Genomic DNA, 57,671 nt, shown 5'->3' with positions numbered 1-57,671 from the left:
GTTTTAACTACAAAAAAACAGCCCTATTGGCTGTTTTTGGTTTATTTCTTGTCCAAACCATACTTCTTGTTGAAACGATCAACCCGACCATCGGCCTGAGTGAATTTCTGCTTACCGGTGTAAAAGGGATGGGAGTCGGATGAAATTTCAACCCGGACTAATGGGTATTCCTTGCCGTCTTCCCACTTAACGGTTTCTTTTGAAGTTTTGGTGGAACCTGAGATAAATTTGAAACCAGTTGCTGAATCCATAAAGACAACTGGATGATAATCTGGATGGATGCCTTGCTTCATAATGATTACTCCTTTTGCCCTAAATCATTGCCTGATCTAGAGATACTCTTACAACAACTCTAATAGTCTATCACGGTCATGGTTCAAACGCAATCTCAATCAATCAACTCAACATCTGCGCCGAGGCCACGTAATTTCATGACGACACGATCATAACCACGCAAGATATTATCAACTTTGGTAATCGTTGTCGTGCCTTCCGCCATTAAACCGGCAATCATTAAGCAAGCACCTGCGCGAATTTCTTCAGCTGCAACTTCAGTGCCTTGCAAATGATCGCAATGATGCAAAATAATGACGTCATTTTCAATAGTAATATCCGCGCCCATTCGCAACAACTCAGGAATATGCCGAACTCGTTTAGGATAAATGGTATCAATGATCAAGCCCTCGCCATGAGCTTTCAGCATTAGCGGCGTGATGGGTTGCTGCAAATCAGTTGCAAATCCTGGATAAGGCATGGTTTTAATCTGAACCATTTTCAAATCACCAGACGGGTAAACGAAGATACTGTCCTCACCGACATCCATGACGACACCCATTTCCTCTAATTTAGCTAAAAAGGCATCTAAATGTTCAGAAATAATATTTTTGACTTTCACACCTTCGCCGATCGCAGCTGCCATCGCCAAATAAGTCCCCGCTTCAATTCGATCAGGGATGATGGTATGTGAGTTGTGTGCTTCAAGGGTTGGCACGCCGTCAATCCGAATCACATCGGTACCAGCGCCACGAACCTTAGCCCCCATATTATTCAGATACGTGGCTAAGTCGATAATTTCTGGTTCCTTGGCAGCATTTTCGATCACGGTCCGGCCTCTTGCTGTTACCGCAGCCAAAATGACATTGATCGTAGCACCGACGGACACCATATCCAAAAAGATGCGTGCACCGTGCAAGCCTTCAGGTGGTGCCTTGATGGCCATCGCGCCGTGTTCATTGCTGACGGAAGCCCCCAGTGCCTCGAACCCTTTTATGTGCTGATCAATCGGTCGTGGTCCAATATCATCACCGCCGGGCAAGCCGACAATTGCTTTACCAAACCGCCCTAATAACGCTCCCATGAAGTAATAGGAAGCGCGCAAACTTTTTATTTTGCCATTTGGCAGGGGGACATCGTTAATTTCAGTTGGATCAATCGTTAGGACGTTCTCAGTAAAATCCGATTTGACATTCATGTCATCCAGAATCGCCATCAAATTATAGACATCCTGAATATGTGGAACTGAATCAAGTGTGACCGGGGTGCGTGACAAAATCGCCGCCGGAATCAAGGCAACGGTACTGTTCTTCGCGCCGCCGATCACAACTTCACCGGATAATTTCTTCCCGCCGTGGATCAGCATTTTTTCCATTGAGTTAAATCCTCACTTAAAGGTCGTTCATTTCAAATAGGCTGAAGCTGGCCTGCATCTATGCTTCAAAATAAACTGCGATTTCTGGTAGGCGAGGCACAACAAACTCATCATGCACTCAACATACAAGTTTAATGAATTCTATGGGAAAAAACAAGGACTAAAAGAACAGAGCGCGAACTGGTGCGATTAGAAACCGGAATGTAAGTGGCCTTGGTCGTGATGGTCGCTCTTTGACCATTGCGGCCATGGTCCTTACATGCAGGTTTCTGCGCCAGCGAGCGCGTTTAAGCAAGAGCGCGAACTGGCGCGATTAGAAACCGGAATGTAAGTGGCCTTGGTCGTGATGGTCGCTCTTTGGTCATTGCTGTCAAGGTCCTTACATGCAGGTTTCTGCGCCAGCGAACGCGTTTAAGAACCTGAGCTGCCCCCAAGTGCTTCATCTGCCAAAAAAGCCGTCCCAAAGTAATGATACCTCAGGACGGCCTTTATAAATCAATGAAACCTGCTATTAAGCTTTAAAATCGCCTGCTGCCTGAATGAAGGCTTTGAATAATCCCTCCGGCTTGTTTGGCCGCGATTGGAATTCTGGGTGATATTGTGGGGCAACGAAGAACTTGTTCTTCGGATATTCAATAATTTCCATCAAGCGGTTGTCTGGGCTGACACCGGAAAATACCAATCCGTGGTCTTCCATTGCCTGACGATACTTGGTGTTGAATTCGTAACGATGACGATGACGCTTTTGAATTTCATGGGCATTGTCATAAGCCTTCGCTGCAACGGAACCTGGCTTCAGAACACATGGATAAAGGCCAAGTCGCAAGGTACCGCCAAGATTTTTGACACCCACTTGATCACGCATCAGGTCAATGATCGGGTCCTTGATATCAGGTTGCGTCTCAGTTGTACCAGCATCTTTCAGGCCCAGCACATCACGCGCAAATTCGACTGAGGCCATCTGCATACCTAAGCAAATGCCAAGGAATGGAATATCGTTTTCCCGAGCATAGCGAATCGCGGCAATTTTGCCTTCCAAACCACGGTCACCGAATCCGCCCGGAACAAGAATCCCATCAAAGCCTTGCAACAAGCTTTCAACGTTATCGTCATTGACATCTTCAGCTTGGAACATTTGCAGATCAATATCAGAGTCCCAATAGTAGCCCGCATGCTTCAACGCCTCGGCAACAGAAATATAAGCATCTTTCAAAGCGACGTATTTACCAACCAAGGCAATCTTAGTGGTATGGGTCAAATGCTGAACTTTATGCTCAAGCTGCGTCCAAGCACGCATGTCGGCATCAGGCACATCAAAGCCGAAATGATCGACCACAATCTGATCCATGCCTTGCGCTTGTAATGCCAGCGGAATTGAATAAAGCGTCTTTGCATCGCGTGATTCGATGACCGCATTTTCCGGAACATCAGTGAAAAGCGCAATTTTCTTCTTCATATCTTCCGTGATCGGTTTTTCAGTCCGGACAACGAGCATATTCGGCTGAATCCCAATACTACGCAATTCCTTAACACTGTGCTGAGTTGGTTTCGTCTTCATTTCATCGGCCGCGCGCAAGTATGGTACAAGGCTGGCATGAATATAGAAAACATTTTCCGAACCAACATCACGCTTCATTTGGCGAATGGCTTCAAGGAATGGCAATGATTCGATATCGCCAACCGTACCGCCGATTTCCGTGATAATCACATCGGAGTCGCTATGCTTTGCGGCCCGCATGATCTTCTCTTTGATCATGTTGGTAATGTGGGGGATCACTTGAACGGTCGCACCGAGGTATTCACCGCGGCGTTCACGTTGCAGAACTTCAGAATAAATTTTCCCGGTTGTGACGTTGCTGTACTTATTCAGGTTGATGTCAATAAACCGTTCATAATGGCCAAGGTCGAGGTCGGTCTCCGCGCCATCGTCGGTAACGAACACTTCACCATGTTGATAAGGGTTCATCGTCCCAGGATCGACATTGATATAAGGGTCGAATTTTTGAATGGTGATCTTCAAACCGCGATTCTTTAACAAACGACCTAAGGATGCCGCAACAATCCCTTTACCCAATGACGATACGACCCCACCGGTAACAAAAATATACTTGGTCATAGCCAGTCTCCTTTTTTAATAATCGGGAAAAAACAAAAACAAGCTCCCTATTCATACGAACAGGGAGCTTGAACCGTATTGGCTTTACATTTTGTAAAGCGCCCAAGCTGTATATTAACTAATTGTGGCAAAGACGTCAAGGCCTAAAACTTAAGTATGAAATGTCCCAAATAATCATAAATAACATCACGTCTCAAAGACAGCCTTAAAGTCAGCTTTCTGCTTCCGCTATAAATCCTTTAATCATGGACTTTTCTCGGTCGTCCCTGACGATAGGGTGCACCATTTTGATGTGTGTTTTTTGCCTGCTGAAAAGCCGCAAACCAATGTCCGAGTGTTGTTGGATTAATGTTAAGCTCTGCTTCAGCTGCTTTCGCGAAGTTTTCCCATGCTGTTCGACTAATTTCAGTATTACCTCGAGCATTGCGCGACTCGCGAATGAACTCGCCAACCAAACGGCGGAACTTCACTTGCTGGTCATGGCTCATGCGCAAATAATCTTGTTGCCCAGTTGTTTCCATTTGCTGGATACCGGTTAGTTCACGAGCATCATTGTCGATCGTAAAGAAGGAACGGATGGGAATCGCAATGTACAAAATATACGCTGCCTTGGGCACAAAAATAGCTAAAATCATAATCGCAGCGATCATGATAACATTTTCTAAGTTGTGCTCCCCATAAATACTGGTATAAATTTTCCGCATTTCGTCTTTATCATTGGCTTGTTGATGCACGATTGTCCTTGATATGAGTCGAAATACGACAATTACCAAAAAGTAGATCGCACCATAGATAATCACAGAGATGGATTCAACATCTCCTGACATCAGTCGCGTCAATGCTGGCACCAGTGACAGTAGGAAAACCAAGATGAATTCCCAAAGCACGATTCGTCGTGGAATCTGATCAACGGTGCTGAACAAAGTTGCTTGCTGGTACCAAATATTCGCCACGAAACAGAAACTGACAGCATACACCCCAACTGCCAAAAAGAAATTGGTAATGTTGGCATGATGTTCCCAACTTTGCGCAGGCAACTCCAAGACCATAATGGTAATAATAATCGCAAGAATAGCGTCAATGAACGTATCTAACCGGGTTTTAAGTTCTTTTGAAATCATCGTAGATCCCCCTCTTGTTAGAAAGTATCGTGCTTTGTCAAAAATTGTCAACGGTCTTAAAGCGTAAAAAAACATTTAGGAGCAGTCAACTTGTAACACTCGCACTTTTAAGGTTTTTAGGATACCACAAATAGCGGCAAAACACGATCATCTTGGTCAGTATGCCACTTCTAGGATTTGCCTACTGATGGACCTGAAATGAGCTTCATAACAGGCTCACAGTCGCAAAAACCTATTCAGTCCCAATTCAAAAAGTATATCCATAGACGCAGCAAGCTATATACGAGCCTCCAAAACTAAATTATCAAAGCCAATCCATGTTGACCTGTATCGGCTAGTACTTCGGGTGCTAATTGCGCCTGCTCGCGCACACAAAAAAAGCCGTCCCCACAAGACATGGGCACGGCTCGCCAAACATTATTTTTTGGTATCGCTATCGTCATCATCATCTGAATCGCTGTCGTCATCATCGTCATCAGAGAAGTCAGCGGTGATGTCATCGTTATCATCATCATCGTCGCTGTCGTCATCGCCAAATTCGGCTAGCTGACCTTCGATACCATCTGGCAGCCCATCATCTGGGTCGTCATCACTGTCATCGTCTGTGTCAGTCGTCTTCCCGACCTTGTCGTGGAAGCCTGAGTCATCGTCATCGAAATCATCGTCGTCATCGCTATCTGCGTCGAGATCCTCATCTTCAGGATCATCATCGTTATAGTCGATCACGTCATCATCGTCGGCAACGTCTGCTAAGAAGGCATTGACCTTCTTACGCTTCTTACGACGTGGTGCCTCTTCTTCATCTTCCGGATGGTTAACTTCTTCATCAACGGAATCGTATGGATACCAAGCGCGCAGGCCCCAAACGTTATCGCCTAAAGAAATGAAACTGCCATCCACGTTCAGATCCGTGTAGAATTGCGGTAAACGTTCACGAATTTCTTCGTCACGCTTACCAAGATAATTCTGGATCTCGTTGGCCAGATCAACGAACGCCATGGTATCCCCTTTTTCTTTGAGGATCTCATGGGCTACTTCGATCATTGATAATTCTGATTTATCGGCATTGGCAAATGCTTTGAGTTTCAACCGATACACGCCCTTTCCACAGTTTATACAGTCTGTTTTTCATCATACACGCTCAGGCGTTGAATTGCAATCTCAATCGATAATCACCCAAGTGCTGGTTATTAGCAAAAAGTTGATATTCAATGTAGACTTCACCTGCCACAGGTTCAGTTGTCATGCGCACGTCAATCCGTGGCGTGACCGTTTCAACCGGAATGATACCGTACGGTGTGCGATAGCGCGTCAGCACGCGCTTTTCATTGGCAAAGAACAGTTTCAGCTGAGTGTCGCCGTTGCTGCTGCCACGCGACAACTGAACATCGCCATCTTCACGCAGCTTCATCGTCACCGGCATACTGGTCCCAGCATCTTCGTCAACTTCTTGGTAACGAATGTATAAAGCGTTTCCCATCTGCACCAACGTTCCAGGTTCGTCAAAAACATGTGTCTCATTGTCCTCACCCTGCGTCACAAACGTCTCAAGGTGAATTTGAATCGGCACTCCTTGTGAAAGATCCATAATGTCAATCCTTTCTAACAGCTATTGTACGCCCACGGGTCAAACTGGTCGAGTCGTAACAATTATCCATGTTTCAAATCACTTACTGCAAGACATGCAATGAAAATGCAGTTCCAACTGACGTGGCTTGTTACCTTAGTTATAATATAAGTAATCTATCATATAGAAAGAAGGCGCGTGATGGACTTGACAACACTGGCCGGCCAGCAGGCAGCAATTTTTCAGCAAAATTTTACAAAAGACGAGGCGCCGCTCAGTTTTGCCCATACTAACGCGTTATTGGCACATCCTGAATTGCACCCGCCTTTGATGCTGCATTTCTGGACGGCAGACCAAACCGTCATCCTAGGCATGCAAGATCTAAAATTGCCGCAACTCGGTCGTGGATTGCGGGTATTGGCAAGTGATGGCTATGGTTTCTTCGTTCGTAATTCTGGCGGTTTAGCGGTCATTGCAGACCGTGGGGTTTTGAATGTATCGCTATTTTTGCCAAATGAAGACGAGCTTTCAATTAACGGCGCATACGAGTTGATGACTCAGCTTTTCCGCACCGCGTTTCCGAGTCTGCCAATTGCGACCACTGAAATCGTCCACTCTTATTGTCCCGGTAAATACGACTTAAGTGTTCGCGGACAAAAGTTTGCGGGCATGGCCCAACGCCGTAATCGCGCCGGCATCGTTGTGATGCTTTATTGCAGTATTTTCGGTAATCAAGACGCTCGTTGTGCCTTGCTTCGGCGATTCTATCATGAAGGCAAGGCTGCTGCCAGCTCACATTTTACCTTCCCCGTGATTCGATCCGAAACCATGACGACTCTTAGCGACTTGCTGGGACAACCATTAACGCTTGAGCAAGCGACGGTCGCCTTGCTAAATGCCTTGGCTGACACTGGCATCGCCGCTGATATGAATTCAATGCCAACCCTTTTGCGCGATCCAGCTTACCATAAGGCGCTGACAGAAGCGACTGCCAATTTGCACACGCGCAATCGCAGCCTAAAAAAGATGGGAGAACATGATGCTATTTGAAAAGTTACCTCGCGAAAAAGTCTTTCGCGATCCAGTTCATAATTATGTCCATGTGCAACATCGCGTCATTCTGGACCTGATTAATACCCCAGAATTTCAGCGATTACGCCGCATTAAACAGCTCGGCGTTTCTGATTATGTTTTTCAAGGCGCCGAACATACTAGGTTTGCCCATTCACTTGGTGTTTATGAAATTGCCCGTGAAATGTGTGACAACTTTGTCAACAACTATCCGACACAAACACCTGGCGATGGCCTATGGGATGACGCCGAACGGCCAGTCGTGTTGTGTGCCGCCTTGCTGCACGATATCGGCCATGGTGCCTATTCGCATACATTTGAGCACATTTTCGACACCGATCACGAGGCGATTACGCGAGCAATTCTCACGGATCCGCATACGAACGTGAACAAAATTCTGCGTGGTGTCGGTCCGGAATTTCCTGAGATGGTCGCATCGGTTATCAACCACACCTATCCGAATCCGCAAGTCGTGCAAATGATCTCCAGTCAGATTGATGCTGATCGGATGGACTATTTGTTGCACGATGCTTATTACACCGGCACGAAGTATGGTCTCTTCGACCTTTCGCGAATTCTGCGAGTCATGCGACCATACTCGGATGGCATCGCTTATGAAGCCAACGGCATGCATGCGGTCGAAGATTATGTTGTCAGTCGGTTTCAGATGTACCAGCAGGTTTATTTCCACCCTGTGTCTCGTGGCATGGAAGTCATTCTTTTCCATCTGCTAAAACGTGCCAAATTCCTGTATGAGTCCGGTCAGTTTGAATCTGGCTTTTCGCCGCGGCTACTCGTGCCATTTTTTGAACAAACTTTTAACCTCACCGACTATTTGAAACTCGACGATGGCGTGTTAAACACTTACTTCACTTACTGGCTAGATTATCCAGACAGTATCTTAAGCGATTTTGCTGATCGCTTCTTGAACCGCCGACCACTGAAGTCTGTGACCTTTACTGACCAAACAGCCTATCTCTTGCCACGCTTAAGGGATTTGGTAGCATCAGCCGGCTTTGACCCGCACTACTACACAGCGGAAAATGATAGTTTTGACTTACCATATGACCAATACGACCCAGCTTCCGCAAATCCAAAAACGCAAATCGAGATCATGCAAAAAGATGGGACGCTTGAGGAGCTCTCCACCCTATCACCGTTAGTCGCGGCACTTAGCGGCCGGGCAACCGGTGACAAACGGTTCTACTTTCCAAAAGAAATGCTAGCCACGCAAGACAGTAACCTGTTTTCGCCAATTTATGAAAAGTTCCAGCATTATCTGCTGAATGGCGGTCTCATTGATCCACACTTTAACGATTGATGACTGCCTTATCGCTTAGGTTGATTGGCTAGCCATTTGGCAACTGCCCAACGGTGGGTCGGTCGTTTCAGCTCAGCGAGGGCTAGGTCAATCGGCATTAACATCAAGGTATTAAAAGTTTCCAGCGGATCTTGTACAAACGCCAATTGATCACAAGCAAAAAAAGTTGCCGGATGATAGTAAGCTGTTTGACGGTGATGAGAGTAAAAATATTCAGATGACTTGCCCAACTTTTGGGTGACATGAACGGTTGCACCAAATTCTTCTAACAGTTCGCGTGCCAACGTGACTTCTGGCGTTTCGCCTTCCTCGACGCCGCCGCCCGGCAAGAATAAGGCGTGGTTGGGCGCCTGCAGAATCAGCAACCGAGCGCCACTATGATCCGGTATGACGCCATATGCGCCAATCCGGGTATGATAATCTAACTTTGGATCTTTTCGGCCAAACACAGGATCGATCATGTTGATTACCTCCGCTTTTAATCACATTATACCCTAATCATTTTTTAACCTCTACACAAGGAGACTTTCCAATGTCAGCTCAGGAACTTTTTATTGTTTTTGCGATACCGATCGTATTAGGTGTCATCTTCGCTTTTAGTTTCACCGTGGAGCCGCGACGGTTGATTAATGGTGTCTTGTTTAATTTTTTTGCGGTCACGTTTCTTGTGGCGTTAGCGATTGCCATTTTAAGGTCAGGCAATTTGTTGCTAATATCGGTCACCGGCGTATTGTTCCTAATCATTATTTTGATCATTGCTTTGCTCTTTGCGTTGCATTTATTCTGGTTGTTGTGGAATGCCATTCTGGTTTGGCGGCGTGAAGGTCATTCATTGAGCAATATGCTGACTTTATATATTGCAATTGGTTTGTTGCTGATCGAAATTGCTGCTTCTTTTGGTCGCCGGTTCATTCCTGATCCGTTGTACTTCTCTCTTGCAATCTTTTTTGGTCTCGGCGGCTTTTATGTGCTCTTAACGTTGTATAATTTTCTTACAGTTTTGATTCTGTATAACTTTCGTCCGCAACCGCACAATCGTACATTTCTCATTGTGCTGGGCGCCGGTTTGTTACATGGCGACCAAGTTTCACCGTTGCTAGCGAGCCGAATCGATGCTGCGATCAAGTTCTATCGCAAACAAATCAAAAAGGGCCGACCAGCGCCGCGAATTATTTTTTCTGGCGGTAAGGGGAGCGATGAGGCCATCTCAGAAGCGATGGCCATGCAACGATACGCTTTAGGGAAAGGCATCCCTGAAGGTGACACGCTTCTTGAGGATCAGTCAACCACCACATTGGAAAATATGCAATTTTCCAAACGTCTCATTACTCAAGAAATTGGTGAATCACCTTATAAGGCTAGCTTTTTCACAAATAATTACCATTTGTTTCGCGCAGGCATCTTTGCCCGCATGGCTGGCATTGCCGCCAATGGTGTCGGCGGCGCGACTTCGTTCTACTTCCTGCCCAATGCGGTGATTCGCGAATACCTCGCCTTAGTGGTTCTATATAAGCGACGGCATGCTGTCGCATTTGGCCTCATTGTCTTGATTGCGATTGCTGAATTCTTACGGGTTTGGCATCTGGGATAAGCCGCAGAGATGCAGCATAAGTGTTGATTTCAGTATACTAATTTTGAAGGGAGTTACTGTTTATGTTAAAAGAATTTCAGAAATTTATCATGCGAGGTAACGTGCTAGACCTAGCCGTTGGGGTCATCATCGGCAGTGCCTTCACTGGTTTAGTCACCTCTTTAACTAAAAACCTTATCAACCCGATTTTATCCATGTTTGCGGGCAAAGCTGACCTCAGCGGGCTTTATTTCACGATATTGGGCGCCAAGTTTACATATGGGAATTTTATCAATGACGTGCTCAACTTCTTGATTATTGCTTTTGTAGTCTTTCTGCTAGTCAAAGGTATTAACCGCATTTTACCGTCAAAACCGGCCAAACCAGCTGGTCCGACACAAGAAGAATTGCTAACAGAAATTCGCGATCTGTTAAAGCAAGATCAACAGGTCTAATAACCTAAAATAATCATCTTGTACAACGCTTTATCCCATAAATATAAAAAGTGGCCTCGTTGCAGTATTTGCGCGGGGCCACTTTTTATATGAATAATTGAATATTAACGCTTGTTTGACAACTTGGTTCTTTACCAAAAGCTTAGAGTTTCATAGCTGTACATTAATTTAAATTCAACAAATGGGGTTTGGGACATTGACAAACAATGTCATCAATTCTAATGTGGTTTGTTTAATCTTCGGGGTTATCGCGCATCAAATCGGTTTTCTTGAGGACAATGCTTTGAACAAGGCTGGCGTCTTTAACTGGTTGATGTACGGCTTGCTCGCCTATGTCTTTGGTCAACTGAGTGCCACCACGCCAGCTGTGCTTGGTGGTATTGTCCTCCAAATCATTGTCCTAATTGCCTTGGGCGTTCTGGGCATGTTCTTAGCATCGCGGCTACTTGCTAAACCATTCGGTATGTCTTGGCAAATGGCATTTTCTTGCTCGCTGACAGCTCTTTTTGGCTTCCCAGCGGACTACATCCTGACTTTGGAAGTGGCGCGAGCGATGGCAACAACCGAAGATGAAGAGGAATACTTAACCCAACAAATGATGCCGAAGATGCTGGTTGGCGGATTTGCCACAGTTTCCGTCGCCTCAGTCATCATCGCCACCATCTTCTTAAAATTGCTCTGATAAATTGGCACAGTATTTACACCGGTAGCTTGAAAAAATGACAGTCATTGGTGACTACTAAGAAAGCATTCAAAAGTCTGGTTTATTGATCATCAACGCACATAAAAAGCGACAGTCATCTAATCTATTTCAGATGATGACTGTCGCTTTTGTCGTTGTCATTAAAATGCTGGTTGTAAATGAATGGCCAAAACACCAAAGCTTGCTTCCTGCCATACTGTGTATAGCTGATACGTATCTGCAACCATTTTCGTTTCGGAATCCGTTGGTGCACTGCCTACCTGCGGACCACGATATTTGTGATACAACTCAGCAAAACTGGTGAATTTTTCCAGTGCACTTACTGTCCTGCGCTGTGTTTGTGCCGTTGTGGTGTCTTCAAACACAATCGTATCGCCAACTTTTAATTGTTGCCGTTTTTCATCATTGAGTCTGATCTCAATCGTTTTGCTGCCTTGTTTGACTAACAAAAACTGATCGTGAGCTAATCCCATTCGCATCTGCCGGTTGTGCCCCCTTTTCAGCTAATCTCAGTGGCTGTTAATCTAATGACGCTTTGTTTGATGCAAGTAGTTGGTTACTGTCTCGGCAAACAAAACTAACGGTGGATCCAGCAGTAGAACGGAATAGAAAAAGGTCACCAACATCACCAATCAAGCATTTACACGATAGTCGCTATGCTACTTTTCACATTATATGACTTTCTTGCGACTATATGTCGTTTATTTGCTTCAACACCAATGATGCAGGTAAATAAAAAAGCCGTACCTGAATATAGGTGCAGCTTTTTTAGCACTATTTCGTAAACCGATTTTCAAACAACGGTGTCACGGAACGATTTTCCTGAATCCGCATGATGGCGCGACCCATCAGCGGACCAACTGAAACCACATCCAGTTTATCCATATGCTTGTCAGCTGGAAGATTAATGGAGTCAGTCACAACAACCTTTTCAATAGCTGAGTGGGTCAAGCGTTCAACTGCCGGACCAGAGAAGATGGCATGGGTCGCGGCCACGAGCACTTCGGTCGCACCGGCATCCTTCAATGCCTGAGCAGCGAGCGTAATGGTGCCTGCAGTGTCGATCATGTCATCAATGATGATACATTGTTTGCCAGTAACATTACCAACAATATTCATCACTTCCGCAACATTCGGACGCGGACGGCGCTTGTCAATGATCGCAATCGGTGCCTTCAAGAATTCTGCTAGTTTTCGGGCACGGGTAACACCGCCATGGTCAGGTGACACGACAACGGTGTCGGCACCATCGTAGTGATTCCGTAAGAAGTAATCTGCCAACAATGGGGCGCCGACAAGATGGTCAACCGGAATATCGAAAAATCCTTGAATCTGCGCGGCATGCAGGTCCAGCGCCAAAACACGTGTGGCGCCGGCACGTTCTAACATGTTGGCAACAAGCTTGGCTGTGATCGGTTCTCGTGAACGGGCTTTCCGATCTTGACGGGCATAACCGTAATAAGGCATAACCACGTTGATCGTATGCGCAGAAGCGCGGCGCAAAGCATCGATCATAATCAACAGTTCCATCAAGTTGTCGTTAACCGGGCTGGAAGTGGATTGGATGAGATAAACATCATCCCCACGAATACTTTCTTCGATGTTGATTTGAATTTCACCATCGCTGAACCGCTTAACCGACGACTTTCCTAGTTTCACACCGACCTCGGCAGCGATTTTCTCTGCCAACGGCTTGTTCGAATTCAAAGCAAAAATCTTTAATCTCGGGTCACCGTATTGCTCAGACATATGTTCCTCCACGAATTGTTATGGGCTGCGAAAAATTGTTCCACAGAAATCTTAGCGGACTGACGAAAAAAAGCAAGCACATGAATAGAATTATAACCTAATTCCAATCTGGATCTTTTGCCAGCGGCAGGCGTTTCCAAAAATCATCTTTGTTGGTTTGTCGTGCGCGGGCGATGGCCATCGCGTGAAACGGGACATCTTTTGTGATCGTTGAACCAGCAGCAATAAAGCTATGGTCAGCAACATCCACTGGCGCCACAATATTGGAATTTGAACCGATAAAGGCATGATCGCCAATCTTGCTTTCCCACTTCTGAACGCCATCATAGTTGACGAAAACAACGCCGCAACCAACATTAATATCCGTTCCCAAGGTCGCATTGCCAACATACGTTAAATGACCAACTTTGGTGCGGGCACCGATCTTGGCTTTTTTAATTTCGACAAAATTGCCTAGATGGACGTATTCGCCGATGTCAGCATCAGGCCGCAGATGCGAATTTGGACCAATGTCACTATGAGCGTGCATCACGGCATGCTCGATGGTTGAACTAGTTACTGTGACATCATTTTCCAGTGTGGCATCGACTAGTTCAGAGTGGGTACCAATATGGCAATCTTCGCCAATGACTGTTTTCCCCTTCAAGTAAACACCGGGTTCAATCACGGTATCGGCACCGATTTTGACCTCGGTATCGATATAAGTCGTTGCTGGGTCAATTAAGGTCACACCATTGCGCATATGCTGTTCATTAATGTGCTGCTGCATCAGGCGGGTTGCCCGCGCCAATGCGACCCGATCATTGACGCCCAATGATTCGGTATAATCTGGCATCTGATAGGCAGCCACTTTTTCGCCAGCGTCGCGCAAAATACCTAGTACATCTGGCAAATAATACTCGCCTTGGGCATTATTATTATTCACTTGATGCAACGCCTTGAACAGAGCCTGGTTGTCAAAGACATAGACGCCGGTATTGATTTCAGAAATCAATGCCTCTTCCGGCGTTGCATCTTTTTGTTCTACATTCTTCACGACATTGCCGTCTGAGTCGCGAATAATGCGGCCGTAACCGGTTGGATCAGGAGCACTGGCAGTCAAAATAGTCGCCTTTGCGCCTTTGGCTTCGTGATAAGCAAATAAATCATTCAACGTTTTGGCGGTAAACAATGGCGTATCACCACTGATAATGAGGGTTGCGCCTTCTTTTTGACCAAGTAACGGTTCAGCTTGTAAAACGGCATGTCCAGTTCCCAACTGTTCAGATTGCAAAACAAACTTCGTGCGCTTGCCTAGCGTTTCTTCAACTGCTTCTGCGCCATGGCCAACAATTGTTACAATGGCATCGGGATGGATGGCTTCCACCTGACTCACCACATGCTCGACCATACTTTTGCCACAGACCGGCTGTAAAACCTTGTAATACTTTGATTTCATCCGCGTCCCTTTACCGGCCGCAAGAATAATGGTGAATTTCTTTGACATGTTTATGCTCCAATCCTAATATTCTGTCTTCATGATAGCCCAGCCACGGGAAGCTGACAACAAGTGGGTGGCTTGTGTCTGTGGCTGTCCACAACAACAGACCCATGTTGCCACGGGTCTGTTGTTGACTATGATTGGCTTATGACTTTTGTATGTCATCGTCATTGCCTGAATCCTGCCTAGCAACAGGATCTTTTGGTTGTGACTGGAAGGTACTAATTTGGGTGGTATCGGTCCATGCATCGTAAAAGAAACGGTGATGACGCGAAATGATTTCCCATGCAAAATTGATGAGAAAGAGTAGCGACAAGAGGCCAAAGAATCCCAGCGCCGCTAAATTGATTTCGGTTTGATGGAAGGCGCCGAAATACTCGCCAAAAAAGTAATTCAATCCCATAAAGCTCGGCAAAGCCAGCCCGTAAAGCAGACTCTCACGTAAAAAGAGACGCCAGAACCCAATCGGCTGGCCATTTGTCCGAACTATTTTGATTCGTACAAGACTTTTTCCCAGTGTCTGCCCTTGATTAAATGCTGGCCAAAGAACAAAGACAAAGAATAGCGGCAGGACATAATTGCCGAGAAAACCTGGTAGCTGATCCAGTCCCAGCAAATGCAGCAGGATTTGAATTAACACGCCAATAATCCCACTGAAGAGAACGAAATCAATGATAAACGCAGCAAATCGGCGAGCCAAAGTCACCCGAGCACCGCGCGCCTGACTTTTCGCATCAATGATGTCCCGTGACGGCAACGCGCGCATCAGAATTGGTGCAAACACACCGCCCAAAAAGCCGCCTGTCGTATTCAAAATCAGGTCATCAACGTCAAAGAGTCGATTCGGACGCGGATAATAACCGTAGAGTCCTGACAATTGCGTCAGTTCGAAGAATAAACTTAAGCCAAAACTCATCAAGATAATCTGCGGCACGCTGCGTTTGAAGTAATAGCGCAAGTAAAAGCCAAACGGAATCGTCAAAACGACGTTAAAGAACGGCTGAATGAAAGCGGATTGCTTTAACGCTGCCAACCAAGTATGCGGATTGGTTGGCACGAACACGGTTGTATGCACGAAATAACGCAACGCCATGAACGGCTCCAGATTATATTTAGGCCCGGTGAACTGCGCAACTGCTGCTCGCGAAGGCAACGGCAAAATAATCAAAAAGTAGGCTGATAGCAGATAAAAGACGAACGAGTAGATCACGACTGCACGCCACCAGCTAAAGGCACCGTACCGTCGATAAACGACGACCAGAAATGGTAATGCCAACACCAGCGCTAAAAACGGAAACGTGATGATCGCAGTTCTGACCGGTCCGAGATAAGCACTCATTGACCAGCCACCCCGAGTAGTTGACGATTCTGATCTAGAAAATTGCCAGCTGTGGCATGAAGCGTATTGGCTTTAGTGTCCACCTTGTCAACCCGAATCAATGATGTATATTCACTGACCATCCGATCACCGTCGAACTTACCTTCAGCGAAAACCGTAATACCGACCATTTTGGCATTGAATTCATCAATCAGAGCCTTCATGCCATTGACGGTGCCGCCGCCTTTCATGAAGTCGTCCACAATCAGAACTCTTGAGTTAGCTGGCAAGCTGCGTTTACTCAGTTCCATCTTTTCAATTCGCGCAGATGAACCGGACACATAGTTCACGGACACTGTGGAACCTTCCGTAATCTTGGAGTCACGGCGCACAATCACAAACGGCACATTCAGATACTGACTAACACTTTGCGCAATTGGAATACCTTTGGTTGCAACCGTCATGACAGCATCGACATGGGCCTCGCGATATTGGGTGGCAATTAATCGCCCAATTTGCCGTAGCACACTAGGTGTTCCTAACAGATCGGAAAGATAAACGTAGCCGCCTGGCAATAAGCGATCTGTCTCGGATAAACGTTTGGACATAGCGGCAATAAAGTTTTCCGCCTCATCTTCTCCCATGATCGGAATATAGCGCACACCGCCTGCTGCGCCTGGCACCGTTTCAAGAATGCCCGTCTGTCGCTGGGCAAATGTTCGCCGGACAATAGCCAGATCTTCACTGATAGAAGACTTCGCACTCTCATACCGTTTTGAGAAAAAAGTCAGTGGAATCAAGGTATGCGGTCGTTCTAATAAATACCGGGTCATATCAATTAACCGGTCACTTCGTCTTACTTTCATCATTTCGCTCCTAACACCGAATATTTAGCACTACACTAACATTGCGTGATAATCTCAACAAGTATAAACGTTTTAACCGAAAATTTCGACCCTTTTGCGTTGTTTTTTCAACGAACGTTCGCATTTGCTCATCTTGTGTTTCTTTTTAACGGAAAAATTGCTACGTCTGATTGGCTTCTTACGCCATTCTATATTAGAATGATTATAAAGAGGAAAAATGAGGAGGGCAAACCATGAATTGTTTTGAACTGAGTCATGTGACGTTTGCGCCGGAAAAAAATGCGATCCTGCATGACATCAATCTGACGATTCCGTGGGGTGCAGATCTTACCATTGCCGGTCATTCGGGTTCAGGAAAAAGCACCTTGCTTCGTCTGCTGGCGACGCTGCTAACACCAACGAGCGGAACCATTCGCTATAATGGCAAACCGCAGGACGATTATGATCCGATCAGTTATCGCCGCGAAGTTTCTTATTGTGCGCAGCAGCCCGCGTTGTTTCATGGTACCGTTGCTGATGATCTGCAGTTTCCATTCACCATTCGTCATCAAAAAATGCCCCGTGAAGAAGCCGAGCGTGCTTTAGAAAGCGTTGATTTAGCCAAAACCATGCTCGACGATCCGGTCAAAAACCTTTCCGGCGGCGAACGTCAGCGAGTGGCGTTGTTGCGGCATCTTTTCTTTCCGCCAAAAGTGCTGTTACTTGACGAAGTGACTGCTGGGTTAGATCCTGACACCAAAACGGTCATTCATGCCTTATTACAAAAACAAAATGACCAAGGCATCACCTTGATCCGCGTCACCCATGATGAAGGCGAGATTCAAGCCGCTAAACAATTGCTGCGGCTAGTTGCTGGACAATTCGAGGAGGCCGCTCATGAGTAATCAGCTCATTGTGTCACCCATCACCTTATTGCTAGCACTTATCTTGGTCTTGATTGCACTAGCGATCAACCTAAAAGAAGATCTCGGCATGACCAAAGATTTGATTATCGGTGTTGTGCGGGCTGTCATCCAGTTGACTGTTGTTGGTTTCGTCCTGACCTACATCATCAAAGCCGATACTGTCTGGCTGACGTTGGCCATGATTGCGGTCATCATTTTTAACGCCGCTTGGAACGCTAAAAAACGCGCCGGGACAATTCCAAATGCGCTCGTGACGAGTTTGTTGGCGATCACCACCGCGACTGGGTTAACGCTGGTGATGCTGGTCGCGGTCAAAGCCATCCGTTTTGTCCCGTCACAAATCGTCCCAATTTGCGGCATGATCGCCAGCAACGTTATGGTGGCAATTGGCTTGGCTTATCGCAGTTTGAATACAGAATTCAATGATTTACGGCAACAGGTCCTTGAACGTTTGGCACTCGGCGCTGATCTCAAGCAAGCCAGTCAATCGCTCATTGTCAATGCAATTAAAACTGGGATGGCGCCGACGATTGATTCAGCAAAAACGGTAGGGTTGGTCAGCTTGCCGGGGATGATGTCGGGGTTGATTTTCGCGGGTATTGATCCCACCAAAGCCATCATGTATCAGATCATGGTCACCTTTATGTTACTGGGCGCCACCAGTATCGGTAGCTTTATTGCCGTTTACCGCAGCTATCCACGTTTTTACAATGCCCGTAAACAACTGCGCTAAAAAATCGTCCAACGAATCATTTGACAACCACATAAAAAACGTTGTGCTCGCATTGGCCATGCGGACACAACGTTTTTTAAATTACTTGATTAATAAGGGTTCTCCATTTTATTTTGCGGCTCGTATGGACCATACTCAACCTGAATCGTCGTGTGCGCAATATCAAAACTTTCGCGCAAAGAGAGGCTGAGCGCATCGAGGAAGTCGTCATTGCCAACTGTGGTCGTGCGCACGACATGGACGGTCAGCGCCACATCGGTCGTGCTCAATGCCCAAATATGCAGGTCGTGGCAAGAAGCAACGGTTGGGTAAGCATTCACGAGCTTTTTAACCGCCACTGGGTCAATATCTTTTGGCACTGCTGCCATGGCAAGGTTGACCGCATCGCGCAGCAAATTCCAGGTGCCAACCAAAACGACAATGGCAACTAAGATCGACATCACGGGATCAAGCCATTCCCAGCCAGTCAGCAAAATCAGTCCGCCGGCAAGAACAACGCCAAGCGAAACGCCAGCATCGGCGGCCATATGCATGAAAGCGCCGCGAATATTCAAGTCATGTTGCGAACCGCCATGGAATAGCAAGGCGGTGGCGCCGTTGACAATAATCCCAACGCCCGCCACCAGCATCATCCAGCCGCCTTCAACAGGTGCATTTTGTGAGAGTCGGGTGACCGCCTCAACAATGATGGCACCCATAGCCACTAATAAGAACGCGGCATTAGCCAAAGCTGCCAAAATCGAAGAACTCTTATAACCATAAGTCCGTTCGACAGTGGGATGCCGTCCTGACAGCCAATCTGCGAACCACGCTAATCCGAGTCCCAACACATCGCCTAAGTTGTGAACCGCATCTGCGACCAAGGCCACCGATCCAATGCCGATGCCAAAGGCTACTTCAGCAATAATATAAATTGTATTCAGTAAAATGCCCCAGAAGAATGCCTTGTTTGGTTGAACTTGTTCCATGACAACCGCCCCTCCATTTTCCTATCCCCATCATGGTTTAGCGTTACCTAAAAATCAACCCCTAAACCGTGGACCCGTGGCGGATAAGCAAAATGGCCGTAATAGGTAAACTTCGCGGCAAAAGCCCTTCATGCTGTTATAAACCCGCATGGCTCTGGAGTGCTTTTGGCACAGACCAAAAACAGTTGGGCCGCTGCCTGACATTTGCGCGAATTCGGCACCATACTTTTGTAGCCGCTGCTTGAGGGCGGACATTTCCGGATACCGACTAGCAGTGATGGCTTCAAGGCTATTCGCCATGCCACTCGTCATTTGTGCAAAGTCATGATTTTGAATGCCTGCCACCACCGTTTGCGTATCAGGATGGCGCAGACCGGCGTCATAATCAATGGCATTCAAAATGGTCGGCGTCGATACTGAAACGCGAGGCTTTGCCAACACGACCCAAAAATTCGGCAAGCTGCCAAGTGGGGTGACCACATCACCACGACCAGTTACGAGCGCCGTCTCTGAATAAACACAGTAAGGGACATCACTATCAACACTTAAGCCGATCCGTGCTAATTGCGACCGACTATAGCCGAGTCGCCAAAGCGAATTCAACCCTCGCAAAACGGCAGCTGCATCACTTGAGCCGCCGCCAAGCCCCGCGGCGACCGGAATATGTTTTTCAATATGAATCCGCGCACCTTGACGGATATTGGCGTGACGCTGCAGCGCCAACGCTGCTTTGTAGGCCAGATTGCGCGGATCTTCAGGTAGGAAGCCGCTATCTGTCGAAACCTGAATGCTGCGATGCGGGCTAATCATCACATAGTCAGCTAAATCGACCGATGTCATGACCATCTGCCACTCATGTTCGCCGTCGTCATGGCGATACAAGGCATCCAAGCTGAGATTAATCTTGGCCGGTGCTTTTTCGATCAGTTCCATCCAACCACCAGTCTCTGGCGACCCATACGCTTGCCAGTCAATCACTATCACCGCAAGCCCCGTTGTATGCATCGACCGTATAGTTATTTTTAGTATACTGTTTTATGCGCTGATTTTCACCGATACACGGTAAAAATCGCGTAACGATGCGTGACTTGCTGTTTCCGTATCCGAAATGAAAAACAGCAAAAGACCTCGATGCAACTCACATCGAGGTCTTCTTATAACAGATTTAATTGTTAAAACAATTCAATGTTATGAGGCTTTTTCTTCGCCTTCGAAGGTGATCTGAATTGACTTAGTCAAGAGATCCGCGTAACTGTAGGAGACGTGCTCGAACGCATTTTCATCTTGGTCGAGATCGACCACAAAAATAGCCGGATAGGTTTCTTTCAAAGTCCCCCGTCGCCGCGTCACTTTCTTGCGTCCAGCTTGTGCAACGACCGTTAAGTTCTCACCGATTTTTCCATCGAGCTTCCGTTTGATGCTTGCTAGTGTGATTGGCATGCACTTCACCTCTTGCAGTCTATCATAGCACGAAAGCAAGAAATTTGCAATTATACCACGCGTTTCTTATTTCGGCAAGCGATTTATGCTGGTGTTTTTAGTAAAAATTTATCGTGCTTAAGCGTGAGCCTGACTGATTAAATCCGCCGCTCGCAAAGCACGATCTAACCGAGCAAAATCAGCAATTGAAAGCCGCTCTGCGCGGGTACCAGGGTCAATGGCGGCGATTGTTAAAGCAGATCGAATGGCAGCCTTGTTAGTTTTGCCAAATAAGACCACAAGATTATTCCAGAGTGTTTTTCGCCGTGAAGCAAAAGCGCCGCGAACTAGCCGATCAAAACTGGCTGGATCGGTTAAAGCTGCAAGCGGTTTGGTGCGCTGCGTCAAGGTGACAATGGCTGAATCGACATTGGGTGCCGGTACGAAGGCATGACGGCTTACCGTGAAAGCAGTTGCCACGCTCGCAACGAGTTGAACTGCAATACTCAGGCTACCATATTCTTTTGACCCCGGCGTTGCGCTTAATCGTTCTGCCACTTCTTTTTGCATCATAACCGTCATGCTATGAAGTGGTAGCTGTGCGCGTAAAAGATGGAGCAAAATGGGTGTGGTGATGTAATACGGCAGATTGGCAACAACCTTTAAGGTGTGCTTGCCATCAAAATGCTCGGCAACCAATGCGCCTAGGTCGGTTTTTAAAACATCTTCATTCACGACCGTCGCATTAGGATAATCGGCCAATGTTTCATCCAGAATCGGCAGCAACCGATCATCAATTTCAAGTGCCACCACCTGATGCGCGCTGTCCGCTAAGAATTGGGTCAAAGCACCAATCCCTGGGCCGATTTCGATCACATCATCCTCAGGGGTCAAATCGGCGGCTGTCACAATTTTTTGCAAAATCTTGGAGTCGGTCAAAAAATTCTGACCTAAGCCTTTGCGCATATGGAAACCATGGCGCTTTAAAATAGCGTTGGTGACCGCTGGCTGCGCAACTTTTTCAGGTTTTGTCATGCTGTCCTCCATCTACTTGGGCCATGGCAGCCAAAAAAGCTGCGCGGCTAATTTGAAACTCTGCGAGTCGTCGAAGCAACTGTTTGCCGTTTGTGTAGCCAATATGCAACAACTCGCCTAACTGTTCCCGACGTTGGCGGGCACCGACACCACCGACTAAATCAGCAGCGAGCAAATCTTGCTGACTAATCACTTGCGGTGCATCTGGCATTTCTGTAAAAAGATGCTGCAAAGCTGCGCGCAACGCAGCAGGCTTGGCATGTTCGATGCCCAACGAGCCTTTATGATCCGGCACACCTTCACGACGCGGCAAGAAAGCATGCGTCACCCCTGGAACCGCGCGGGAAATAGTTTTGCGGATTTTCTCACCCGGGAAATCAGGGTCGGTCAGCACAATCACACCGCGTTTAGCCTGTGCTTGCCGAATGCGTTCGAGCGTTGCCTCGTCAATTGCACTGCCGCGGGTTTCAATGGTGTCAATGGCACCAAAAGTTTCTTTCAATCTTTTCGTATCATCGCGGCCTTCAACGACCACGACTTGTTTGATAGTTGTCATGCTTTTTCCTTTAATCCAAAGATGCGATGGGCATTGTCCCATGTTTGCTTGGCAATCACTTCCGGCGTCGTTTCACGTAATTTCGCCAAGGCCTCCACCACATACCGCGTGTAGCCCGGTTGATTCTGCCGGCCGCGATAGGGTGTCGGCGTGAGATAAGGCGCATCCGTTTCCACTAACAGTCGATCATTGGGCACAATTTTGGCACTGGCATGTTCTTCCGGTGCATTTTTAAAGCTGACAATGCCAGAGTATGAAATGTATAAACCCAGATCCAGAAAACGTTGACCCCAAGTTGCATCGCCGGTGAAGCTATGCATGATCGCGCCGAAGTCTTCAACATGAGCCTTTTTTAAGATGTCATAGGTATCGTCAAAGGCATCGCGACTGTGAATTGACACCGGTATTTTCAACGAACGTGCAATCTCAAGTTGCCGACGAAAAACCCGTCGCTGAATTTCCCGTGGCGAGGTATCCCAGTGATAATCTAAGCCGATTTCGCCTAAGGCTACAACTTTAGAATCCGCCAGTTGCTTGATTAGCAATGCCTCTTTGGCCGCGTCATAATCCTTGCTAGACTCGGGATGCCAACCAACAATGGCATATAAATTGTCATACTGGTGGGCCAACGCCAATGCGCCGGCATTCAAAGCTGTGTCAGAGCCGACAATCGCCATCTTCTTGACACCAAGTTGCCGAGCGTTTTCGATATACTCGGCTTCTTTGCCTTGATAGGGCGTGTCATTCAAATGGGTGTGTGAATCAAAAATATCCATGCGATCTCAACTTTCTTTTATGCTTCTGTCATAAGCGGTGTCAGCAACCGTGCAACTTGAGCGGCTTTTTTGGCAGCAAATAGTCGCTTCAATTGCGCAGCTGGCGATTGCGTTAAAGCGCGAATCAACTGTGCCATGCGTTCCGGTTGTTTCTGCGGCTCAGCATTCATGAGCATGAACACCCAGTTCACTGGTAAAATCCGACTAGCATCGGCTAAATCTTTGAAGGCGACCGGAATAGCAAAATGAACAACCACCAACCGCGTTTGTTTCACTAATTCGCCTTCCAAATGCGGAATGGCAATATTCGGCAAGCCATCTGCCACTTCATTTAGTTGCATGCCAGAAGGAAATGTCTGCTCGCGTGTGATCAACGCTTCTTTCCCAGCCGGCACCATAATTTGCTGGTCAACAAGTGCTGTGCTAATCGTTTTAAAAAAAGCTGCTTGCGTGGGTGTATTCAGAAAATAGACCAGCTCTGGCGTGATCAAATCAGTCATGCATTTCACCTATCTTTACAAATTCTCAATATGTTTAGAGTATAGCACGCAGTTTGCCTAGGCTCATCGTCGGATGATCATTTCAAGAAACCATTTATTATCCGCGCTTTTTCTTTGATTTTCATGAAAATGCTCCGCGAAAAATGTCTATTACTTCTATTTTGTTCTATACTATGGAGGTACTGAACATTTAAGGATTACCTAGGAGGTATTTTTACATGTCTGTTAAACTTACTGCTGGTCAGTTGAAGCACTTGAAGCAATTGTCAAATGATGACAATGTGATCTCAGCTTTGGCCATTGACCAACGCGGTTCCCTGAAGAAGATGCTTGCAGCTGCAGCTAACAAGCCGGCTGATGAAACCACGATTGTTGATTTCAAGAAGGCAGTCTCTGAAGAATTAACCAAATACGCCAGCGCTATTCTGCTTGACCCAGAATATGGCTTGCCGGCTGCTAAGGTTCGCGATCCTAAGTCTGGCCTACTCCTTTCATATGAAAAGACTGGTTACGATGCTACCGAACCTGGCCGTTTCCCAGATCTGATCGACAACCAAAGTGCTTTGCGCATTAAGAACGAAGGCGGCGACGCTGTTAAGTTCTTGCTCTACATCGATCCGGATGAACCAGACGCTATCAATGATCGCAAGTATGCTTTCGTTGAACGTGTTGGTGCTGAAGCAAAGGCTAATGACCTGCCACTGTTCCTTGAATTGGTTTCTTACGATGGTAAGACCAACGAAACTGGTACAGCTGCATGGGCTAAAGCTAAGCCTGAAAAGGTCATCAAGATCACCAAGGAATTCAGCAAGCCGCAATACAATGTTTCTGTTTTGAAGCTTGAAGTTCCAGTTGATCAAAAGTTTGTTGAAGGCTACACCGATGACGGCGTTACCCCTGTTTACAGCAAGGAAGAAGCCGCTAAGTATTACAAGGAACAGTCAGATGCAACGGATCTCCCATTCATCTTCCTGTCCGCTGGTGTCACCAACGAATTGTTCCTTGAAGAACTCAAGTTTGCTAAGCAAGCAGGTTCAGCCTTTAATGGTGTTCTCTGTGGCCGTGCAACTTGGAAGCCGGGTGTTAAGCCATATGCTGCTGAAGGCGAAGCTGCTGGTAAGAAGTGGCTGCAGACCGAAGGCAAGGCTAACATTGATCGTTTGAACAAGGTGCTTGCAGAAACTGCAACCCCTTGGACTGACAAAGTTGAAGGTTAATCTTTAACCATAGTTGCAAGAAAGGACCGATTATGATGATCGGTTCTTTTTTTATGACTGCGGACATGTTTTTGTGACCACTGCAAACATCAAAATGAAGTTCGAAAAACTTGCTAACAATCATTACAGGTCAGTGATCCAGTGGTAGACTGGTATTGAATGCGTTTTCGTCTATTAGGAGGTAATTCAAGTTGATCACAATTGAAAACAGCAAATTTAAAGCAGGTATTGCCGAGCGCGGTGCTGAATTGCAGTCGCTGGTAAATAAAGCCGACAACTATGAGTATGTCTGGACAGGTGACAAGACTTTTTGGAATCGGCATGCGCCTATTCTGTTCCCATCTATCGGGAAGTCTAATCAGGATCAATATCGGTTAGGCGCAAAAACCTATCCAATGAGTCAGCATGGATTTGCTCGTGACTATGACTTTGATGTCAGCGATAAGAGCGACTCAGCGGTCACCTTCACGCAACATCAAAATGCTGAGACATTGAAGAAGTTCCCGTTTGAGTATACCTTGGCTGTCACTTACATGTTGACGGACGGCGGCCTCAGCGTACACTACACGGTCACAAATGACGATCCTAAATCAATGCCCTTTGCTTTAGGGTTCCACCCTGCCTTTAATGTCGGCTTGAAAGCTGATGGCAGTTTCGACGATTACGACCTCACTGTTGAACCATTAAACAGCCCACTACAACGGTTCGGCATCGGCCCTGTTCCATTCCGCAATGGCGATGTTGAGGACATCCCCGGCGCAGAAGGCAATCGTTTGCCCCTGACACATGATCTTCTTGATGGTGGTCTCGTGATTCTCGCTAACAGCGAAATTGCCAAGGCAACCCTCGCATCACCGCACCATGACCACAGCATCACCCTCGATATCAGCGACTTTCCATATCTCACCATCTGGAGCCCAGAACATAAAAAGGCGCCTTTCATCGCCGTTGAGCCATTCGATGGTCTGCCAGATCAAGCTGGCGAACCAACCGACTGGTACACCAAGCTCGGCAACACCACGCTATCTGCTGGTGCCAACAAGCAATTGGCCTTGAAGGTTGAGCTTCACTAATCGAAGTTTACCACCCAATCGTCCGACACAATTCGGGCGATTTTTTTGTGAGCGCGGGGCAGCTCGGTAGCAACCGAAGTGTCAGCAGTCAAAAAAAGCTGACTCACCCTAGCTAGCTTTCTGGAAAAGCGACCAAATGATTGGTACAGTTGCAGTACAATGAACTAAATTCAGAAAAGGAGGCCTCTATCCATGCGCATTGCCATCATTGACGATCAGACAGCCACGCGGCAAGCAACAACCCAGCTGCTTAGCCAACTGACCACGCCCACGCAACCTTTACAAGTGACGGCTTATCCAACTGCAGAGGCCTTTCTTTTTGCTGATCAGCCTGCCGATCTGTTGTTGCTTGATATCAAGTTAGGCTCGGGCATGGATGGGATGACACTTGCAAAGCAGATTCGGGAACATGACGCGGACACGGCGATTGCGTTTGTCAGTAACTATGATGAATTCGTTTTTGACGGCTATGATGTCAACGCGATTGATTATGTCATCAAGCCGCTCACAAGTGACAAGCTGCAGCATCTCATCACCAAAGTCGCCGCGCAAACGCAACCAAAGCTGTTGGCCTTCACCACCGCCAACGGCATTCAGCGTGTCGCCATGTATGATATCAGTGCCATCGAAGTAACCGATCATTGCTTGCAGGTGCACACCCAGAAAATGACGTACACGGTCGCTGGTCAGCTAAAAGAGTTTCTTCCTCAACTCGACGAGAATTTTATTCAAATCTATCGATCAATTGTCATCAACCTCAATTTTTTGTCGCAACTTGAGAAAAACACCGTCGTCATGGCTGATGGCACCAGTTACCCGGTTTCTCGGCAACAAGCACCGCTTGTCAAACGGGCCTTCTTTAAACATTTTCGGGGGTTGGCTCATGACAGTGAATGAATGGTGGTGGTTAGCCGCATTCGGCCTGTTGACAGTTGGCTGTTGCCTGCTTCTATGGTGGACCTTCCGCCGACAACAAAATTGGCCTGTGCGAGGTTTGAATCTGGCTGTCACATTGCTGGCCTTGGGCGGTTGGTGGCTTTGGCCGCTGTCAAGTGTGCGGCTTGTACTTTTTTGCAGCACCTTTTTGACCGGCAGCTTGGAGTTCGTCTTAATGCGTCAATTCCTCAACGATCAGGACGCCGTATTCGCCCGCAGCCTCGATAAAATGATGGCCCAATATTCGCAAGAAGTGCAGGAACTTTATGCCAATATGCGCGGATGGCGCCATGATTACCATGATCATCTACAGGCGCTCAAAGCCTACTTAGATAATCAGGATACGCAGGCAGCCCGAGCCTATCTCGACGAACTAGAAGACAAACTGGACGAAGTTGATCCGCTCGTTCACTCTGGCAATGCCATGTTGGACGCTATCGTCAATGCTAAGCTGACATTGGCCGAACGGTTGCACATCCCCGTCAATGAAAAAGTGATTGTCGGCAGCACTCCGTTAATTAAAGATGTCGATTTGGTGGTCATCTTAGGAAACCTATTAGATAACGCCATCGAAGCGATCAGTGAGCAACCGGCCGGTGAGCCGCGCCAACTGCGGCTGTATATCGGCATCGTCAAGCAACAGTTTTACCTCTCTGTCACCAATACCCGGCCTGCCGAACAAGAAATCGACTATCAGTACGCCTCAACCAAAAGTGACAAACGCGGCCTCGGTATCCGGCGCGTCAACAAACTCGTGGCCAAGTATAATGGCATGATCAATCGCCAATATGAAGCTTCCGTCTTTGTCACCGAGATTGCGATTCCCATTCACGCCGTTAAATCGACCACTCACGCATAATCTGCCGCGAGTGGCCGATTTTTTGCTAGATTAAGATCAACGAGGTGATCGACATGAAAAAATACGGGTTGTTCAACAACTTAAGGTGGTACTTAACTTACTTGCGAAAAGATGAACCGTCACTTGCTTGGACCGCAACCGGTCTCGCCATTGATAAAGCGGCTGCAGCCTTGCTGGGAGTTTTCACCCCGGCATTGTTGGTCGGTGCCATCGTGCAACATGCAACATTGGGGGAATTTGCTTGGTTAGCTGGTTTAACTGGCTTGGGATTAGCCATTACCAGTGAAGTTGATTATCTTTTAATGACCCACGATAACGTTAAAAGCACCAAATTACGTACCGTCATTGAGATGGACTTTCATCAGAAACAATGGGATCTGGATTATGACCAAATCAGCAGCGGCAAAGTTCAAGGGTTGGCGCACACCGCTTTCAGTAAAGGGTTGAGTTGGACATATGCTGGTTCAGAGGCAATCTACATTTATGGTCGTGGCACTTTGATCGATATCGCGACCTTGTTCATTTTCCTGGCAACGTTATCAACCGTCATTCCGTGGGTGTTTGCATTGGTTCTTCTCAGCGCTGCCATCAGTTATGCCGGGCTGAGCTGGTACCGCAAGTGGTATCAAACAAACAACGTCAATTGGAATAAGCTCAGCCGCCAGCAAGCTTATATCTCCCGCAATGCCTATGCGCTTGAAAACGGTAAGGATATTCGGATGTTTGGGATGGCCGGTTGGTATCACACCCATCTTGATCGACTCCTCTCACTTCAAGATGCTTGGCAACGCCGCAACTCATTGCGGCATTTCTTAGGGACACAGGTTGGCGAACTTGCCGGATTATGCCGCGATGCCTTGGTCTACGGGAGTTTGGTTATTGCTGTCACCCAAGGCAGTCTATCCATTGCTCAATTTACTTTGATGTTTGGCATGACAAACGGTTTCATCACCCTACTTGATCAGTTGTTGAAAGACTTTAACGGTCTGCAAACTGCTAGTATCGATCTGCAAGAACTTCGCGAATTCATGACGCTTAAGCCGCGAACACCGGCTCGCCCGCTCACCACTTCCGAACAAACACAACTAGCGCAGCGACCGGTCACCATTCATTTTGACCATGTAACCTTCCGCTATCCCGAAGCTAAAACTGCGAGTCTCAAGGATGTCAGCTTTACGTTAGAAGCCGGCCAAAAGCTTGCCATCGTCGGCGTCAATGGCGCAGGTAAATCAACTCTCGCTCGTTTGATGATGGGCTTGTTACACCCAACAAGCGGCACCATTCTGATCAACGGCTTAAGCGCCGATCTATTACCACTAGCAACTCGTTTTTCATTGTTCGCCCCCGTCTTTCAGGAAACCATCGTTCTAGCATTGAGCCTCGCTGACAACGTGGCATTGACGAATCCGCCGCAACCTCAACGAGTCGAGTCAGCATTAAAAGACGCGGGTCTAGCTGATTTTGTTGCGACGTTACCACAAAAAGCTCATACACCTATGACCCGATACACTCGCGATGATGGCATCGAACTTTCAGGCGGTCAGTCCCAGAAACTTATGTTAGCGCGCGCACTGTATAAAGATGCTCCTGTCTTGGTGTTAGACGAACCAACAGCGGCTTTAGATGCCATCGCCGAAAACGAGGTTTACCAAGAGTATGCTCAATTAGCCTCGGGGAAAACTTCTCTGTTCATCTCGCATCGACTCGCCTCAACACGTTTCTGTGACGCCATTCTCTTCATGGATCACGGTCAAGTGCTTGAATCAGGGACGCATGACCAATTGATCGCAAACAATGGTCGTTATGCGCAAATGTATCATATTCAAAGTAAATACTATCAACCTGAAGCAAAGGAGGTTCCAGCCAATGACAACCTTTAAAGACGCCGAAAAAAAGAAGCCGGCAAGTAATACGGTAGTCCGAGCTTTACGTGTGGTTCGGGTCATTTATGAACTCGACTCAGCCGCTCTGCCAGTTGAATTTATGCGTGCCCTCACAACCGTGGGAATCCCTTATCTCAACATTGCCTTTCTTGGGCTCGTGTTGAATCAGCTACAGCAACGGGCATCATTACAACAAGTCATGCTATTAATCGGTATCTTTTTGGCCGTTCGTTTTTTGCTACAATTGTGCGGCGGCTGGTTTAACAAGCGCGCCGAGGATCATGAAACTGCAGTTAAACGGCGACTCGATCGCGCTGTGACCGAAAAGCTATTAACTGTTAGCTACAGCACGCTCCAAGATCCAGACATGCGCAAGGCATATGCTGGAGCTCAGGCTGGGCAATCCTTCAGTGGTGGCTTATCGACACTTATGAAAGAAGGGTTGCAGGACTTCTTTTCGCTTATAATCGCTGTTGGTTTTGGGATTGCGACACTTGTTAGCCTCATGAAACCAATGGCAGCCTCCAGTGCGTGGCTCAATGATGATCGTTATCCCTTGATGATTTTGGCTTTGTTGATCTTACCAATTGTCGTTGGCAGTTGGAGCATTAAACACAGTAATCGCATTCAACAAGGGGTTATTCAAAAAATCATTCCAAGTAATCGAAGGTTCACCTATTTTTTCAATTTCACTGAAAATATGGACAATCATCAGGTTGTCCGCCTTTACCGTGCAAGTGACCTCATTATGCATCGAGAAACAAACAGCACCATGGCATCACTTCAACAAATTTGGGATGGCGACTGGCAAATAGCCAAATACGGTCACTGGCCAAATCTCGCTATCGCCGTTGCTGTCATCGGTCTCTATATCTTAGTCGGTGCCAAAGCCCTCCTCGGTAGCCTTGCAATCGGCAGCGTCATGATCGCGGTTGGGTATTTTCAACAACTTATGACCGCGGCCTACCAATTTCTTCAGCAAGTTGGCATGTATGTGAATATGGTTGACTACCTCCAATTCTATGTCGATTTTCTGGCCCTGCCTGATCACGAAAAGTCCGGCTCGCTGCCTGTCGAGAAGCGCAACGACAACGAATTTGCCATCCAGTTTCATGATGTGAGCTTTAAATACCCAGGCAGCGATGAGTGGGCGCTGCGGCACGTCAATCTCACGCTGAATATTGGCGAACGCCTTGCCTTGGTCGGCCGAAACGGCAGTGGTAAAACGACCCTCATCAAACTGCTTGTGCGCCTGTTCAAACCAACTGAAGGCATGATCACCCTTAACGATATCGACATTCAAAAATACGATGAAGACGAATATCGCAGCCTACTGGGGGTTGTTTTTCAGGATTTTCGGCTTTTTGCTTATAGCATCGCGGAAAATGTTGCGGCAACGACCCAGCCTGATCGTGACCGCGTTTGGCAAGCACTAACTGTTGCGGATGTGGCCGATCGGGTTAAGCGAATGCCTGAAACAATCGATACCCCAATTACGACTGCGTTAAGTGACGATGGTGTGGATGTCTCTGGCGGCGAAGCCCAAAAAATCGCCATCGCCCGCGCGTGGTACAAAAACGCGCCGATCATGATTCTGGATGAACCGACCGCCGCTCTTGATCCCATCTCCGAGTATGAAATTTATCAACGGTTTGACGAGCTCATTGAAGGGAAAACTGCCATCTATGTGTCGCATCGCATGAGCTCAACCCGTTTTTCCCAACGGATTGTGGTGCTTGACCATGGGCAACTCGTCCAAGATGGTACGCATGCCAGTCTCATGGCTAAATCCGGCATTTATCGCGATTTATTCAATGCGCAAGCGCAATACTATACAGAGGACAGAATAAAAGCTGCACGTAAAAAAGTGGCCACATCCGTTGCACCCGTGGCAAATTAACAAAAACGTTTTGGGTTGACTTACCACGAATAAACTTTACCAACTGTTGCGACATTATCTCTGACCATCAAAAAACACTCGACCACAACTAGTCGAGTGTTTTTCATTGCCTTTCAATTAACCAACCAAGCTGCCATTCTCTAAGTTCTCAGAGACTTCCAGCAAAGTGATTTTCTTGCCGTCTAAACTTTCAGCCGACAACAACATGCCTTCAGACATTTCGCCTTTTAGCTTGCGCGGCTTCAAGTTGACCACGGCCATAACCTTTTTGCCTTTCAGCTTCTCATATTCTGGGTAAAATTCACGAATACCGGAAAGAATTTGCCGTGTGCCTTCATCGCCTGCATCGAGCGTGAACTTCAACAACTTATCAGCGCCTTTAACCGGTTCGACATTCAAAATTTCTGCGACCCGAATTTCGCTCTTATCGAATTGTTTGAACTCGATTTCTGACTTCCGAGTTTTTTCGTCGACGGTTGCTTTTGCGGTGCCGGGGGTCATCTTGCTCTTGATATATGCCACTTCTTCTTCCGTATCAAGACGCGGGAAGATTGGCGTGCCTTGTTCAACTACTTTGACACCAGCTGGCAAAGCGCCCCATTGGACAAGCTTGTGATCGTCATTTTCATGATCCAAGCCAAGTTGGCCGAAGATTTGCAATGGTGCATGGGTCATCACTGGTTGAATCAGTAGAGCAATCAGACGCAGGCTTTCGGCTAAGTGAGCCATCACAGCATCAAGCTGATCTTTTTTGGCAGGATCTTTGGCCAGATTCCACGGTTCCGTTTCGTCAATATACTTGTTCGCCCGGGAAACAATTTTCCAGACTTGATCCAAAGCATCGGAGAAACGCAACTCGTCCATCAATTTGTGATATTGCGCCAAAGCCGCCTGCGCCACATCGCCAAGATCTTGATCAAACGGCGTTACATCCGGTTTAAAGGCTGGCAAAATACCGTCTTCATACTTGTTAATCATGGCGATAGTCCGATTCAACAGATTGCCGAGGTCATTGGCCAAGTCGTAATTGATTCGGTCAATAAAGTCTTCTGGTGTGAAAATACCATCATTACCAAACGGTATGGCGCGCATCAAGTAATACCGCAAGGCATCCAAGCCATACCGTTCAACAATCATGTCCGGATAAATGGCATTGCCTTTCGACTTACTCATTTTGCCATCTTTCATGACTAGCCAGCCATGGGCATAAATTTTCTTTGGCAACGGCAAACCGAGTGCCATTAAAATAATTGGCCAATAGATAATGTGGAAACGAACAATCTCCTTACCAATCAATTGGACGTTGGCTGGCCAGTATTTGTCAAACAAAGCGTGATCATTACTGCCATAGCCTAGAGCCGTGATATAGTTCAGCAGCGCATCAACCCACACGTAAACAACGTGCTTCGGATCGGATGGAATCTGGACACCCCAATTGAAGCTCGTCCGGCTCATCGCCAGATCTTCCAGACCCGGTTTGATAAAGTTATTGATCATTTCAGTTTTGCGTGAAGCCGGTTGAACAAAATCCGGATGCTCGTCATAATACTTCAACAAGCGATCGGTGTACTTGCTCATCTTAAAGAAGTAACTTGGTTCGTGAACCAGCTGCACTTCATGACCAGACGGCGCTTTCCCGCCGGTCACGTTGCCGTCTTGATCGCGATAAACTTCTGACAGTTGAGATTCCGTGAAGTATTCCTCGTCTTCAACGGAGTACCAGCCAGTGTATTCGCCTAAATAGACGTCCCCTTGTTTGATGAGACGTTCCACAATCGTTTGAACGGCTTCGACATGTTCCTTGTCAGTGGTCCGGATAAACTTGTCATTAGTGATTTCAAGCATTTTCCAAAGTTGCTTGATTTGGGTCGCCATGCCATCAACATAAGCTTGTGGCGTCACCCCTAACTTATCAGCCTTTTGCTCGATTTTCAGGCCATGTTCGTCGGTCCCAGTTAGGAAGAAAACGTCGTAGCCCATGAGCCGCTTATACCGTGCGAGCACGTCTGCTGCAATCGTGGTGTAGGCGTTGCCGATATGTAGTTTGCCAGATGGGTAATAAATTGGTGTTGTTACGTAAAAAGTTGGTTTGCTTGCCATGCAAGGGCCTCCCGTACATTAGTTCAGAATGAGTCTAGTATAGCATAGGAAACAGCGGGGCTGTATAGTTGCCCACAGCTAATCATTTGCTGCTAACCAGTGATCCAAAACACTGATAAATTCATCATGTTGGTCAAGCAGCGCCAAATGCCGACTGTTGGCGAAGAGATGCCATTTGGCGTTAGGAATATGATCGACAACTGTTTTCGCAATAAGCGGCGTGCAGAGGTCATCAGTCCCATTGGTCACCAAAACCGGAACGTGAATGTTTTTGAGCTGATCGGTTACATCGAAGTCGCTAATCGTCCCATTTTCAGTAAATTCATTGGGGCCTTCAGCAATTAAACTGGCTCGTTTGCCGTTAGTTGGCCGGCGTAGCGGTTCAGGTGAGTTTTCGTCTGGATCATCCCAGCAGTACTTTTCCATGTAGCGATAATTGGCCGCCAGATATTTCACATTCGTAAAGTCGCCAGTTCGTTCTGCTTCTGCGATGGCTTCGCGATCTTCATAACTCAGGTATTTGATCAGGCGATGTTGTTCCTGAATCCACAACTTAATAGATGACGGCGAGCCGTCAATCATCACACTCTTGATACCTTGAGGATCGAAGCTGGTTAAATAATACATTTCCAGCATACCGCCCCATGATTGACCAAGCATGTGAAGCTCATCGAGGTGCAGGTACTTTCGTAAGGCGATCAACTCTTCTGCCCAAGTTTCTTTAACATAAACCGCCGGATCTTCTGGTAGTGACGACTTCCCGCAGCCGACTTGGTCGTACATAATCAGTTGCCGGCCGGTTTCGGCATAGTCGTCCATGAGTTCAAAATAATTATGCGACGACCCCGGTCCACCGTGAATCAGTAACAGCGGCGCCTTATCAGCACTAGGTTCGCCAACGATTCGGTAATAAGTTTTATATTCATGAAACGGCATGTAGCCTTCTTGGATTTTCATAGATGCACCAGTCTCCTTCTTAAAAATGATGATCCTTACCGCGATTGTACTACGCATTGATCATGGTGTCAGAAAGAATCGAAGCGCGATCGCCAACCCAGTTTCTGGATCGGTGGTCGCGCTTCGAAGATGATATGTTTGCTCTCAATGCTAACTTAGCGCTGTGCTGTTATCCGAGCCGGCCTCTTTGATCCCAACTTAATCAGCATCAAAACAGATCTAATTGTCGTGGGGCAAGACCCGGAAAGTCCAGACCCAACAAATCGATCAAACTTTGCGCATTGGCTGCAGCATCGTGACCACCATTATTGTTGAAGATGACGGTAACATTTTTACTTTTCAAATGCTGCGCGATGATACCAAACTGCTGCAGTTCTTCTTGGCTGTAACGATAATTGGTTCTTTCAGTCGTTTTGGCGCCGGTTCGACCCCATGCCGGATTTCGGCCATGCAAGCGCATCATGGTTAAATCGGCATTCGTTGCAATTGGCACAAGCGGCACTGAGCCGCTGGTCGTCTGCGCTTCATCAACGATCACGTGAATGTCGCTGGCTGCTTGCAACAGCGCCATCGTGTTGGCACGATAAGCCGGCAAATACCAGCTAGGATGGCGAAATTCAATGGCAACAGGTAAATCCGGCAGCAACCGATTTAGTTGCTGCAAGTAGCGTACATTTTCTGCGGTCACGCCAAAATATGGCGGAAATTGGCACAGCACCGCCTGCAACTGATGGCTTGCAACCAGCGGTGCCACCATATCATTAAATTTGGAAAAGTCAGCGACTGTGTCTGCACTTTCTTCGTGTTTCGTCATGGTTCGCGTCGCTTTAATTATGAACTGAAACCCAGATGGCACTTGGGCCTGCCAGTGGCGAACCTGTTCCACAGGCTTCAATCCATAAAACGTCGTGTCCAACTCCAGTACAGGAAAATGCTGAGCGTAATCCGAAAACGTACTCCGATTGCCGCGCGTCGCTAATTCTGGATGATCGGCTACACTCGTCAAACCAACATTAATCATCAATTTCACCATCCGCGATGCGAAAATCTTCTAACCGATCGCCGGTAAAATAAGATGCATAATCATGGCGTTCGCCATTCAGCGCATAGTGCAACAGTGGCTGTAAATCTGGTACCAAGCCGGGATTATCCGCTAACAACCAATCTTTTGAAAAAGTCGCTAAAATGCCCTCCCGAGTGGCTCGCGGCATCACCAGCTCGTCTTCCGTGTGGCCAAAGAAGGCAAAAAGTTCGGCCCGCAACTCACCATCAACATGCCAGAACACACGCCCGCCATTGATCAGATCATGCGGGGGAATAATAATGTGACTTTCTTCCTGCAATTCACGTGAGGCGCAAGTAGCTGGGGTTTCATTAGGCAGGAATTTCCCACCCAATGTATTCCACATGCCACGATATGGTGGATTCGTCCGATTAATTAGCAACCAGCCGCTTGGGGTTTCGACAGTGACTAAGGTATATTTTTTGACCATGTTTGCTCCTTTGCTTTGGGATCATCACTAGCAAAAAGGCGCCGAAATGGCGTCTCTTTTGAATCTTTGATGACAGGCCTTTTTTTGCGAGGATACGTCAAACCGCCCAGATTAGCTGACCGTGAAAGAGCGCTCGTAAAAGGACCTACTTCATTTTTTCAAAGGTATCCTTAATGATACCGGCAGAGTGAACATACTTAGCACGCTCTTCATCTGTCAACTTCAACGTTGGCGTCTTGATAACACCTTGTTTACCGATCATGGCTGGATGACCGATAGCAATACCGAATTCTGGATCGTAATTAGCGCATGGGAAGATGCGATGTGCATCGCTGATGATCGCCTGTGTCATTTCAGTCGCGATGGTGGCGATACCGTAGCTCGTATAATGCTTAGCCTGATAAATCTTCCAACCGCCTGCCCGCGCATCATCGGCAAGCTGGTCGTAATCCACCTTCGCATATTCAGCAATCGGTTCATTATTGACCCGTACTGTTGACCAAGCGGTAAATTGCGATTCGCCATGTTCGCCCATATTGTAACCACGCACGTCAGCAACATTCACATGCAAGGTATCGGCAACCGCCCGTCGCATCCGATAAGTATCCAGCGAAGTCCCAGTCCCAATAATTTGAGACTTCGGTAAATCTAGGAGATATTGCCAGTAACTCGTGACAGCATCACATGGATTGGTGATATCTAGCAAAACACCATGGAAGCCAGACGCCTTCAGTTTTGGAGCGACGTCATCTAGTGCTACTTTTGAAGTCTTGGTTTCTCCAATTCGATCACCATTTGAAATGGCGCCAATATTGCCGACCGCGGAAATAACCACATCAGCATCTTTCAAAGCATCATAATCGTTGACAACAATGTCAGTATAAGTGGGCAAGCCGCCAAGCGCATCCTTCAAGTCAAAGCTTTCGCCTTCAGCAAGTTCAGCCTTTTTATCAATCAAGACTAACTTGTCAGCAACCCCTTTGCTGACAAGATTAAAAGCCGTGGTCACACCTACGTGTCCAATACCAATAATACCAATTGTTCTTGCCATATAAAAAATCTCCTTTTCAAAATGCGTTCATTGGCGTGATTTCTTTTTTGAATCAGCCATCAAGTGACGTTCAATGCGCTGATCCGGAATCGCCCATAGCAGCAACATCAATAAGTCTAGTATGATCGTCAACGGCGGCCAAAGCAAAGCCAATAACATCGCAACAAGTGCAATCGCGACGGAGGCCGCTGCTTTCCAGTTGTGCCGCTGCCGATATAAGTCTGCTAATGCCGATGTTGGTCCATTGACGCGAATCAGGGTTTGCACTAATAGCACATAGCTGATATTGGCCATCAAGATCACAAACCCATAGGCCAATTCAGGGCCAAATGTCCCTACGTGTCCTTCGCCTACCCAGCTAGTGGCGAATGGAAACATTGACACAACCAGCATGAAGAAAGAGTTCGCCCACATCACCCGCCAATCGATTCGTTCGACCAGTTGAAACAAGTGATGATGATTATTCCAGTAAACAATGAGTGTCAAAAACGACACTAGATAAATGGCAAAAACACCGCGTAGTTGCCATAACGAAGCCAATGATCCGCTGTGCGGCGGTTGCAATTCTAACACCAGAATCGTCAGGATAATGGCGATAACCGCATCTGTAAACGCCTCAAGCCGTCCTTTATTCATGGCAATATCCCCTCACAAAGTTATTTTTGGAAGCTTCGCCTTCACTTACAGAATTTCTCAGATGATGAGCAAAAGCTAAGTTGTTATTGCTTCAGACTACCAGCTTCGCAAATACGTCCACCGCATCCCCCTGCACCATATGCGCGCCTTCCGGCAATGCGATCTTTTCACGGTTCACAGCGACAATGGTCGCCTCTGGTTGCGCATAGCCAATCAACCCCGCAAATGGATAAACCACGAAGCTTGTTCCCACCACGATCAGCAAATCTGCAGTTGAAATGGCTTCGATCGCCGCACTGACGGTATCGGGATTGATTGGTTCACCATACAACACAATATCTGGTCGCAAAATACCACCGTCAGCTGCATGAACATCACTTTTCAGATAGGTCTCGTAGTCAAAATGCTTGTGACAAGTTTGGCAATAAATGCGATAAAGATTGCCATGAAATTCAACAACATGCTCTGCACCGGCCTTACGATCGAGGCCGTCAACATTCTGCGTAACAATCGTACCTTTTTGATTGGTGATGGTTGCCATTTTCTCGTGAATAACGTTCGGTTTAGCCGCTGGAAAGTACATATTATTGACAACAAACTTATGAAAATCTTCATGATGTGCTTGTAAATTATCAATAGACAGTGCATATTCCGGATCGACTTGATCGGCGTATAGCCCGCCCTTGGAACGATAATCCGGAATCCCTGATGCTGTTGAGACCCCTGCCCCAGTCATGAATGTCACATGCTTCGCCTGCTGAATTGCAGTTTGCAGATCAAACATATATGGTCCCTCCTTAAACGCGATCACCGGCTCAGAAACCTGCACATAAAGACCTCAAGCCTAAAAGGCCGCTTATGCTCCGGTTTCTAAACGCGTTCGTCCACGCGCTTATCTCTTAGCAGATATTTTTCAATGATGAAAATACGCAATCAAACCGCCAATCCTTAGCATGACGCATCTTTAATATTTCAAGTTGCGTTTAAATGGTTCACATGCGCTATTAATTTAAATCAAAAAAGGTGTAACATAACAGTAGAAATACTTTCAGAAAGGAGTCTTGATCATGAAGTCATTTCGGTGGTCACACGTTATTAGTTATCTGATCATGGTCATCGTCCTTGTTTTCTTTGCCTTCGTCCTTTATCAGGTCATCATGCTCGGTGTTCATTCCGTTTCCAATAGTTTCTTCATCAACTTTGGCCAGCATTAACGAATCGTGTAGTCGAGCCGATACTGCGTCAGAATGTCATTCAGCGATTGTTGATACAACTGCTGAAAGGCTTCTGGCGTTGTTTCTTTTTCTGGCAAGGGCAGTACAAACGCATTTTGCTCATCGCTGCGTCCCATGGCAACATATGCGGGTTCCTTGGTCTCGCGATCACGGTAGCCACTGTGTTTGATCATGAAAACCTGATCCAAGGTAAGGCGTAATTGCCGATGCGACAGAACAGGCGTCAACGTTGCAAATTCAGCATCGTTGGTCGGTTGATAGCCTAGCCGTTCAATCACGGTATCAAATCGCGCCAGCAGGTGAACAACGGCGCGTCGTAATCCAAATGGGGAATCAAGCTTCTGCGCATCCAGCAAGTCGTAAAGTTCGCGTGCAAGCGGCAAAGCTTGTGGATAGGCATTTGCTAATTCTGCTGGCAACTCACCATTTAAAAACCCCAACAAATCAAGCAACGATAGCACTCGATAAATAACCAACTGGTCATCGGCTTCTGCTGGCACATTTTGTTTGAAGCCGGCGAGCACTTGCGCCACCGCTGCGTCTGTCAAAAGGTTGTGATCGCGTTGCCAGGCGACAACAAGCATATGCACCGCAGCATTATATAGCGAGGTGCTCGTGGCATAAAGTTGATCGTCTACCTGCGGATCACCGCTCAATAAATGGAATTGAAGTTGCGGATAACCTTTCATCTGGAACAACAGGTGTAGTAACTCATGACTTAAGGTGTAATCGACATTGGTCGTGTCCGTCACTGCTACCACTAGCGTACCATCTTTTTTCAATTGCTGATGGCTTTGATCGTGCGTTAAGACGCCGCTCGCCTCCCCGCTAATATCGACTTCTAGGGGATGATCATAGTGTTCCTTGACTTCATTTAGTAATGTTTCAACGTCTTCCTGCATCGTATTGCACTCCTTAAACGCGATCACAGCCGCAGAAACCTGCACATAAGGACCTCAGGCGTAAATGACCCAAACCCAGCCGTTTACGCCTGAGGCCGCTTATGCTCCGGTTTCTAACCGCGGCCGCTCACGCTCTGTCTTAAACACGGTTGCTGACCCAGAAACCGGGCCAGCTCACGCTCTGTGATAAATTGGCTTTAATTATTTTTATCCTCTATCATTAAGGTAGCGATAAAAGGGAGGAAATTCAAATGAAACTATCCGTACCACTTATCAATGGTCAACTTGCCGATCGCTATGGCAAGCATGCAAGCGGCAGTGACGTTAAAAATGGCTATCCCATTACGAGTTTTCCTTTTACGATTGAGGATGCCCCTGCCGAAACTGTCAGTTTTGCACTTTGGTTCCTTGACTACGATGCTGTACCGGTTGGCGGCCTACCATGGATTCATTGGAATGTAGCCAATATTCCCGCCGACAGCACAACATTCCCAGCAGGCGCCAGTCATACCAATAAGGTGCCAATGGTCGAAGGCAAGAACGCCACCGCTGGCCACCTCGTCGGCAACACCGACCCATTCACACAGGCTGGTTATGTCGGCCCGCAACCACCAGATAAAGATCACGATTATACCTTAATCGTCTTTGCATTGGATACGAAATTGCCACTGCAAGCTGGCTTTTGGCTAAATGAAGCTCGGCACGCGATGAAGGGTCACATATTAGCACAAGCAGAAATTGATCTGCCTTCGCGCGTTTAACCGACAAAGATGAAAAACCCCTGCTGACCAGCGTCAGCAGGGGTTTTTTCATTTTGACACCAGCTTCTTAAACTGTCAGCTACCATCGCCTGTATTCAGCCATAAGGCACCAGCGCCGGCTGCAGCTAAAACGCCGACACCAATAATACCGACTAACGCAAACTTAAAAATGGCAAAGCCGCCAATTGCAAACAGTATCAGACTGATAAAGGGATGACGGAGGATCGCCCCCAGTAACTTAATCACCAAAAACAAAATGATGATCACCGCCACCACTGCACCAATCAAAATTGCGCCAGTTAAGGTATGACCATTGCCACTACCCTCTGTCGTTGTTAAAATCGCCGGAATCATCACAAACTGTCACCCCTTGCTTAAACCGCTAAAATTATTTGATCAGGCTCTGAATCCATTGAGCGATACCATTAAAGAAACTCACGATGCCATCCCAGATTTTTTGCAGGAAATTCCGATTTTCTTCAGTGTTCAGGCTCTTATTGAGTTTATCAAACAAGCCTTTAGCAGAATTCTGAATGGAATCGGCCAGCTTCCCTGCCTGTGCTTTAAAGTCATTGTTCTTTAATGAACCGGCTTTTTGAACGTTCACTAGTAAGTTAATGATCAATTGCCGCTGATTGTTGTTAATAATCGTTGTTAAATTATTCTGTTTAAGCTGACTGTCTACGATGTTACCGATCTGATTTTGGGACAAAGTCTGCTGACCATTGTTACTTTGACTGGCCATTTGCTGTTTCGCACCCGCCACGGCATTATTGAGCTGCTTGTCAGAATAGCCATCTTTGTCCTTATTCGCTTGGGTGATCGAACTCAAGGTGTTGACTTCCTGCTGAGCAGCATTGATTTGCTGGTTATTCAAATTTTCGCCATTTTGAGCAAAAGCCGCATAAACCCCTGCCAAGGCACCTGAACCATCAATTCTAACCGCGCTGGTAATGTAGAGGTTGGCATTGCTAATCCCAGCGGTTAATGCCGCATTACGATATTGATCAGCGGTGATGGTGGTGATGTTATTGGTGCCATTATAAGGGACGATTTTGACATTAATGCCCCCATTATCAGTCTTTTGAACCAACGCGCTAGACCAGACGCCTGAGCTTTCAGTAAAAGTACTACCTGAAGGATTGAGGTACTTCACCAGTGTGGCCCCATTCACGGTCAGTTGACTGGCATTGTTGACCCCGGCAGCATTTTGTAAAGTACTCAAGGTGCCGCTTTTTTGATCAGCAGTCAGTGAGGAACCAATTGTTGCCACTGGTTGTGACCAAGTATCGGCTCGCACCACATGCGGTGCTGCGGTTAGCAAGGCCAAGCCTGCAACGGCCAGACCTAGCCATTTCATAAATTTTTTCATGAGTAAAATCCATCCTTTTAAATGCGTTCTCCAGCCCAGAAACCTCCGCATAGGGACCTCAAGCACAATGGCCATGACCCAGTCATCGCACTTGAGCGCACTTATGCTCCGGCTTCTAACCGGGCTGGCTCACGCTCTCCTTTAGATTGGTACCTTCATTATCGCTGCTTCAGCGCACTCCGTCAGCATGTTTACCAGACTTTTAAGCAATGATTAACTAATGCTCACGCTGTGTCACCGCACGCGTGTTCAAATGATCGTACAGCGCGCCTTCTCGCAAGCCAAACTGTGAGAAGGTGAGACGATCCGAGTCTAGATAACGAATCATCGAGATAACCGGCATCAAACCGCCCACGATAATATCAGCGCGAAACTTTGACAGCCCCGGAATTGACTCCCGCGTGGCCAAATCTGCACCAAGAATTTCCTTAAAAATCGCATTGGCCTGCTTTGTCGGCATTCGATAGCCGTGAATCGCCTCAAAATCAGCCATTTTTTCCTTACGTCGTTCGATTTTCGCCAACGTCCGATTGCTTCCGCCAAGCGCGATAATCGGCAAATTCTGTGCTCGCCGCAGCCACCAGATGCTGTTAAAAGTCTCATGAATAAACGTACTTAAGGCAAAATACTCCGGCGCCGAAATCACATCCGGATTCAAAAACCGTTCGGACAGGTTGACCGAGCCAAAAGGAATCGATACCAGATGTTGCAACTTCCGATTTTGAACCAGAATCAACTCGGTTGAGGCACCGCCTGTGTCCATAATTAAGGCGTTTTGAATCGGCAAGGTGTTGATGACGCCTAAAAAGTCATACTCGGCTTCACGCGTTCCCGGAATCACATTGATGATCAACCCCGCTTCGTTCTTCACCCGTTTGAGGAATTCTTTTTGATTCTTGGCTTGGCGGACAGCAGCTGTTGCAACCGCCTTTAAATCAATATCAGCATACTTATTCAGCTCCGTCTTAAACCCCTGCAAGGCTTTCAGGGTGCGATCCATTGCTGCGGGCTGCAAAACGCGATCTGGCCCCATGTCCTCAGACAATCGCACCATTTCTTTGAGCCGTTTGATCGGCTTGACAACCTCTTGCTCGATTTCCCAGATCGTCATCCGAGCTGAGTTACTGCCAAGATCAATTACTGCAAAATGATGCGTCATGCGTCATCGTCCTCCTTGGGTGCGGTTATCGGAATAAAAGTATGCGTTGCATGCAAGTCTTCAGGAGCATCATCAACTTCCTCACGTCGCAATGCTTCACCCATGGCTTCAGCATGTTCAATGAAGTATGCCTGTGCATTGAGTTTTGTAACCCCGCGTAATTGAGCACGAACCCACGTACTGTCCGGTTGTAAAATTCGCGTTTTAACGTTATCTGCCCACATGATACTGAAAATTTTGATGATGCGTTCGCGAATATCGTCCTGCAAAATCGGGAACAGCAGCTCAACTCGGCGGCTCAGATTGCGGTTCATCAAGTCAGCAGATGAAAGGTAAACATTTTCCTGCCCATCCGCATAAAAGTAGTAAATTCGGCTGTGTTCCAGCAACTGTCCGACAATCGAATGTACTGTGATATTGTCTGAAACTCCGGGAATACCAACCTTCAAGTTGCAGATCCCACGAATAAGGAGATGTATCTCGACACCGGCATTGGAAGCTTCATAGAGCTTCTCGATCATGGCCGTATCAGATAGCGAGTTCATCTTCATCTGGATCAAGGCCTTGCGCCCCGCCTTAGCAGCAGTAATTTCTTCATCAATTCGATCCATCAGATAGTCTCTGATGCCCAGTGGTGCAATGACCAGCTTGTGAAAATACGGTGGTTCCGAAAAGCCAGAAAGCATGTTGAAAATATTAGACGCATCTTCACCAATTTCGTTGTTGCAAGTGAACAAGCCCATGTCGGTATAAAGCCGCGCCGTCACATCGTTGTAATTTCCGGTCGCCATGTGCATATAGCGCTTGATGCCTTCCTCTTCGCGACGAACAACCAACGCCAACTTACAATGTGTCTTCAAACCGACCAAACCATAAATCACGTGGCAACCGGCATGTTCCAATTCTTGCGCCCAATGAACATTATTCTCCTCATCAAACCGCGCCTTCAACTCCACCAATACCGTGACCTGCTTGCCATTTTCTGCAGCTTTTTTCAGATAACGGATGATCGGCGATTTGCTTGAAACCCGATACAGCGTCATTTTTACTGCAAGCACTTGTGGATCTAATGCTGCTTCGCGAATAAAGTCAACAACTGGCTGAAAACTGTCATAAGGGTGCTGCATGAAGACATCGCGATCCTTAATGACATCAAAAATCGACTCTTTCTTGAAATCCGGATCCATGTACGGTGTGAATGGCTTGAATAGCAAATCTTTATGATCGTGCACTTGTTTGACCAATTTGCTGAGAAAATTGAGATCAATCGGACCATGAATTTCATAAACGTCTTCATCCTTCACATTCATAGCCTTGATGAGACGTTTGCGCAAATGCTTGCTCATACCAGCTTCAATCTCAAGCCGCATCACTTTCCCGCGTTGACGCTTTTTCAACTGGGATTGAATCTCCTTCATCAAATCAGATGCATCCTCTTCGGCCACATCCATGTCCATGTCACGGGTAACCCGAAATGTAGCCGTTTCTTTGATGTCAGCACCAACAAACAGCTCACTGACAAACATCCGCACGACTTCTTCAAGCAAAATAAAGACATTGTCGCCGCCTGGCAGCCGCAAAACCCGCGGAAAAACATCAGGCACCTGTACCATCGCAAACGACCGTGACTTATCGCCTTTATCATCAGGCCGAACCAGCCGAATGGCCAAATTCAGACTATTATTGCCAAGAAATGGGAACGGCCGCGTCGGATCAACTCCCATCGGGGTTAAAACGGGATACAGTTCATAATGGAAATAATCTGAGACAAAATCGTGCTGTTTCTCCATCAATTCTGATGCATGGAGCAGTTGAATATCGACAGCACTCATTTTTGGCAACAGCGAACGAACCAATGTTGTGTATTGTTTCTCCACCATTGCGTGGGCGGTTTCGGAAATTGCGTCTAACTGCTCTTGCGGTTTCAATCCTGCTGCATCCGGCTGATCATAATTAACTGTGACCATTTTTTTCAGCGACGCAACGCGAATATTGAAAAACTCATCAAGATTGCTTTGCGTAATACCCAGGAAACGTACCCGTTCTAGCAACGGGTTATTCTTATCCCGGGCTTCTTCCAGTACCCGATCGTTGAATGCCAGCCAACTGAGTTCACGGTTATTAAAATAACGCGGCTTTGAAAAATCTAGTTTCTTCATAAAATGTTTCTTCCTTTCAGCTCAAGCCCTAGCCCGAATACCTCAGAGAAAAACTTTCCTTTGCGTGCTAATGTCCAGCGTTCAAGTTCAATATCATCATCGGCTCTGGCTGTTAACAGCACTTCATTTGGTTTGACAGAAACCCGTAATTGCTGAATCTTCTGTTGGCGAGATGCGTCTAGACTATCTGCAACGCGTAGCAAGGCGGATAACTTAGCCACAACTAAGCGATTTTCGGTCGACATTGTTGGAAAGTTCTTTAAGTCCGATTGCGGTGTAATGGAGCTGTGAAACCGTGTAATCGTTGCCACCATGGTTACTTCAAGATCATTGAGCCCCATAATTTCAGATGCTTTGATGATGTAATTAGAATGTGCGTAATGTTTGTGTGTTTCAATGTAACTACCAATATCACTAACCGTTGCGGCGACTTCAAGCAAAAGACGCTCGCGTTTGCCCATGCCGTGCAACTTTTTCAATCGATCAAACAGCTGTAAGGCAACCGTCCGTGTGGCTTGCATATGGGCTTCATCAACTTGGTAGCGTTCTGCCAAATTATTCGCACTGATGACAATTTCTTCATTTGGATCAAAGCCCAGCTTTTTAAAGCCGCCTTCATGTGCTGCATTGACTTCAATACCATCAATGGCTTTAAGATCTGAGATCCAAATAGATTGACTGTTGAGCGTTTCAACCAACCGATACACCAGCAAAACTGTCGGCAAAACCAGTGATGTTTGGTCAGAAGTCAAATCATAGGTATCTGCAAGGTACTGGTCAGAAGCCTTTGTCACTTCATCGTATAATAAATCAAACCCTGGCCGATCAGTTTCTACCTGATGCTTGCCTTCCGGAATGATATTTTGAAAAATCGACAGATTACTACCCATTAAAATCATATTGGTGTACTCAACACCTTGTGGCAACAGCCGCATAAAGTCGAGCAAGCGACTGTCGATATAGTCGCGCATCACTTCAACATAATTTGTCACCGAGCGTTGGACATCACTCATGATTTCATACACTCGCAAAGGGCCAAGTGACAGATTACGCGAGAAGCCAAACACGCCATTGCTGAAGGTAGTCAACTCAACTGACCCTGAACTGATATCAATCAGCACCGTGCCTTTTTGCGTAATCGATTTAAACTGCGGAAACTTCACCATGATCGCTTGGGTACGAAAAAAGGCTTCTTCTGATAGTGAGGTAGTTTTAATGAGCCAGCCAGTTCGCGTATAAAGCTGATCACGCACAAACTCGGCATTATCAGCTTCGGCCCAACTGGTACTTGCAAATACATTAACAGTCGGTACGCCATAGTCTTTAAAAATTTGATTGATGGCATCAAACGCTTGTACGATCGCATCAACAGTATCGGGCAAGATTTCATGTTCTGCATAAAAATCATCCCCAATGGCAACTGGATATCTACCGCGTTCAATTGTTTTCAGCGTCCGCAGATTTGTGATGCTAAAAACGATTGCTTGTGCACCGATCATCACAAACCCTTGTATATTATTTGCCATTCTCGTTCCACCCATTTCTTTTCGTTTGCTACCTGACTGTCATCATGCTCTAATGCCATGATAGCACGGTAAACACTGCCTGCATGGCTTTTTAGACAAGCCTTATTACTGACAATCGGTCTATCTACCTTTAGTTTACCAAAAATCGGCATCAATCTTTACTGAATGTGCTATAAGTAGCGCTTTCTTCAACATTTGGTCCGACCAATGGCAGACTCGATTGCTGGCTAGTCAGTCATTGGCCAATACCACAGACCTAATAACCATCACAAAAGCATGCGATAGCCTCAAATTAGCTCGTCCTTGAGGGTGCTTTCTCACGCAATCATCACTGCTTTTGTGATAATCTTAAAGCATCATGGAACAATTCTGAAAGGATGCTCATTATGAAAATGATTGATCTAGGCCGTTCTGGTCTGCACGCTTCTGCCATTGCGTTAGGTGTTATGCGTTTGCCGAATCTCGATCGGCCGCGAGCAACCGAACTACTTGATGCTGCTTATGACGTCGGCATTAACTTTTTTGACAATGCTGATGTTTACAGCAATGGTAAAGCTGAACAGCTTTTTGGCGATGCGTTGAAGAAGGCCAGCTTTACACGTGATCAAGTCCTGATTCAGACTAAGGTCGGTATCGTCAATGATCGAAAAGCGACCCATCGCTATGATTTCTCCAAAGAGCATATCGTGGATGCTGTCAATGGCAGTCTTAAACGCCTTGGTACCGATCATGTTGACAGCTTGCTATTGCATCGACCTGATCCGCTCATGGAACCAGAAGATGTTGCTGAAGCCTTTCTGCAATTGCAAAATGAAGGTAAAGTTCGGCAGTTCGGGGTTTCCAACTTCAATCCTGCTCAGATTGAACTGCTCCAACAGGCGGTGCCGCAACGATTGATCATCAATCAATTGCAGTTTTCCCTGATGCACACAGGCATGATTGATGCCGGCATGCATACAAACATGGCAGATGCCCGTTCCATTGATCATGATGGCGGTCTTCTCCCATACAGTCAGCAGCATCATATGGCAATTCAGGCGTGGAGTCCTTTCCAATATGGCTTCTTTGAAGGTGTCTTCATCGACAACGATAAATTCCCTGAATTAAATGCCTTACTTCAAAAGCTGGCCGATCAATATACCACCAATCCCAACGCAATTGCTGCTGCCTGGCTCTTGCGTGTACCAGCTGATGTGCAAGTCATCGCCGGAACTACCAAACCCGCTCGCATTCGCGCCATCGCCGAAGCCGGCGACATTGCTTTGACCCGGCAAGAATGGTATGACCTCTACTTCGCCGCCGGAAACGACCTGCCATAATCAGACAGAGCGTGAACTGGCACGGTTAGAAACCGACGCATAAGCGGCCTCAAGTGCATTGACCGGGCTTTGGTCAGTCTGCTTGAGGTCCTTACACGCAGGTTTCTGCGACTGCAAACGCGTTTAGACAAAGCATGAACCAACACATTTTTAAAAGGAAAATCCTATGGAAAAACGACTCGACTACATTACAGATCTCATGGCACTTGGTCCAACCGCCAATGCAAGGACCATTCAGCGTCGCCAAACTGCCCATCGACTCGCAATTGCTGAGGCATGGCAGGTAAAACCCGGCGAAAAAATTCTAGAAATCGGCTGTGGGCAAGGCGACCTGAGCGCCGTTTTGGCTGATCAAGTCGGCTCAGCCGGGCATGTGACTGGCATTGACATCGCCTCACCTGACTACGGCGCCCCGCTGACGCTTGGCCAAGCATGGAACCACTTGCTTGCGGGACCGCTTGGTGATCGCTTAACGGTTCATTTCAACACTAATCTTTCGGATGATCTTGGGCCCATCGCCAATCAGCATTTTGACCGGGTTGTCCTGGCACATAGTCTTTGGTACTTTGCTTCCGCCAACGCCCTCGCCTTATTATTCAAAAACATGGCAGCTGTCTGTGATCACGTTGATGTCGCCGAGTGGTCAATGCAGCCAACTGCGCTGGATCAAATTGGGCATCTGCAGGCGGCTATGATTCAAGGCTTGCTGTATGCCATTGCTCCAAGTGATGTCGCCAACATTCGCACGTTGATCACGCCGGACACTTTGGCACAAATCGCACATGATAACACATGGACCTACACCGCTGGCACCATCGTCGAAGACCCTACTTTAGATGATGCCCACTGGGAGATTGCAACAACCAATGCGCTTTTGACCGAACTCAAGCTCAGCACCGATTTGCGTGATCGTGTGAAACCATTGCTCGAGGCTATGAGCCATAACGGTACGGCAAGTTTAGCAACTTTTACGGGCCGCATCACATTTTAACCAAAATGGAGGTCATCAGACGTTGATTGAATTTACCCCTGCCACAACCAGTGATTTACCAAAAATTGTCGCCATTTACAATGAAACTATCCCGACCCATCAAGCAACCGCTGACTTGCAGCCGCAAACAGTCGCTGAGAAACAAGCTTGGTTTGCGGCTCACAATAACCATTTTCCCGCTTGGATGATTCAAGTTGACCACAAAATCGTTGGCTGGCTGACACTGTCGGCTTATAGTGACCGCTCAGCTTATGACCAAACTGCCGAAATCAGTTTATACCTTGATGTGGCCGCCCGCGGTCACCACGTTGGCAGCGCGGCATTGGCCTTTGTTGACCGCGAAGCACCCAAGCACGACTTAACCACTGTTCTCGCCCGAATTTTTGGGCATAACCAAGCCAGTCGCAACTTGTTCACCAAATTCGGTTATGACCACTGGGGCCATTTGCCAGCCATCGCTATCCTGCCAGAAGGAGAAGCGGATTTAGAAGTCTATGGCAAACACTTTAAAAGCAGAGCGTGAACTGGCGCGCTTAGAAACCGGAGCATAAGCGACCACAAGTGCATTGGCCGGGTTTTGGCCAGTGTGCTTGTGGTCCTTATGTGCAGGTTTCTGCGCCAGTGAACGCGTTTAAAAGAGCCTGAACTGGCGCGCTTAGAAACCGGAACATAAGTGGCCGCAAGTGCATTGACCGGGTTTTGCCAGTGTGCTTGTGGTCCTTATGTGCAGATTTCTGCGCCAGTGAACGCGTTTAAAAGAGCGTGAACGCGTAAAAAGCGTTTGACTGATGCTAACGGGCTGACCCGTTGGCGATCAATCAAACGCTTTTTTAATCTTGGTGCCCAGCCAATTCATCTTCCTGCTGTCTAATGCGCCGCATCGTCCGAACATACGAGCTGACTAGTACCAGCACACTGCCGAACCACGCCAGCGGGTTGGCCGCCGATGCACCAGCAAAGCCGAATGGCACAACGAGGAAAATCGCCGCAAACGCCCGCATCCCCAATTCGAAGAATCCCGCAACCGTTGGCACCAACGTCTGGCCAAGACCTTGCAACAAATTACGAATCGTGAAAAGAATCGCCAACAACCAGTACATGCTGGCATTGAAGTGGAAATAAGTCTGGGCTAAGGCCGTCACAGCTGGTTGATTCGGCCCGAGAAACAAATTCACTAATGGTTTGCTGAAAAGAATAATAACCACACCCAGCACTGCCGATAAGCCGACGTTCACCATCAAGGTTTGATAAACTCCGCGACGGATTCGCCCATATTCCTTCGCACCCAGATTCTGCGCAGCAAACGTCGCCATTGCCACCCCAAAAGAGGCTGACGGCAAGGTCGCTAACTGATCAATTCGTCCAGCCGCCGTATACGCAGCAACCGCATTGGTGCCTAATGTATTCAACATCACCTGCAAAATGACAGCGCCAATTGCAATAATCGACATCTGAAACCCCATCGGAAGCCCAACTTTTAAATGCTGAACAATATCGTGCCAATCAAAGCGCAAATCACGACGCCGAATCATTAGAAGCGGTATCCGCATGCGAATGTAAATCCAACAGAGCAACGCCGCGATCACTTGCGCGCTAACCGTTGCATAGCCGGCACCAGCCACCCCGGAATGAAACCCGAGAATGAACCAAAAGTCCAGTACGATATTAATAATGGTCGCAATGATCAAGAAGAACAGCGGTGTTCTTGAATCGCCCAGTGCTCGCAGCATATTGCTTAACAAGTTAAAACTCATTGATGCAATAATGCCGAAATAGATAACCCGCACAAAGGCGATCGAACCATCCATGATATCCGGTGGTGTCTGCATCACGGTCAATAATGGTCGTGTCATCGTGACGGCTGCTACGGTGAGAATCAGTGAAATCCCAACCGTGATCCAAATGCTCGTACCGAAACTGCGTCGCACACGGCGATAATCATGAGCACCATAGGCCTGTGCTGTCAAAATAGAAAGTCCAGCCGTGGTCCCTTGCGCAAATCCAATAATCAAAAAAACAATGCTGGATGTTGCCCCAACTGCCGCCAACGCATCCTTACCGATCGTCCGCCCAACAATCAACGCATCCATAAAACTATAAAGCTGTTGAAAAAGATTGCCAATCAGTAATGGAATCGTGAACAGCACGATTAATTTCAATGGCTTACCGATGGTCAAATTCCGCATTAACAAATCCTCCAAAAATGATCGTGTGCTCACCCAATCAGGATCGCACTTTTCAACAACGGGATTGCACACGTAAACTACCTATCCGTCATCGGGTATCACTGATAAGCGATATGACATGCGCTCGTTCCCGTTCACAAAAGACTAATTCAACAACCATAGCACAAAAAACCAGGCAGCGACTCGCTGTCTGGTAATTGAAATATATTTGCAATCAAACATCGGCACCACCGCCGCCGGAACTGCCGCCGCCCCAACTGGAACCGCCACCAGAGCCGCCTCCGAAACCACCGCCGAAGCCGCCTCCGCCGCCACGCCGGCCAGAAGATAGCAGCGCGTCCAGAATAACCCAGAGCCAAAAGCTGCTGTCACCTCGACCACGGCGACCACCACGGCCACCGCCGCCGCGACTACCAAAGATGATGGCCACAACGACGACAGCGATAAAGATGAAAACAATTTTCGTCAAAAAGTTGCCGCCGCTGTCTTGACTTGAGTTGCGATATTGATTCATCGTCTCATCAGAAACCGTGTTTTGATCTTTAGGGAACTTGTATTTCTTATCGATGACTGTCGCAACCGCATTGAAAACCTTGCGAATGGCCTGATTCAGTTCTTTAGGATCATGTGACTTGATGTCCTTCAGATTGTCATTCAAGATTCGCCCAGCCAGCGCATCAGGCAAATCGCCTTCCAAACCATAACCAACTTCAATGCGCATGTTCTGCTTGCCGCCGTTATTCGCATAAAGCAAAAGCACCCCGTTATCGGTACCTTTCTTGCCAATTCCCCATTTCTGGAAAAGATCCGGTGCATAGTCTGACAAGGGGTCGCCATGGGTCGACTTTAAAGCTGCTACGGCAATTTGCGGCTGTTGTTTAGTGCCTTGGTAATACTGATTCTTACTGTCGATCAGTTGCTTGGTACTTTCATCAAGCACACTGTCTTGATCTAGATAGTAATGCTCGGTGGGCCGTGCCGGCAGATCTTCGGCTGCCGCCACTGGCTGCGCGGCGCCAGTGAACAACAACAAACCCGTCAGCGCGGCAACAAACCACGCTAAATGCCTGCGCATGGTGCCACCTACTTCCCAGAACTAGAGCTGTTCGTTGAAAAATCAACGCTTGGAACCGTTTGGGCAGCCGGTGTTGCTTTGAAGGTGTCCTTCTTCCCTAAGCCCATCATGCTAGCAAAAATATTCTTCGGGAAGGTCACAACACTCTGGTTATAATCACGAACCTGATCAATATATCGCTTACGTTCAACCGAGATTCGATTTTCACTACCTTCAAGCTGCGTCATCAAGGTGTTCACCTGATTGCTGCTTTGCAGTGTCGGGTAATTCTCTTTAATCACGTTGATCAAAGTACCCACACTCTTGTTCAACTGATCATCAGCCTTAGCTTTGTCAGTTGTCGAACTTGCATTAGCATACGACTTGCGGGCTTCAGCAATGTCACCAAAAACCTTCTGCTCTTGGCCCATGTTGCCCTTAACCGCATTAACTAAGTTAGGCACCAAGTCAGCCCGTCGCTGCATGACGTTTTCAACCTGGCCCCATTGCGCTTCAACGGCTTGATTCTGCTTAGCTAATGAGTTGTAGGTGCCGATTCCGAAGATCAGGCAGATAGCAACAATCACACCAAGGACAATACTTGTGACCGCAACTGGACTTAATCGTTTCGTTTTCATTGATATGAATTCCCCTCTAATGCGTTCACAATTACCTACCTTTTCACGGAAAAAGCCGTCAGAAAACAACGGTATTTCCGTGAAAAGGCAGGCTACAACTGCTCACGCTTATCATCAATTTCCTGCTTATACCATCATTCTACCATGACGACGGTTTTCGACATCCGGCTTAAGACGGAACTTGACTATTTAAAGTAGTTGAATCCGATCGCATCCCGAACTTCCTGAAGCGTTTGATTAGCCACCACATTGGCTTTAGCCGAACCTTGCTTGAGCATATCAGCAACCGCCCCCATATCTTTGGCATAGTGCTCCCGCCGAGTGCGGATAGGTTCAAGCACTGCCTCCATGACATCAATCAGGTAGCGCTTGATCTTCACGTCCCCTAAGCCGCCATGTTGGTACTGGGCTTTCAACTCAGCAACTTGCTGCTTATCAGGATCGAAAATATCAAGATAGGTAAAGACAACATTACCTTCCACCTTACCGGGGTCTTCAACATGAATATGGCCCGGATCGGTATACATTGACATAATCTTCTGCTTAACGGTATCAGCGTCGTCCGCCAAATAGATCCCGTTATTTAAGCTCTTGCTCATTTTGGCATTGCCATCAATCCCTGGCAGCCGGCCAAGACCCTTTGGTGGAAAATAGCCTTCGGGTTCAACCAACACATCTTTGTGATAAGTCCGATTGAACGTGCGCACAATCTCACGAGTCTGCTCCAGCATTGGCTCCTGATCGTCACCCACGGGCACCGTTGTCGCCTTAAACGCCGTAATGTCAGCCGCCTGACTAACGGGATAAATGAAGAAACCTGCTGGAACGCTATCACCAAAGGCTTTTTGTTTAATTTCAGCTTTCACGGTTGGATTACGTTCCAGCCGGTTCACCGTCACCAGATCCAAGTAGTAAGCCGTTAATTCAAACAAAGCCGGAATCTGGCTTTGTACCAGAATCGTCGTCTTGTCTGGGTCAATCCCAACCGCCAGATAATCCAAGGCCACTTCCAGCAAAGAGTGGCGAATTTTTTCTGGATCGTTGGCGTTGTCCGTCAATGCCTGCGTATCGGCAATCATAACAAACGGTTCGTATTCTCCAGAGTTTTGCAGTTCCACACGATTTTTCAGTGAACCAATATAGTGACCAATATGTAACCGTCCTGTTGGTCGATCACCTGTTAAAATGATTTTCTTTGCCATACTTGTTTCCTCCTTATATTGTGAGCGCGAGCCAGCGTGGGTGAAACCGGAGTGTAAGCGGCCTTGGGCGTGATGGTCGCACTTTGACCATCACGCCCAAGGTCCTTATGCGCAGGTTTCTGCGACTGTGAGCGCGTTATCGTAAAAAAAGCGCCCTATGTCATAACAACATAGGACGCAAGCGCGCGGTACCACCTAACTTGTCCGCCTTGCGGACCTCTCTTGGCTTAAGGCGCACCCACCGAACATAACGCAAACGACCCAATTTTGCCTACCATGGTCATCGACGTCACAGCATTGCCGACTCTCTGGAGACCACTTAGATAAGCTACTCATCGTTTGTGTGAATATGGGTTTAGGTTAGCTAAATTCGCTAGTGATGTCAATGCAAGGTTACATCTGTGACTTATCAATTTGCTCAGTTTTGTTCCAACTAATGACATCAATTATTCGATGCGGTAGCAATGACAAATGGCATGGTAAGCGCACCTTTGATTCAATCAAATCAGCCACGTTTTTGCCCATATTAAGCCTTTATAATGTCAATCGGGTCCTTACGGCTAATCAGCCGAATCGGCCATAAGCTAGCAAAAATGGTCACTCCGAAACTCAGAGCAAGATTTGTGATAAAAGCTGTCAAAATGATGGCTATGAAGTGAACTCCCAAACGCAGCGCCATTATCGTTGCCGCAACCACAATTAAAAGCGCAGCACCACCAAAACAATAGCATCCGTATTTCATGGCATTCCAGAAAAGAATGCGCCGAACATCTTTAGTTGTGAAACCAACCGCTTTTAAAATCCCAACTTCCCGCAATCGCTGTCGATTGTTCATACTGAAAAGTATGGTCAACGCAATCATACTTGCCATGATGAATAAAAGTGCAATCTGCCGCGTGCCGTTCTTCGCTTTCTGCACAGTAGCATTCAGTGACGCCACATTCTGTGCAACTGAGGAAACACTATAAAAACCGGAACTTGATTTGATAGTTTTAGTCATTGAAACCATATCGTTATAACTTTTAGCTTCCAATCTGAGCGCGCTATACCCAAAAGGCTGTTGCTTGAAGCCTTGAAAAATCTGATCTGACGTTGTATTTGCTCGAATCGCGCTGTGCAGCAAAGTCGTCATGCTAGCATCATCCATGAAAAAAGCGTTACCTTGCTCTGACCGATCATAAGGATAGTTTGAGGCATAGACGCCAGTGATGGTTGCTGCCAATGGCTGCTGAACATATATATTGCCATCTATCGCGACCTTCTTTTTATTATTGGTTGGCAGCTCACTTTCTGAAAGATATTGTGCATATGGAATATAGACTTCAAATGCTACTTGTTTACCCATCGCAGATTTTGTCGATATGTGATTTTTTTCAAGAAAGTCTTGGCTGACTATGAAGTTTGTTCCCACTTTAGCTGGATGTCCATTTGCATACAAATATTTTTTGGTCAAATCACTCTTATAAATTGGCTGGATTGAAAAGGTTTCATCGACATGATAACTTTTTCCGCCTAATGAAAAATTGGACCCTTTGGGAACCGGCTGTCTAACATTTTCTTTTGTCAGGCCATATGAAAGAAAGGTGTAGTAAGGCTGTACAGATGTAATCCCCGGCATTTTCTTGATTTTTTGGATCTGTTTAATCGTCAAATTTCGAAATGGATCGAGATCCTGATGACTGCCCGTACCAAGGGTGTTATTCGTGACAAAAAGTGAATTATCCGTTGCTTGATTGAGTTCACGTTGTTGCTGACTTGCCAAAATTTGTGGCACATTTAAAACTATGCTGGCAACGGCTAACATGACCGTAACAATGACAAGGAAGCCAATAGGCAGTTTTTTTGCTGATTGATAGTTGTCATAGACGAGCGCTTGCCTATTGGACAAATCTGATCGATATGTAACAGCAGATGCTGTCGGTTGGCCTGCCATGCTTTCTGGAATTGCACGATTGAAAAGTTTAGTGCCCGACTGAGGCACTAATTGCCTGTTATTGATAGTCAAAATTTGATCAGCATAGTCTTCCGGCAGCGTTTCATGTGACGCAACGATCACAATCGCCTGTTGTTGGTGAGCAAAGTCCGCTAATTGTTCATAAAACATACGGGCATTTTCACTATCTAAGGAATTTGTTGGTTCATCAGCTAAAATAATCCGTGCACCGGAAATCAAAGCTCGACCAATAGCACCGCGCTGATCTTCGCCACCGGATAAATCCTCGGGCAACATGTGACGTTGGTCTTCAAGCCCCAGCTTATCCAAAATGGCTGTCACGCGAGCTGCTTTCTTTGCTTCTGGCAGGTTGCTTTTTAAAAGCGGCACTTTGAGATTCTCTTCAAGTGTCATCGTGTCGATTAAGTTATGTTGTTGAAAGACAAAGCCATAATCTTTCAGCCGCACACGCGCTTGTGTCGCATCATCCAGTGACCAAAGATTTTGACCATCATAAACCACTTCGCCTGCAATCGGCCGCTTCAATAAGCCAAGCACATTCAATAATGAAGACTTGCCAATACCTGACTGGCCTTGCAACAAATAAAAGTAGCCGCTTTTAAACTCATAAGAGACATCATGTAAAATCTCTCGATCAAACCTGATCGTCATATTCTTCAGCAATAAATTAGATTTCATTAGTGCCCCCTTCAAATACTCGGTTATCAGTTAACAAAAAAAGGACTGGCATAAAACCTACCAGTCCAACATATAATTAAAACAACATACCAATTAAGGTCATATCATCCCATATCAAAAGAGATACTGCAAATCACTCTGCGCACTTGGATAAGCATAGATCTTGTTTAAATCACTCGGCTTTTTACCAGCATCAATGGCCGCTGCGAAGGTATTGATCAAGTTCTCAGCCAAGCTGGCTAAGACGACAGCACCGGCAAGTCGGCCGGTCCTTTTGTCGACAATGGTCCAAACTTGTGCGTCAGGATCCTGAATTCGATTATAGGTGTACCAGTGGGTTGTCTCGTTGTGCTTGACGGTGTATTGATCAGGTGCTGCTTCCGCCGTCTCCAGTGACACACCGACTTTGGCTAACTCAGTCGGACCAAAAACAATGTTTGGAATAGCTGGATAGGTGATCGGGGTCTGATCGCCTAAAATCTGCTTGGCAACATAGCTGCCTTCGAAGCCGGCCACCGGTGTTAATTTAGGCTGTGGCTTCAAATTGACATCC

At 47.0% G+C, this 57,671-nt stretch carries 54 protein-coding genes and 2 pseudogenes; 18 read left to right on the top strand and 38 right to left on the bottom strand.

Features of this window, described 5'->3' with window-relative positions; all coding sequences use genetic code 11:
- Positions 1 to 41: 41 nt before the first annotated feature.
- The 6 genes from ACWPAB_RS08700 to ACWPAB_RS08675 all read right to left on the bottom strand — a co-directional run bounded on the left by ACWPAB_RS08700 (position 42) and on the right by ACWPAB_RS08675 (position 6,473).
- Positions 42 to 293 carry a type B 50S ribosomal protein L31 gene (locus tag ACWPAB_RS08700; RefSeq protein WP_003567687.1) on the bottom strand — a complete coding sequence of 84 codons (252 nt, stop codon included), beginning with the start codon at positions 291 to 293 and terminating at the stop codon, positions 42 to 44.
- A 95-nt stretch (positions 294 to 388) separates the two neighbouring features.
- Positions 389 to 1,648, bottom strand: a complete 1,260-nt coding sequence (locus ACWPAB_RS08695; protein WP_016380627.1) for a UDP-N-acetylglucosamine 1-carboxyvinyltransferase — start codon at positions 1,646 to 1,648, stop codon at positions 389 to 391.
- 511 nt (positions 1,649 to 2,159) lie between these two features.
- Entirely contained in the window at positions 2,160 to 3,764 is a 1,605-nt protein-coding gene (locus ACWPAB_RS08690) for a CTP synthase (RefSeq protein WP_003567691.1), read from the bottom strand.
- 239 nt (positions 3,765 to 4,003) lie between these two features.
- Positions 4,004 to 4,885 carry a TMEM175 family protein gene (locus ACWPAB_RS08685; RefSeq protein WP_003567693.1) on the bottom strand — a complete coding sequence of 294 codons (882 nt, stop codon included), beginning with the start codon at positions 4,883 to 4,885 and terminating at the stop codon, positions 4,004 to 4,006.
- A 417-nt stretch (positions 4,886 to 5,302) separates the two neighbouring features.
- Positions 5,303 to 5,974 (bottom strand): DNA-directed RNA polymerase subunit delta, encoded by a 672-nt coding sequence (rpoE, locus tag ACWPAB_RS08680; RefSeq protein ID WP_003658743.1) that lies wholly within the window; start codon positions 5,972 to 5,974, stop codon positions 5,303 to 5,305.
- 52 nt (positions 5,975 to 6,026) lie between these two features.
- Positions 6,027 to 6,473, bottom strand: coding sequence for a DUF1934 domain-containing protein (locus ACWPAB_RS08675; RefSeq protein WP_003567697.1), 447 nt, complete (start codon positions 6,471 to 6,473; stop codon positions 6,027 to 6,029).
- A 180-nt stretch (positions 6,474 to 6,653) separates the two neighbouring features.
- Between ACWPAB_RS08675 and ACWPAB_RS08670 the strand changes: the two genes are divergently transcribed.
- The gene (locus tag ACWPAB_RS08670; protein WP_016382165.1) at positions 6,654 to 7,502 is read left to right on the top strand and encodes a lipoate--protein ligase family protein; all 849 of its coding nucleotides are present in this window, start codon (positions 6,654 to 6,656) and stop codon (positions 7,500 to 7,502) included.
- A complete protein-coding gene (locus tag ACWPAB_RS08665) occupies positions 7,492 to 8,844 on the top strand; it encodes an HD domain-containing protein (protein ID WP_003576490.1) in 1,353 nt (450 codons plus the stop codon). Before ACWPAB_RS08670 ends, ACWPAB_RS08665 begins: the two co-directional genes overlap by 11 nt.
- Positions 8,845 to 8,852: 8 nt before the next feature.
- On the opposite strand, the gene ACWPAB_RS08660 is transcribed toward ACWPAB_RS08665, so the two are convergent.
- Positions 8,853 to 9,305 (bottom strand): NUDIX hydrolase, encoded by a 453-nt coding sequence (locus ACWPAB_RS08660; protein WP_003567704.1) that lies wholly within the window; start codon positions 9,303 to 9,305, stop codon positions 8,853 to 8,855.
- Between the two features lie 71 nt (positions 9,306 to 9,376).
- Here ACWPAB_RS08660 and ACWPAB_RS08655 point away from each other — a divergent pair, with 71 nt between their 5' ends.
- The 3 genes and pseudogenes from ACWPAB_RS08655 to ACWPAB_RS08645 form a co-directional block, all read left to right on the top strand.
- Entirely contained in the window at positions 9,377 to 10,435 is a 1,059-nt protein-coding gene (locus ACWPAB_RS08655) for a YdcF family protein (RefSeq protein WP_016380954.1), read from the top strand.
- A 62-nt stretch (positions 10,436 to 10,497) separates the two neighbouring features.
- Complete coding sequence (mscL, locus tag ACWPAB_RS08650) at positions 10,498 to 10,869, top strand: large-conductance mechanosensitive channel protein MscL (protein WP_003571482.1); 372 nt, start codon at positions 10,498 to 10,500, stop codon at positions 10,867 to 10,869.
- Positions 10,870 to 11,050: 181 nt separating this feature from the next.
- Positions 11,051 to 11,551, top strand: a pseudogene (locus tag ACWPAB_RS08645) (hypothetical protein); the annotation flags it as partial.
- Between the two features lie 161 nt (positions 11,552 to 11,712).
- Here the strand turns inward: ACWPAB_RS08645 and ACWPAB_RS08640 are convergent.
- The 5 genes from ACWPAB_RS08640 to purR form a co-directional block, all read right to left on the bottom strand.
- On the bottom strand, positions 11,713 to 12,051 hold the full coding sequence (locus tag ACWPAB_RS08640) for an ASCH domain-containing protein (protein WP_003576503.1): 339 nt from the start codon (positions 12,049 to 12,051) through the stop codon (positions 11,713 to 11,715).
- 295 nt (positions 12,052 to 12,346) lie between these two features.
- Positions 12,347 to 13,321, bottom strand: a complete 975-nt coding sequence (locus ACWPAB_RS08635) for a ribose-phosphate diphosphokinase (RefSeq protein WP_003567718.1) — start codon at positions 13,319 to 13,321, stop codon at positions 12,347 to 12,349.
- A 97-nt stretch (positions 13,322 to 13,418) separates the two neighbouring features.
- Positions 13,419 to 14,807 carry a bifunctional UDP-N-acetylglucosamine diphosphorylase/glucosamine-1-phosphate N-acetyltransferase GlmU gene (gene glmU, locus ACWPAB_RS08630; protein WP_016380952.1) on the bottom strand — a complete coding sequence of 463 codons (1,389 nt, stop codon included), beginning with the start codon at positions 14,805 to 14,807 and terminating at the stop codon, positions 13,419 to 13,421.
- Between the two features lie 139 nt (positions 14,808 to 14,946).
- Positions 14,947 to 16,140 carry a VanZ family protein gene (locus ACWPAB_RS08625; protein ID WP_016380951.1) on the bottom strand — a complete coding sequence of 398 codons (1,194 nt, stop codon included), beginning with the start codon at positions 16,138 to 16,140 and terminating at the stop codon, positions 14,947 to 14,949.
- Positions 16,137 to 16,985 carry a pur operon repressor gene (gene purR / locus ACWPAB_RS08620; RefSeq protein ID WP_016380950.1) on the bottom strand — a complete coding sequence of 283 codons (849 nt, stop codon included), beginning with the start codon at positions 16,983 to 16,985 and terminating at the stop codon, positions 16,137 to 16,139. Before purR ends, ACWPAB_RS08625 begins: the two co-directional genes overlap by 4 nt.
- Positions 16,986 to 17,218: 233 nt before the next feature.
- Here purR and ACWPAB_RS08615 point away from each other — a divergent pair, with 233 nt between their 5' ends.
- Both ACWPAB_RS08615 and ACWPAB_RS08610 read left to right on the top strand, forming a co-directional pair.
- Positions 17,219 to 17,869: an ABC transporter ATP-binding protein gene (locus ACWPAB_RS08615; protein ID WP_003567726.1), complete on the top strand. Its 651-nt coding sequence runs from the start codon at positions 17,219 to 17,221 to the stop codon at positions 17,867 to 17,869.
- Positions 17,862 to 18,623 (top strand): ABC transporter permease, encoded by a 762-nt coding sequence (locus tag ACWPAB_RS08610; protein WP_003567728.1) that lies wholly within the window; start codon positions 17,862 to 17,864, stop codon positions 18,621 to 18,623. The genes ACWPAB_RS08615 and ACWPAB_RS08610 overlap by 8 nt, the downstream gene beginning before the upstream one ends.
- Positions 18,624 to 18,712: 89 nt before the next feature.
- Here the strand turns inward: ACWPAB_RS08610 and ACWPAB_RS08605 are convergent, their stop codons facing one another.
- From ACWPAB_RS08605 to ACWPAB_RS08575, 7 genes are all read right to left on the bottom strand, one after another.
- Positions 18,713 to 19,591, bottom strand: a complete 879-nt coding sequence (locus ACWPAB_RS08605) for a cation diffusion facilitator family transporter (protein ID WP_003567730.1) — start codon at positions 19,589 to 19,591, stop codon at positions 18,713 to 18,715.
- Between the two features lie 54 nt (positions 19,592 to 19,645).
- Positions 19,646 to 20,524, bottom strand: coding sequence for a 4-(cytidine 5'-diphospho)-2-C-methyl-D-erythritol kinase (ispE, locus tag ACWPAB_RS08600; protein WP_003581121.1), 879 nt, complete (start codon positions 20,522 to 20,524; stop codon positions 19,646 to 19,648).
- Between the two features lie 255 nt (positions 20,525 to 20,779).
- Positions 20,780 to 21,031 carry a Veg family protein gene (locus tag ACWPAB_RS08595; RefSeq protein ID WP_016381894.1) on the bottom strand — a complete coding sequence of 84 codons (252 nt, stop codon included), beginning with the start codon at positions 21,029 to 21,031 and terminating at the stop codon, positions 20,780 to 20,782.
- A 117-nt stretch (positions 21,032 to 21,148) separates the two neighbouring features.
- The gene (gene rsmA, locus ACWPAB_RS08590) at positions 21,149 to 22,045 is read right to left on the bottom strand and encodes a 16S rRNA (adenine(1518)-N(6)/adenine(1519)-N(6))-dimethyltransferase RsmA (protein ID WP_003581123.1); all 897 of its coding nucleotides are present in this window, start codon (positions 22,043 to 22,045) and stop codon (positions 21,149 to 21,151) included.
- Positions 22,032 to 22,601 carry a ribonuclease M5 gene (gene rnmV, locus ACWPAB_RS08585; RefSeq protein WP_003567738.1) on the bottom strand — a complete coding sequence of 190 codons (570 nt, stop codon included), beginning with the start codon at positions 22,599 to 22,601 and terminating at the stop codon, positions 22,032 to 22,034. The genes rsmA and rnmV overlap by 14 nt, the downstream gene beginning before the upstream one ends.
- Positions 22,598 to 23,377: a TatD family hydrolase gene (locus tag ACWPAB_RS08580; protein WP_003567740.1), complete on the bottom strand. Its 780-nt coding sequence runs from the start codon at positions 23,375 to 23,377 to the stop codon at positions 22,598 to 22,600. The genes rnmV and ACWPAB_RS08580 overlap by 4 nt, the downstream gene beginning before the upstream one ends.
- 17 nt (positions 23,378 to 23,394) lie before the next feature.
- The gene (locus ACWPAB_RS08575) at positions 23,395 to 23,877 is read right to left on the bottom strand and encodes a PTS sugar transporter subunit IIA (RefSeq protein WP_003581126.1); all 483 of its coding nucleotides are present in this window, start codon (positions 23,875 to 23,877) and stop codon (positions 23,395 to 23,397) included.
- A 218-nt stretch (positions 23,878 to 24,095) separates the two neighbouring features.
- On the opposite strand from ACWPAB_RS08575, the gene ACWPAB_RS08570 reads away from it, so the two are divergent.
- The 6 genes from ACWPAB_RS08570 to ACWPAB_RS08545 all read left to right on the top strand — a co-directional run bounded on the left by ACWPAB_RS08570 (position 24,096) and on the right by ACWPAB_RS08545 (position 31,745).
- Complete coding sequence (locus ACWPAB_RS08570) at positions 24,096 to 25,094, top strand: tagatose 1,6-diphosphate aldolase (RefSeq protein ID WP_003567744.1); 999 nt, start codon at positions 24,096 to 24,098, stop codon at positions 25,092 to 25,094.
- A gap of 191 nt (positions 25,095 to 25,285) precedes the next feature.
- On the top strand, positions 25,286 to 26,167 hold the full coding sequence (locus tag ACWPAB_RS08565) for an aldose 1-epimerase family protein (protein WP_003581128.1): 882 nt from the start codon (positions 25,286 to 25,288) through the stop codon (positions 26,165 to 26,167).
- A gap of 192 nt (positions 26,168 to 26,359) precedes the next feature.
- A complete protein-coding gene (locus tag ACWPAB_RS08560; protein ID WP_003581130.1) occupies positions 26,360 to 27,064 on the top strand; it encodes a LytR/AlgR family response regulator transcription factor in 705 nt (234 codons plus the stop codon).
- The gene (locus ACWPAB_RS08555) at positions 27,051 to 27,962 is read left to right on the top strand and encodes a sensor histidine kinase (protein WP_003581132.1); all 912 of its coding nucleotides are present in this window, start codon (positions 27,051 to 27,053) and stop codon (positions 27,960 to 27,962) included. Before ACWPAB_RS08560 ends, ACWPAB_RS08555 begins: the two co-directional genes overlap by 14 nt.
- A 53-nt stretch (positions 27,963 to 28,015) precedes the next feature.
- Positions 28,016 to 29,842: an ABC transporter ATP-binding protein gene (locus tag ACWPAB_RS08550; protein ID WP_003585689.1), complete on the top strand. Its 1,827-nt coding sequence runs from the start codon at positions 28,016 to 28,018 to the stop codon at positions 29,840 to 29,842.
- Entirely contained in the window at positions 29,829 to 31,745 is a 1,917-nt protein-coding gene (locus ACWPAB_RS08545; RefSeq protein ID WP_003581136.1) for an ABC transporter ATP-binding protein, read from the top strand. Before ACWPAB_RS08550 ends, ACWPAB_RS08545 begins: the two co-directional genes overlap by 14 nt.
- A 117-nt stretch (positions 31,746 to 31,862) precedes the next feature.
- Here the strand turns inward: ACWPAB_RS08545 and metG are convergent, their stop codons facing one another.
- From metG to ACWPAB_RS08510, 7 genes are all read right to left on the bottom strand, one after another.
- A complete protein-coding gene (gene metG / locus ACWPAB_RS08540) occupies positions 31,863 to 33,845 on the bottom strand; it encodes a methionine--tRNA ligase (protein WP_003581138.1) in 1,983 nt (660 codons plus the stop codon).
- Positions 33,846 to 33,923: 78 nt separating this feature from the next.
- Positions 33,924 to 34,802 carry a proline iminopeptidase gene (gene pepI / locus ACWPAB_RS08535; RefSeq protein ID WP_016381895.1) on the bottom strand — a complete coding sequence of 293 codons (879 nt, stop codon included), beginning with the start codon at positions 34,800 to 34,802 and terminating at the stop codon, positions 33,924 to 33,926.
- Positions 34,803 to 35,010: 208 nt separating this feature from the next.
- Positions 35,011 to 35,823, bottom strand: a complete 813-nt coding sequence (locus tag ACWPAB_RS08530; RefSeq protein WP_003599976.1) for a DUF72 domain-containing protein — start codon at positions 35,821 to 35,823, stop codon at positions 35,011 to 35,013.
- A complete protein-coding gene (locus ACWPAB_RS08525; RefSeq protein WP_003576527.1) occupies positions 35,816 to 36,295 on the bottom strand; it encodes an NUDIX hydrolase in 480 nt (159 codons plus the stop codon). The genes ACWPAB_RS08530 and ACWPAB_RS08525 overlap by 8 nt, the downstream gene beginning before the upstream one ends.
- Before the next feature lie 145 nt (positions 36,296 to 36,440).
- The gene (locus ACWPAB_RS08520; protein WP_003567764.1) at positions 36,441 to 37,346 is read right to left on the bottom strand and encodes a lactate/malate family dehydrogenase; all 906 of its coding nucleotides are present in this window, start codon (positions 37,344 to 37,346) and stop codon (positions 36,441 to 36,443) included.
- Positions 37,347 to 37,373: 27 nt separating this feature from the next.
- Positions 37,374 to 37,982, bottom strand: coding sequence for a TMEM175 family protein (locus ACWPAB_RS08515; protein WP_003567766.1), 609 nt, complete (start codon positions 37,980 to 37,982; stop codon positions 37,374 to 37,376).
- A 91-nt stretch (positions 37,983 to 38,073) separates the two neighbouring features.
- Complete coding sequence (locus tag ACWPAB_RS08510; RefSeq protein WP_003576531.1) at positions 38,074 to 38,766, bottom strand: NAD-dependent protein deacylase; 693 nt, start codon at positions 38,764 to 38,766, stop codon at positions 38,074 to 38,076.
- Positions 38,767 to 39,049: 283 nt separating this feature from the next.
- Here ACWPAB_RS08510 and ACWPAB_RS08505 point away from each other — a divergent pair, with 283 nt between their 5' ends.
- Positions 39,050 to 39,196, top strand: a complete 147-nt coding sequence (locus tag ACWPAB_RS08505; RefSeq protein ID WP_016381573.1) for a hypothetical protein — start codon at positions 39,050 to 39,052, stop codon at positions 39,194 to 39,196.
- Here ACWPAB_RS08505 and ACWPAB_RS08500 read toward each other — a convergent pair.
- Positions 39,193 to 40,119 carry a hypothetical protein gene (locus ACWPAB_RS08500; RefSeq protein ID WP_003585694.1) on the bottom strand — a complete coding sequence of 309 codons (927 nt, stop codon included), beginning with the start codon at positions 40,117 to 40,119 and terminating at the stop codon, positions 39,193 to 39,195. The genes ACWPAB_RS08505 and ACWPAB_RS08500 overlap by 4 nt on opposite strands.
- A gap of 251 nt (positions 40,120 to 40,370) precedes the next feature.
- Between ACWPAB_RS08500 and ACWPAB_RS08495 the strand changes: the two genes are divergently transcribed.
- Entirely contained in the window at positions 40,371 to 40,880 is a 510-nt protein-coding gene (locus ACWPAB_RS08495; RefSeq protein WP_003567772.1) for a YbhB/YbcL family Raf kinase inhibitor-like protein, read from the top strand.
- A 75-nt stretch (positions 40,881 to 40,955) separates the two neighbouring features.
- Here the strand turns inward: ACWPAB_RS08495 and ACWPAB_RS08490 are convergent, their stop codons facing one another.
- From ACWPAB_RS08490 to ACWPAB_RS08470, 5 genes are all read right to left on the bottom strand, one after another.
- A complete protein-coding gene (locus tag ACWPAB_RS08490) occupies positions 40,956 to 41,234 on the bottom strand; it encodes a hypothetical protein (RefSeq protein WP_003585695.1) in 279 nt (92 codons plus the stop codon).
- 34 nt (positions 41,235 to 41,268) lie between these two features.
- Positions 41,269 to 42,252: a DUF1002 domain-containing protein gene (locus ACWPAB_RS08485; RefSeq protein WP_003585696.1), complete on the bottom strand. Its 984-nt coding sequence runs from the start codon at positions 42,250 to 42,252 to the stop codon at positions 41,269 to 41,271.
- A gap of 217 nt (positions 42,253 to 42,469) precedes the next feature.
- Entirely contained in the window at positions 42,470 to 43,411 is a 942-nt protein-coding gene (gene ppx / locus ACWPAB_RS08480) for an exopolyphosphatase (protein WP_003567778.1), read from the bottom strand.
- Complete coding sequence (locus ACWPAB_RS08475; RefSeq protein WP_016381896.1) at positions 43,408 to 45,570, bottom strand: RNA degradosome polyphosphate kinase; 2,163 nt, start codon at positions 45,568 to 45,570, stop codon at positions 43,408 to 43,410. Before ACWPAB_RS08475 ends, ppx begins: the two co-directional genes overlap by 4 nt.
- Entirely contained in the window at positions 45,567 to 47,096 is a 1,530-nt protein-coding gene (locus ACWPAB_RS08470; RefSeq protein WP_003567781.1) for a Ppx/GppA phosphatase family protein, read from the bottom strand. Before ACWPAB_RS08470 ends, ACWPAB_RS08475 begins: the two co-directional genes overlap by 4 nt.
- A 386-nt stretch (positions 47,097 to 47,482) precedes the next feature.
- Here ACWPAB_RS08470 and ACWPAB_RS08465 point away from each other — a divergent pair, with 386 nt between their 5' ends.
- The 3 genes from ACWPAB_RS08465 (at position 47,483) to ACWPAB_RS08455 (ending at position 49,929) form a co-directional block, all read left to right on the top strand.
- Positions 47,483 to 48,415: an aldo/keto reductase gene (locus ACWPAB_RS08465; protein ID WP_003567783.1), complete on the top strand. Its 933-nt coding sequence runs from the start codon at positions 47,483 to 47,485 to the stop codon at positions 48,413 to 48,415.
- Between the two features lie 166 nt (positions 48,416 to 48,581).
- Complete coding sequence (locus ACWPAB_RS08460) at positions 48,582 to 49,406, top strand: class I SAM-dependent methyltransferase (RefSeq protein ID WP_003567785.1); 825 nt, start codon at positions 48,582 to 48,584, stop codon at positions 49,404 to 49,406.
- 22 nt (positions 49,407 to 49,428) lie between these two features.
- A complete protein-coding gene (locus tag ACWPAB_RS08455; RefSeq protein ID WP_003585698.1) occupies positions 49,429 to 49,929 on the top strand; it encodes a GNAT family N-acetyltransferase in 501 nt (166 codons plus the stop codon).
- A 307-nt stretch (positions 49,930 to 50,236) separates the two neighbouring features.
- Here ACWPAB_RS08455 and ACWPAB_RS08450 read toward each other — a convergent pair whose 3' ends face one another.
- The 6 genes and pseudogenes from ACWPAB_RS08450 to ACWPAB_RS08425 all read right to left on the bottom strand — a co-directional run.
- Complete coding sequence (locus ACWPAB_RS08450; RefSeq protein WP_003567789.1) at positions 50,237 to 51,592, bottom strand: MATE family efflux transporter; 1,356 nt, start codon at positions 51,590 to 51,592, stop codon at positions 50,237 to 50,239.
- 214 nt (positions 51,593 to 51,806) lie between these two features.
- Entirely contained in the window at positions 51,807 to 52,667 is an 861-nt protein-coding gene (locus tag ACWPAB_RS08445) for a TPM domain-containing protein (RefSeq protein WP_003571520.1), read from the bottom strand.
- 8 nt (positions 52,668 to 52,675) lie between these two features.
- Entirely contained in the window at positions 52,676 to 53,284 is a 609-nt protein-coding gene (locus ACWPAB_RS08440; protein WP_003567793.1) for a LemA family protein, read from the bottom strand.
- A 185-nt stretch (positions 53,285 to 53,469) separates the two neighbouring features.
- Positions 53,470 to 54,486 (bottom strand): tryptophan--tRNA ligase, encoded by a 1,017-nt coding sequence (gene trpS, locus ACWPAB_RS08435; protein ID WP_003567794.1) that lies wholly within the window; start codon positions 54,484 to 54,486, stop codon positions 53,470 to 53,472.
- A gap of 526 nt (positions 54,487 to 55,012) precedes the next feature.
- On the bottom strand, positions 55,013 to 57,118 hold the full coding sequence (locus ACWPAB_RS08430; RefSeq protein ID WP_016381897.1) for an ABC transporter ATP-binding protein/permease: 2,106 nt from the start codon (positions 57,116 to 57,118) through the stop codon (positions 55,013 to 55,015).
- 114 nt (positions 57,119 to 57,232) lie between these two features.
- Positions 57,233 to 57,671, bottom strand: a pseudogene (locus ACWPAB_RS08425) (dihydrolipoyl dehydrogenase family protein); the annotation flags it as partial.

The sequence above is a fragment of the Lacticaseibacillus sp. 30 genome (assembly GCF_053819265.1).
Note: the sequence above shows the minus strand (reverse complement) of the source record. Positions and strands in the feature narration are given on the sequence as shown.

Coding starts and splice junctions, on each gene's coding strand:
- ACWPAB_RS08520 (WP_003567764.1), bottom strand. CDS start 37,346: ATGGCAAGAACAATTGGTATTATTGGTATTGGACACGTAGGTGTGACC.
- ACWPAB_RS08515 (WP_003567766.1), bottom strand. CDS start 37,982: ATGAATAAAGGACGGCTTGAGGCGTTTACAGATGCGGTTATCGCCATT.
- ACWPAB_RS08695 (WP_016380627.1), bottom strand. CDS start 1,648: ATGGAAAAAATGCTGATCCACGGCGGGAAGAAATTATCCGGTGAAGTT.
- ACWPAB_RS08580 (WP_003567740.1), bottom strand. CDS start 23,377: ATGGATATTTTTGATTCACACACCCATTTGAATGACACGCCCTATCAA.
- ACWPAB_RS08475 (WP_016381896.1), bottom strand. CDS start 45,570: ATGAAGAAACTAGATTTTTCAAAGCCGCGTTATTTTAATAACCGTGAA.
- mscL (WP_003571482.1), top strand. CDS start 10,498: ATGTTAAAAGAATTTCAGAAATTTATCATGCGAGGTAACGTGCTAGAC.
- ACWPAB_RS08510 (WP_003576531.1), bottom strand. CDS start 38,766: ATGTTTGATCTGCAAACTGCAATTCAGCAGGCGAAGCATGTGACATTC.
- ACWPAB_RS08445 (WP_003571520.1), bottom strand. CDS start 52,667: ATGCGCAGGCATTTAGCGTGGTTTGTTGCCGCGCTGACGGGTTTGTTG.
- ACWPAB_RS08640 (WP_003576503.1), bottom strand. CDS start 12,051: ATGCGAATGGGATTAGCTCACGATCAGTTTTTGTTAGTCAAACAAGGC.
- ACWPAB_RS08550 (WP_003585689.1), top strand. CDS start 28,016: ATGAAAAAATACGGGTTGTTCAACAACTTAAGGTGGTACTTAACTTAC.
- ACWPAB_RS08460 (WP_003567785.1), top strand. CDS start 48,582: ATGGAAAAACGACTCGACTACATTACAGATCTCATGGCACTTGGTCCA.
- ACWPAB_RS08635 (WP_003567718.1), bottom strand. CDS start 13,321: ATGTCTGAGCAATACGGTGACCCGAGATTAAAGATTTTTGCTTTGAAT.
- ACWPAB_RS08685 (WP_003567693.1), bottom strand. CDS start 4,885: ATGATTTCAAAAGAACTTAAAACCCGGTTAGATACGTTCATTGACGCT.
- ACWPAB_RS08450 (WP_003567789.1), bottom strand. CDS start 51,592: ATGCGGAATTTGACCATCGGTAAGCCATTGAAATTAATCGTGCTGTTC.
- ispE (WP_003581121.1), bottom strand. CDS start 20,524: ATGGAACTGATCGAAAAAGCACCGGCCAAGATTAATCTCAGCTTGGAT.
- ACWPAB_RS08505 (WP_016381573.1), top strand. CDS start 39,050: ATGAAGTCATTTCGGTGGTCACACGTTATTAGTTATCTGATCATGGTC.
- pepI (WP_016381895.1), bottom strand. CDS start 34,802: ATGAAAATCCAAGAAGGCTACATGCCGTTTCATGAATATAAAACTTAT.
- rsmA (WP_003581123.1), bottom strand. CDS start 22,045: ATGACAAAACCTGAAAAAGTTGCGCAGCCAGCGGTCACCAACGCTATT.
- ACWPAB_RS08545 (WP_003581136.1), top strand. CDS start 29,829: ATGACAACCTTTAAAGACGCCGAAAAAAAGAAGCCGGCAAGTAATACG.
- ACWPAB_RS08500 (WP_003585694.1), bottom strand. CDS start 40,119: ATGCAGGAAGACGTTGAAACATTACTAAATGAAGTCAAGGAACACTAT.
- ACWPAB_RS08555 (WP_003581132.1), top strand. CDS start 27,051: ATGACAGTGAATGAATGGTGGTGGTTAGCCGCATTCGGCCTGTTGACA.
- ACWPAB_RS08465 (WP_003567783.1), top strand. CDS start 47,483: ATGAAAATGATTGATCTAGGCCGTTCTGGTCTGCACGCTTCTGCCATT.
- ACWPAB_RS08700 (WP_003567687.1), bottom strand. CDS start 293: ATGAAGCAAGGCATCCATCCAGATTATCATCCAGTTGTCTTTATGGAT.
- ACWPAB_RS08675 (WP_003567697.1), bottom strand. CDS start 6,473: ATGGATCTTTCACAAGGAGTGCCGATTCAAATTCACCTTGAGACGTTT.
- ACWPAB_RS08440 (WP_003567793.1), bottom strand. CDS start 53,284: ATGAAAACGAAACGATTAAGTCCAGTTGCGGTCACAAGTATTGTCCTT.
- ACWPAB_RS08660 (WP_003567704.1), bottom strand. CDS start 9,305: ATGATCGATCCTGTGTTTGGCCGAAAAGATCCAAAGTTAGATTATCAT.
- ACWPAB_RS08610 (WP_003567728.1), top strand. CDS start 17,862: ATGAGTAATCAGCTCATTGTGTCACCCATCACCTTATTGCTAGCACTT.
- ACWPAB_RS08525 (WP_003576527.1), bottom strand. CDS start 36,295: ATGGTCAAAAAATATACCTTAGTCACTGTCGAAACCCCAAGCGGCTGG.
- ACWPAB_RS08430 (WP_016381897.1), bottom strand. CDS start 57,118: ATGAAATCTAATTTATTGCTGAAGAATATGACGATCAGGTTTGATCGA.
- purR (WP_016380950.1), bottom strand. CDS start 16,985: ATGAAAGTAAGACGAAGTGACCGGTTAATTGATATGACCCGGTATTTA.
- ACWPAB_RS08625 (WP_016380951.1), bottom strand. CDS start 16,140: ATGAGTGCTTATCTCGGACCGGTCAGAACTGCGATCATCACGTTTCCG.
- trpS (WP_003567794.1), bottom strand. CDS start 54,486: ATGGCAAAGAAAATCATTTTAACAGGTGATCGACCAACAGGACGGTTA.
- ACWPAB_RS08690 (WP_003567691.1), bottom strand. CDS start 3,764: ATGACCAAGTATATTTTTGTTACCGGTGGGGTCGTATCGTCATTGGGT.
- ppx (WP_003567778.1), bottom strand. CDS start 43,411: ATGACGCATCATTTTGCAGTAATTGATCTTGGCAGTAACTCAGCTCGG.
- ACWPAB_RS08670 (WP_016382165.1), top strand. CDS start 6,654: ATGGACTTGACAACACTGGCCGGCCAGCAGGCAGCAATTTTTCAGCAA.
- ACWPAB_RS08570 (WP_003567744.1), top strand. CDS start 24,096: ATGTCTGTTAAACTTACTGCTGGTCAGTTGAAGCACTTGAAGCAATTG.
- ACWPAB_RS08560 (WP_003581130.1), top strand. CDS start 26,360: ATGCGCATTGCCATCATTGACGATCAGACAGCCACGCGGCAAGCAACA.
- ACWPAB_RS08615 (WP_003567726.1), top strand. CDS start 17,219: ATGAATTGTTTTGAACTGAGTCATGTGACGTTTGCGCCGGAAAAAAAT.
- rnmV (WP_003567738.1), bottom strand. CDS start 22,601: ATGACAACTATCAAACAAGTCGTGGTCGTTGAAGGCCGCGATGATACG.
- ACWPAB_RS08530 (WP_003599976.1), bottom strand. CDS start 35,823: ATGATTAATGTTGGTTTGACGAGTGTAGCCGATCATCCAGAATTAGCG.
- metG (WP_003581138.1), bottom strand. CDS start 33,845: ATGGCAAGCAAACCAACTTTTTACGTAACAACACCAATTTATTACCCA.
- ACWPAB_RS08485 (WP_003585696.1), bottom strand. CDS start 42,252: ATGAAAAAATTTATGAAATGGCTAGGTCTGGCCGTTGCAGGCTTGGCC.
- ACWPAB_RS08665 (WP_003576490.1), top strand. CDS start 7,492: ATGCTATTTGAAAAGTTACCTCGCGAAAAAGTCTTTCGCGATCCAGTT.
- ACWPAB_RS08595 (WP_016381894.1), bottom strand. CDS start 21,031: ATGCCAATCACACTAGCAAGCATCAAACGGAAGCTCGATGGAAAAATC.
- ACWPAB_RS08490 (WP_003585695.1), bottom strand. CDS start 41,234: ATGATTCCGGCGATTTTAACAACGACAGAGGGTAGTGGCAATGGTCAT.
- ACWPAB_RS08495 (WP_003567772.1), top strand. CDS start 40,371: ATGAAACTATCCGTACCACTTATCAATGGTCAACTTGCCGATCGCTAT.
- glmU (WP_016380952.1), bottom strand. CDS start 14,807: ATGTCAAAGAAATTCACCATTATTCTTGCGGCCGGTAAAGGGACGCGG.
- ACWPAB_RS08655 (WP_016380954.1), top strand. CDS start 9,377: ATGTCAGCTCAGGAACTTTTTATTGTTTTTGCGATACCGATCGTATTA.
- ACWPAB_RS08470 (WP_003567781.1), bottom strand. CDS start 47,096: ATGGCAAATAATATACAAGGGTTTGTGATGATCGGTGCACAAGCAATC.
- ACWPAB_RS08575 (WP_003581126.1), bottom strand. CDS start 23,877: ATGACTGATTTGATCACGCCAGAGCTGGTCTATTTTCTGAATACACCC.
- ACWPAB_RS08605 (WP_003567730.1), bottom strand. CDS start 19,591: ATGGAACAAGTTCAACCAAACAAGGCATTCTTCTGGGGCATTTTACTG.